Here is a 57,671-nt window from a genome sequence, read left to right as displayed (position 1 = left end):
ACAATGACTTCTTGAATTGGCTTATCGAATGTAGAAGGGTTGATGAAATCAGTTGCGCCCATCTTCTTCGCTAATTCAAATTTATCTTCATTCATGTCAATGGCGATAATACGGCCCGCTTTTGCTTGCTTTAGTCCTTGAATAACGGCTAAACCAATAGCTCCCAGACCGAAGACTGCGGTGACAGCACCTTCTTCTACTTTCGCTGTCTTATGAACAGCTCCAATACCCGTAGTAACGCCACAACCGAATAGACAAACTTTATCAAGTGGTACGTTTTGGTCTTCTACTTTAACTAGGGAAATCTCAGACACGACAGTATATTCACTGAATGTGCTCGTTCCCATGTAGTGATAGATAGGTTCACCATTATAAGAGAAGCGAGTAGTACCGTCAGGCATTAATCCTTTACCTTGTGTTTCGCGAATTGCGCCACATAGGTTAGTTTTACCGGATAGACAGAATTTACATTTCCCACATTCAGGTGTATAAAGTGGAATTACGTGATCACCAGGCTTAACAGAAGTGACGCCTTCACCTACTGAAACTACGACGCCAGCACCTTCATGACCTAAAACGGCAGGAAATACTCCTTCTGCGTCATCGCCCGATAATGTATATGCGTCTGTGTGACAGACAGAAGTGTAAAGAATTTTGACTAATACCTCATGAGCTTTTGGCTCTTCTACATCAATTTCTACAATTTTAAGTGGTTCTCCAGGTTTGAATGCTACAGCTGCTCTACTTTTCAAATGAAGCCCTTCTTTCTTTTGCTTTATTGTGTTTACATTTCTATCATTACATATTATAATTCACCATGCAATACTGACTCTTTTGTCACTATGGCCATGAATAATATGGAAAGAAGTGAGGAAATATGATTATTCAGTATAAAGATAAACAGTACTTCACAAGCAAGGATTTAGCTTTGTCTGTCATAGGAGGACGTTGGAAAATCGCAATTATCTGGTGCTTACTACACGAGTCACCATTAAGATTAAGTGAGATGCAGAAAAAACTTCCTGATGCCAATCAACGTATGTTGATTAGACAATTACGTGAATTGGAAGAAGATAAAATCATTACGCGCTACGTCTATCCCGTTGTGCCGCCAAAAGTAGAGTATCAATTAAGTGAAGTTGGTTTATTATTAGAACCAGTCGTTACGTCAATATGTGATTTTGGTGATCAGTTTATGCAAACGATTGAAAATGAGGTAGATTCAACTTCAATCGATTGAATGAAGACAAATTATGACGAATCAGGCTATACTAAGAAGCACAGCTTTAGGCTAGAGAGGGTACAGGTGATGATATGAATAACAATGATATTTTAAGCAGATTACGCTATGCACTGGATCTAAAAGATTCGGCAGTTGTAGAAATGTTTGCGTTAGGCGGACTGAAGACAAACAGAGCAGAAGTTAAAGAAATGCTGACGAAAATGAATGAGGATAGCACGGATGAAATGCAGATGAATGAATATGCAAAAGAAATTGACAATATGACGCTGGAGTCATTCTTAAATGGCTTGATTAGCTCCAAAAGAGGGGTGCCGGAGAATGCCAGTAACGCTCCGCAACCATTCCTTATGTCAGAGGAAGGTCATCGAAATGTCAATAATATTTTGCTGAAGAAAGTTAAAATCGCATTATCTCTTACAAGTGAAGATATGCTCGATATTTTAGAAAATGCGGGAGTAACCATTTCTAAAAGCGAATTGAGTGCTGTTCTTCGTAAAGAAGGCCATCGAAATTATAAACCGTGTGGCGATCGATATGCACGTAACTTCTTAAAAGGATTGGCTCTTCGTTATCGCGATCAGGAGACCGGAGAGTAATTGTATATAATGATGGATAAAAAGGTAAGGAGTGTTGGAAAGATATGTTCAAACGTAATAAAGCATGGTATTTCCTACTAAGTGTAATGGCGTTGGCTATTCTTTTAGTGGGATGTGGAAAAGCGACTGAAGAAAAATCAATGGAAACACCGAAAGAAGAGTCTGCAGAACAACCTAAAGAAGCAGCGGTAGATTACTCGGCAGACGTGAAAGAGAACCCTATCGTGACGATCACGATGGAAAACGATGAACAGATTGTCTTAGAATTAGAACCGACTGTTGCACCGAATACGGTAGCGAACTTCATTTCTTTAATTGAAGACGACTATTACGATGGTTTGATTTTCCATCGTGTAATTCCAGGCTTTATGATTCAAGGTGGAGATTCTTCGGGTGATGGCTCAGGTGGACCGGGATACGCTATTGATGGTGAATTCTCTTCAAACGGATTTGAAAATAATATGAAACATGAGCGCGGTGTCATTTCGACTGCACGGACGCAAGACCCGAACTCCGCGGGCTCTCAATTTTTTATCATGACAGACGATAACACTTCGCTTGACGGTGAGTATGCGGCTTTCGGTAAAGTAACGGAAGGCATGGAGACAGTGGATGCGATCGTAGCTAGTGAAACAGATGCTATGGACAAGCCTCTTGAAGAGCAGAAAATGAAGACAGTTGAAGTAGATACAAAAGGCTTCGACTACCCTGAACCAACTACACATTAATTATCGAAAAACGCAGTAGGCCATGAAGCCTGCTGCGTTTTGATGTAAACAGTTCGTTTATTTCCCGTGCAATACATAAATCCAACACGATTACAGGGAAAATACAAAATACTACGTACTACTAAATGAAAAAAGGCCGTCATGTTGTTTCATTTTTCGTAAGAGAGAGTAGTATGATGCTTAGATACTAGTATAAGTTCATTTACAGATAGACGTTTCACGTGAAACATAGCAGATTAGGAGAAGCGAGTGATCATTTTTGAGCCGACAAATAATAGACGCACATATTCATGTAGATATGTATAAAGAGGAAGATCAGATTCAAATTTTGAACGAATTAGAAGAGAATGATGTGACTGCAATAGTGGCGGTATCAAATGATTATATATCGTCCGTTAAGCAAATAGAATTTGCCAAAAAAGATAGTCGAATCAAACCTGCTATAGGTTATCATCCCGAACAAGCTCTACCGAGTGAAAGTGAGCTTTCAGCTATTCTTCGATTGATCGATGACCATGCAGAGGGACTTACGGCAATTGGAGAAGTAGGATTACCCCATTACTCGAGGCAAGAGCAACCTGGCTTAGATGTAGGGCTGTATAAAGACGTGTTAGAACGCTTTGTTCAGAAGGCGGAAAAGTATAACTTGCCAATTGTATTACATGCCGTGTATGAAGATGCAGAAATGGTCTGTGATATGTTGGAGCAGTATTCCATCTCGAAAGCACACTTTCACTGGTTTAAAGGGGGTGATCAAATCTTGCAGCGAATTGTTTCAAACGGTTATATGATTTCTGTGACCCCGGAAGTTACGTATCGAGAAAAGATTCAACAAATAGTTAAACAAGTTCCGTTAACTCAGTTAATGGTAGAGACGGATGGACCGTGGCCGTTTGAACATTCTTTTAAAGGAAATTTAACACATCCCGCCATGCTACATGAAAGTGTTCGCAGTATAGCCAAAATTAAAGACGTAACTGTTGATGAGGCGTATAGAGAAATCTACAAGACGTCACAACGGTTCTTTTGCATATAAAACAGAGACACGCTTCAAATAGCGTGTCTCTGTTTTATAAGTGCGAAAGTCATGAACACATGACAATAATTTTATGCGGTGTAGTTTGCGGTGGGATGCTTTTTGTAGTTGCACCATATAAAACTATCAAATTCCGCTCAGTTATATTCCCTGTGAAATACTGGCCATTCGTCAATAGTATTTCAGTTTGTGGAGACAGATTAAGCTGGAGCGTTCCATCACTACTCTGCAGGCGACGGTTGAAGTAGTCGACTTTGACATTTTCATGCCTAGAATCTTTGGACATAACTATCGCTCTAAATTGAGGGGGATAAATCATAGGCGTGGCAGCATCGGCATCATAAAATCCTGTAACGCGATCTCCTACGCGAACCTTTACGTGATGAACGAAATAAGTTGTCGGCTCTACTACAAAGTTGACGACATTACCTTGGCCATTGTCCACTGTCATCAATAGGTAGCAACCCGCATCATTATTTTGCCCCGTATAAAAATCATTTATTACCATGACAACACCACCAAAAGACTGAAGATTCATCGTAATACCCCTTTCGTCCATAAATCATATCTATCTAGACTATGCCGGGCTTCAAATTTAGTGACTACTAAAAAAGCCTACAGTTCAAATTGAAATAATTTTCCAAAAGTCAATTGACATTATTGATGAAACAAGATATATTAAATGATAACGGTTCTCATTTGCGTGTTATAAACGTCACATGTTTGTCATAATCTACTAGATGGTAAGTTGCTATGATTCATGTATGGGGCAATTTATGAGATAATTTAGAAGTGGAAATGTATCCATTGACTGGAAACCAATCGGTGGGTTTATGTAGCATGAAAGTAAACAAGGGAGAAGGGAGTATTTCCAAATGAAAAAAGCATTTTTATATCTTTTAGTTGTAAGTTTTTTCGTGCTAACAATAGGTCTGCCGCAAGCATCCGCTAAAATAGCAGACGGTACCCAGCAATTAAATTATCAAGTTAATCAGCCGGACAGCACTAATGCATCTATTGCAAATGACTATTTCCAAAAACCAGCACTCGTGACAGTAACGAATGGCTCTGCTGTTGTACAGATTACACTGAAGAACAGTTCGTGGATTACGAAGTTTGAGCCGGCAGGCGGAGCAGAAGTAGTCAATGAAGACCTGAAGGCCGATACACGTGTTGTAGAGTTTAGCGTAAGTGATATTTCAAAGCCCGTGAAGATCCCAATGAAAGTGGACGTAGAGCATATCAATTACCACCATGAGTATACAGTGGATTTGGTGTTCGAGGACAAGAGTGCCGTGACACCACCGGCAGTAAAATCTCCTGCGCCTACTACACCACCTAGTACTAATACGAACACTAGTACCAGTACGGTGACAAAGAAACCAACTAGTCAAGTACCAGTGAAGAATCCACAAACTAGTGATACAACGCCATACCTAGTAATCTTCGTATTGGCGGGTTCTGCATTTTTATTGTATAAAACTACATTCCGAAGAAAACAGGGGGAACAGTAATTATGACGAAAAAAACATCATCTCGCGCGACGAAAGTAGTGCTTGCTTCATTGCTGGCAGCTTCCATCGCTATTCCAACAGCAGCATCGGCTAATCCGATTAGCACAAGCAACCAAGCAACGTCTGTTTTGACGCAGGCGGTGGCAGTGGTTCAAGTAATTGATTTGAATATATACAAGTCTGGAACCACGACACCTGAGCCGGCAATTAGCGGACACCTTGTACCACAAGGGACGTTAGTAGAAAAAGATGGAGTGTCATATGCGAAAGTAACAGTTGCTGCTAAATCTGCTCCAATGATTGCAGGTCTTCAAACGAAACAAGGAGAAGAGTTTGCTGATGCAACGGAAGTTAAAAATGCTGACGGCACAACTACTTATACTTTCCCGGTAGAAGCGGATAAAGTATATTCAAGCAAAATTCATGTAGTGGTGCCTGCCCACAACATGGACAAGTGGTATCCATTTGACTTGAAAGCAACAGTGGCTAAAGCAGATGCGGAAGTGGTAAATAATGTAAATGTAACAGTATATAAAGATGGAACTTCGGAAGAGTCCATTATGAATGATTATATGTCGCCAGTTGCATCCGTAAAGAAAGTAAAGGACGGCAACGAAGTAACAGTAACATTCCCTAAAGGTGGCTATATCCACGGCTTCAAAATCGCTGGTAAGGAAGTTCCTATAGCAACAGATGACAAATCGACAGGCGTACGCACATACACATTTAAGGTAGCAGATCTAACAAAGTTAGTGAATGCAGATCTTCATGTCATTGTAAATGAAGGACCTATCCAATACGATTCAAACCACAAAGTGCAAATCGGTCTTGATGGTGTAAAACCAACTGTAAACCCGTTCAAAGACATCGCTAAAGACGGTAACAAAGAAGCGATTCTTGCTCTTTATAGCCAAGGCATTGTCAAAGGTGCGGACAAGTTCAATCCACGTAATAACATCACACGTTCACAGTTCGCATTGATGGTTGCACGTGCATTAAACCTAGAATCCACTAAGGACGTTGGATTTAAAGATTTAGACAAAATCACGGATCAAGAACGCCTAAGCGCAATCAATGCTCTTGCAGAAGCAGGTATTGTACAAACGAATGAAAAGTTCAATCCGAACCATACATTGACTCGTCAGCAAGGAGCTTTGATGCTATACCGTGCAATTCAATTTGCAGAAGGTAAAGAAATCAAAAAAGGTGATACCACTCTTCCTTTCTATGCAGATGGAAAAGTCATTACAGATCCTGAAGCAAAACAAGCATTTGCATTGTTGTATGCAGAGAAAATTATGACAGGTGCTCCTCAGCCAAACGGTAAAGTATTGATCAGCTCAGGCAGTTCATTACAACGTACACAAATGGCTAAAATTTTATATGGTTCATTAGAATTCATGAATAAATAAGAACGAATACAGATACTTCCTTTCGCTTGTTCAAAAGTGGAAGGAAGTTCCTGTCGTTTTACATGATGTGTAAAGGAGTGTACGTTTGAAATGAAAAGACTGGTTTTGTTACCTCTACTTTTGCTACTCATCTCTGCGTGGCTTCCTTTTCATTCTGTAAACGCAAACGAAAGGAAAGAAATAGCAAATGATGTGTATCAAGTTGAACTAAGTTTTCTAACAGATAAAGCCGAGGAGACAGCTGTTATATTTACTAGGCAGGCTACGTTAACGGTTAAGGAAGACCGTTATACGTTATCCATTTCAGCGAAGAAAGATCACATCTTAACGCATATCACTGCCGTGCAGCAAGGGAACAGAACGAGCACGCGATTGGATCGAACAGAAAACTTAGTTCAATTTGATATAAAGGATGTACAACAAAAGATTGAACTTACAGGCACATATCGCTTGCCGAAAGAACATGCACAGCAATCCTTTTCTTATGAAGTGTTGATCCAGGAGCAGTCCTTACCAACGTTTAAGCAAGTTCAACCCGCAAAGTCCATTCAACCAAGTGATGATACCGTACATTACCAGTTGTTATCAGACGGCAAACCGTCGGCAATGAACGACTATGTCAATCAAGAACTGCATGTCATTACACGTGATAATAAATATTATGCACAGTTAGAGATTCTTCTACCAAGTAAGGTCAAAGATTTCAAAGTAGAGCAGCAAGGGGATTTAGTGGAACCAAAAGTGGTATCACAAAACAAGACGCGCATTGTGCAATTCGAAGTAGAAGATTTCCAAGAGGGGACTCGTATTTGGATGCAGGTGAAGGACTCTGAGAACTCACATGTACAGGAAGAGTTTTTGCAAATTGCTTTCAATCCACAACAGATCGCGAAGTATTTAAGCAAAGTACCTTCAGCCAATAAAGCAGTTTCTTCCTTGACTAAGCGAACTGAGCAGCCTAAAAAACCCACTACTCCAGCTAAACAAACCACGACCGAAAAAGAACAGAAGGTAGAGAAGATATCGGAAGAGAAAAAACAGAACCAGGACGAGTTACCACCTCTCCTTCCTGAAGTGCAATTAGAATTTGATCGTACGGTGGATGATGTGAAAGAAGAACCAGCCAAGATCGTAACGCAAGTAGCAAGTGAACCGGAAAAACTATCGACCCAAATACAAGAAGAACAAACGATTCCCTTCGATATAGTGAAGTTGGGAATACTAATTACATTATGTATATTATCAGCCGTTTTATTGATACGTCGATTACTAAAGAAAAGTCATGTTGTGAGCAATGAATAACGAGTGGAGGATTACATTGTGCAAAAAAAGTGGAGATATGTATGGCTGATGTTGGTAATCGCAACAGCAGCTATAATCGCAGGATGCGGCAATGATAAAGAAGAAAAAGCCGTTTCAGCAGATACCGCAGAGAAAAGTGAGACCGTAGAAACAAATGATCAACGAATTATTGCGGGTACTGTTGTTATCGCAGATATTTTAGATAAGCTAGACCTAGATGCGATCGCTATTCCTGAAACAGAAAAGAAATTGGCGAGCCGGTTTGATGGGCTTCCGACTATTGGAAATGCCATGACGCCCGACATGGAAATTGTGAAATCAATGGACCCAACAGATTTTTTATCTGTTTCTACACTAGAATATGACCTTGAAGCCGGCTTTGAACAATTGAATATCCCCGCAACATTTTTAAATTTCCAAAGCGTGGATTCGATGATACAAGAAATTCAAGGTCTTGGAGAACGCTATGATCGTACTATTCAAGCAGATAAATTAGTAGGGGACTTACAGAAAAAGATTGAAGCTGCCGAAGTCGTGGCGGCGAATCGCAAAGGACCAAGTGTATTAATATTATTAGGTATCCCAGGCAGTTACTTAGTCGCGACGGAAAACTCCTATGCGGGTGACCTCGTAAAACGTGCAGGTGGAACCAATGTCATGGAAGGTCAGGATCCTGAATACTTATCGTCTAACACGGAGTATCTGCATAATAGTAATCCGGATATTATCTTGCGTTTATCACACGGTATGCCAGATGAAGTCGTGGAAATGTTCAATGAAGAGTTCCAAACAAATGATGTATGGAAGCATTTCGATGCGGTGAAAAATGGTAAAGTATATGATCTAGAAGAAGAGTTATTTGGCACAACCGCTTCATTGCAAGTACCTGAAGCATTAAGTGAGCTAATGAAGATTTTCTATCGATAATTCGATGAATTTCGTGTGTAAAGGAAGGCCGTCATGAGAAAAAGAATTGCAAGTTATGTAATGGTATCCCTGCTGCTAGTTGTAACCATCGTCTATTCGGCTACGACAGGAAGTATTAAAATGGGATTCTTTGAATTTTTCGGTGCGCTCTTTGAACAGGGTAACAGTCAGATGGAAGCCATTCGGGACTTGCGCTTTCCACGAATGATTGTGGCAATTTTTGCAGGCGCAGCGCTGTCGGTTTCCGGTGTCTTGTTGCAGTCTGTAATGCGTAATCCTCTTGCAGATGCAGGAATTATTGGAATATCTTCTGGTGCTGCATTCGTACAGTTATTCATTATTTCGTTCTTTCCGGCGCTCTTTTTCATGACGCCTTTATTTGCATTTATGGGTGGGGCTTTCGCTTGTTTTCTCGTCTTTGCATTGTCGTGGAAATCAGGTCTCAGCCCGTTAAAATTAATACTTGTGGGAATCGCGATCAATGCGATGTTCACAGGTCTCACTGAAGCGTTCATCAGCTTTGGTGGCTCATTGAACGTCTCAGCCTCAAGTGTGATTGGTTCGAATTTAACGATGCGTACGTGGAGTGATGTCTCTACAATTGCAACATATGGAACGATCGGATTAGTGCTGGCATTCGCGTTGTACAGCTGGTGTAACTTATTGGTGTTGCAAGATAAGACGGCAAAAAGTATTGGCTTCCATGTTGCGCGTGCCCGTTTACTCATCGCGGCGGTAGCCGTTTTATTGGCAGCGATTTCGGTTGTAGTTGCGGGTGTGATTTCATTTGTTGGATTACTTGTACCACATATTGCCCGTAGATTAGTAGGCTATGACCACAAAGTGCTCATACCGTTCACAGCGCTTTTAGGAGCGTTAATTATCTTGCTAGCAGACACGCTCGGTAGAACAATTGTAGCGCCGCTTGAAATACCTGCCTCGACGTTGATGGCGATCATTGGCGGGCCGTTCTTAATATTCTTACTGCGAAAAGAGTGATCTGTTATGGAAATGAAGCGCATTATTGTATCGCATGATAATATAACCAATCATTTGGATGATGTCTCGACGTCTATTTCTAAAGGGAAAGTGACGACGATTATCGGGCCGAATGGTTGTGGGAAATCGACATTACTAAGTGTGCTATCACGCGGTAATATGCCGAAATCGGGAATGGCATCATTAGAGAATCGTGATTTAGCAATGTTTAAACCGAAAGAGTTTGCGAAGAAATTAGCAATTGTTTATCAGCAGAATGAAGTGCCAAAAGATTTGACGATTGAAAAACTAGTCGGTTTTGGCCGATTGCCTCATAAAACTCTATTGCAACGTAACCAAGAAGAGGATCGCAAGGCTATAGATTGGGCATTGTCTGTGACGAACCTGACAGACAAGCGCTATAAAGACTTAGAGGCATTGTCGGGTGGAGAGCGTCAGCGTGTATGGATTGCGATGGCACTAGCACAGCAGTCAGAAATACTGTGCCTCGATGAGCCTACAACGTATTTGGATATTTATTATCAGATTGAATTATTGGAGCTTGTAAAATCACTTAACGAAAACTATGGATTGACGATTGTCATGGTGTTGCATGATATCAACCAGGCGATTCGTTATAGTGATGAGATTATTATGATGAAGAACGGTCGAGTCATTGCAGAAGGTCCGCCACGAGAAGTCATTACAAAGGATGTCATCAAAGAAGTATATGGAGTCAACGCTGTCTTCAAGGAAGATGACGAATTAGGTCTTTATATGATGTCACTTGGTATTTAGGAGGTAAGCTGATGAAAAAACGCCTGTCGAAACTGATGCCTTTCGTTTATTTGACAGTCTTTCTCTATTCAGGCTATTTACTCGTGCAGTATGTATATACATACGTGGAATCAGCCAGCTCATTGAAGGAAACGCAACAAATGTATAAGACAGCGTTGGAAAGCACAGCCCAGGTTGCGGTAACGGGAGACGTTAAAGAAGAACTCTTGGAAGACGATTCGATGCGACCCCAGTTTGAAGAATTACATAAAGTGAATCAAGATATAGTGGGCTGGATTTCAGTAGAAGGTACCAATTTGCATAACCCGATCTTGCAGGCTGAAGATAACGAGTTTTATTTAAATCGTAACTTCACACGGGAAAGTAGTCGCGCGGGCAGTGTCTTCATGGACTATCGAAATGATATTACGGATATGAGCCATAACACGGTCCTCTACGGGCATGCAATGAGAAACGATACGATGTTTGGTAGCTTGAAGAAATTTGGCGATCAAGACTATGCAGACGAACATTCCGTTATTTATATCGATACATTATATGAAGGGTATGATGTGGAAGTGTTTGCAGCCTATGAAACGACGATTGACTTTTATTATATTGAGACAGATTTTCAGACGGATGAACAATTTTCAGAGTTTCTAGAAGAAGTGCAATCACGTTCTTTGATTGATATGCCAGTGGAAGTAGGGCCGGATGACCGGATTGTGACTTTATCGACTTGCAATAACTCTGTGAATAGTAAAGATAAACGCTATGTAGTGCAGGGCAAATTAGTGAAGCGTTAACGTATATAGATTGAATGAGGAGTTGCTCTTACAGGGTAGCTCCTTTTAATTTCTTTAACGATTCGTCTAGTAATGATACGATAGGATAAAACGATGAGGTGGGGGACTTCATGGACTTGGATCGACTGCAAAATAAATTGTATGAAAATAAATCTTTATTCATTGGAGAAGATACTGCATTCCGTTCCGCAGTAATTATTCCGTTAGTGAAAGCGGAAGGGGAATGGCATGTGCTGTTTGAGGTGCGTGCCCTCACGATGAGAAAACAGCCGGGCGACATTAGTTTTCCTGGTGGCAAAATTGATATAACTGATGCATCTCCTATGGAAGCAGCTTTGCGGGAGACGCAAGAAGAGCTCGGAATTGATCCGAAGACGGTACAGATGGTAGGAGAGTTAAGCCCGTATGTTGCGTCGCCTTCATTTGTCGTCTATCCGTTTGTAGCAGTTGTGGATTATCATGAAATTATTCGGAGCTACAATAAAGACGAGGTGGAGGAGGTATTTTCAATTCCACTTAAGTGGCTTGTGGATCACGAGCCGTACATGCATACGGTAGCCATCGAAACAGCACCGCCTAAAAACTTCCCATTTGAAAAGATTATGAATGGAGACCAGTATAAATTTAGAAGTCATTCGCTGGAAGAATGGTTTTATGAGTATGGTAATTATACAGTTTGGGGATTGACGGCTAGAGTATTAAAGCATTTCATTGATATCGTGAAGAAATAAATTGGAATGAGGATCAAGTATGAAACAAAAGAGGACATGGAAATTCAAGTTGTTCGTTGGGCTAGCTATTTTCCTGTTAATGATTGCAGTTGGGTTCTTTATATTCGCTAATTCTTATTACTCGGCGCAGTCTTACGCAGAAGAAAATTTACAGTCAGACTCAGATGTAATTGTTGAGAATGGCAAAGAGCTAGTGTTTAAATCTACTGCAAATAAGAATAATATAGGTCTGATATTCTACCAAGGTGCAAAAGTAGAAGCTGAAGCATACGCACCGCTGGCTAAGAAAATTGCCAAACAAGGTTATACGGTAATTATTCCTCACCTACCGCTCAAGATGGCCATCTTCTCACCTGACCGAGCGGATAAGATAATACGTAATCATCCCGAAATAGATACATGGTTAATAGGAGGTCATTCTTTAGGCGGTGTGACGGCATCGGATTACGCGTCTCGCCATGAAAAGATTTCCGCGCTCGTGTTGCTAGCTTCTTATCCTGGAAGTCATACAGATTTAAGTGAGGCAACGGTGGATATTTTGTCGATTTGGGCGAGTCAGGATGAAGTAGCGGACGCGAAAGCTATTCAAGAGGCCAAATCTAGTATGCCAAGTGATGCAAAGTTCATCGAAATAGAGGGCGGTAATCATGCAGGTTTTGGTGATTACGGTAAACAAAAGGGTGACGGTGAAGCGACTATATCGAATGAAGAACAGATCATGCAGACTTCTGCTGCGATCGTGGAATTAATTGAGGGTTTGAAGAAGTAGAAAATATCTTCTACCAAATTAAAAAGCTGTGCGAGAGGTCGTATAATTACGACTTCCAGCACAGCCTGTAGCGCTATGGTTAAAGTGTAGAATTAACGTACTGTTAACGTCACTTCAATATTGCCTCTAGTTGCTTTGGAATACGGGCAGACGTGGTGTGCTTTTTCTACTAGCTCTTCTAGTTGAGCCTTTTCGATGTCTGTACCACTCACTTGTAACTCAACTTCTAGCTTGAAACCACCGTCTGATTCATCTTTGCACAAGCTAACGTTTGCTGTGACTTCTGATGAAAACTTCACGCGTTCCTTGCTTGCAACGAGTTGAAGTGCACCGTCGAAACAAGCTGCATAGCCTGCAGCGAATAATTGCTCAGGGTTGGTAGAGTTCTCTAATTCTTTCGCTCTTTTTGTTCCTGGCATTGCCGTATCGAATTCGACTACTTGGTCAGAGGATACTACATGACCTTCTCTTCCTCCCTTCGCAGTTGCTGTGGATGTAAATAATTTTTCTGACATAAAATCACTACCTTTTGTCTAGTTTTTTATTCTCACTCCATTGTGTACCCGAATATCGGAGAATTATGTGTAAATTCTTTAAGTTTTTATATGTGTGTATAGTTAAATCATTTAACGTAGCCAGTACGTATAGTTAAATCAGTGAGGAAGTGGGAACGGGAAATGAATAAAAATGATATTGCGGATATCCGTAAACGATTTAAATTAGATACAGATCTTTTGACTATCACTGATATTTACCATGCCTACATTAGGCAGGAAAGCAGTGAGATTTACCATGAGGAAAGTCAGGCATTTGCTTTACTTGATCGTGAGCAACAAGAACTGTTCATGACGAATTTCAAAAAGGTGCTAGGTGGTAAACTAGGCATGAAGTTATTTGAAGTGAAGTTCGAACGTCAAAGTGAAGAGAATAATGAAAATCACGCACAAAAAATTTTGTATGAAGGATTGCATGCAGAAGAAGCTGAAGAATGGAAAGAAGAGATGCAACACTTAGCCATCAAAATGGTAAAAGATGTGCAATATGAAAAAGATCTCGTCGTGACATTTATTCGCGGAAACTACTTTAAGAAAACCAAGCGTAACAGTGAAGAGACAGAAATTGATATGCGGGATGAAGTATTTACGACGCCGTTTATTCTATGTAGTATGAATCATACGGACTTGCCGAAGCGCTCCATTGTTTTTGATTTCCAGGAGCGTGAATTCAAATCGAATCCAATGCTTGATCCAATCATTAATCTTGCGTCACCAATAGGTGGCTTTTTATTCCCTTGCTTTACAGACAATTCGGCTGATGTCAATCATGTGCTATATGCTGCGGGTAAAGTGAACAAGCCAGATTATGCGTTCATAGAGAATGTATTGAATGGAGAAGAAGTGGTTACTGCTGCAGACGATAAGGCTGTTTTTGAGGAGATCGTTAAACAAGTAGTCGGTGGTGAAGTAGACACGGAAACACTAGGGAATGTATATGAAGCCATCTACCGATTAACTGTGACGGATGAAGAAGAGGAAGAACCGGAAGAGCCGCCAGCAATCGATGCGAAGCAAGTAGAGCGTGTATTGAAAATGAGCGGTGTCGACTACGTGAATACGGAGTCTGTAGAAACGGCTTTTCAGACTATAGTGGATGATACTTCTTATGAAATGAAAGCTACTCACATCGTTCCAAGTTATACGTCGAAATCAATTAAGATCGAAACGAAAGTAGCAAATATATCAATCAGTCCACAAGACTTAAAGTATGTGAAACAGGTGAACTATGACGGCAAGCAATGTATTTTGATTGAAGTAGAAGAAGATACAATAATTGAAGGATTCAAAGTGATATCGGAAGATTTATTGACGTGAAATAGTTAATAATTGAATCCAATCCGCCAAGTAACTTGAAAATTCGTCACATTACAAGCTTAATCCTGATAAATAAACATGTCCCTTTAAACCTAGTTATATTTGATGTATAATAGAAAAGATGGTAGTAGATGTATGGTTAAACTAAGACAGAATAAAGTGCTCCTAGTACGCGCCATGTATGCTGTGACGCCTTATTTAGGAACATTTACGTTTCTGTAAATTTCACATATAAGGAAGGTCAAAATGAGTAATAGACAAACTAAATCAGATGTTATATTAATTGGTGCCGGAATTATGAGTGCAACGCTAGGAACAATGCTTAAAGAATTAGCGCCTGACTGGAATATCTCGTTATTCGAGAAACTAGATAAGGCAGGGGAAGAGAGCTCGCATGAGATGAATAATGCGGGGACAGGACACGCAGCATTGTGTGAACTGAACTATACTTCCGAAAGACCGGATGGGACGGTAGATATCGCAAAAGCGGTTAAAGTTAATGAACAGTTTCAATTATCTATGCAGTTTTGGGCCCATCTAGTAGAGAAAAAATTGATTGAAAATCCTGAACAATTTATTATGCCATTGCCTCACATGAGTCTTGTACAAGGCGAAGACAATGTGGAGTATCTGAAGAAACGCTTTGAAGCGATGACAGCAAATCCACTATTCCAAGGAATGGAGTTTTCCGAAGATCCGGAAAAACTAAAAGAATGGATTCCATTGATCATGAAAGACCGTACTGTTGATGAAGCAATTGCTGCAACAAAAATCGACACAGGTACAGACGTAAACTTTGGCGCATTGACTCGTATGTTAATTGAGCATATGCAAAAAGTGGGCGTTGATGTAAACTACGGTCATCAAGTGGAAGATATTAAACGTACAAGTGATGGCGAATGGGAATTAAGAATAAAAAATAATAAAGATGGAAAGCTTGAATTCCATAAAACTAAATTTGTTTTCATTGGTGGCGGAGGCGGAAGTCTTCCACTGTTACAGAAAACAGGTATACCTGAAAGTAAGCATATCGGTGGATTCCCGATCAGTGGTGTCTTCATGGTTTGTAAAAATCCAGAAGTAATTGCAAAACATCACGCGAAAGTATACGGAAAAGCAAAAGTCGGTGCACCACCGATGTCGGTTCCGCACTTGGATACTCGTTATATTGATGGCGAGAAGTCCTTGCTATTCGGACCATTCGCGGGCTTCACACCGAAGTTCTTAAAAGAAGGATCGATGATGGACCTGATTGGTTCTGTGAAACCAAATAACCTTACGACGATGCTTGCATGTGGTGCAAAAAATCTGTCGTTGACTAAGTACTTGGTAGAACAAGTAGTCCAAACAAAAGAACAACGTATCAATGAACTGCGTGAGTTTATTCCTGACGCGAAAAGTGAAGATTGGGATCTGTGGACTGCGGGTCAACGTGTACAAGTCATCAAGGATACTCCAGACAGCAAAGGTACGCTTCAATTTGGTACAGAGCTTGTAACGGATCAGGACGGTTCCATTGCCGCATTGCTAGGAGCTTCTCCTGGGGCATCAACTGCAGTAGCAGTTATGTTGGATCTTATTAACAAGTGCTTCCCGGGACAAGTAAGTGATTGGGAGCCGAAGTTGAAAGAAATGATTCCTTCATATGGAAAAGCATTAGCAGAGCACCCTGAATTATTGAAAGACATGCATGCTTCTACTTCTAAAATATTGAAGTTAACTGAAAATGAGCTAGAGAAAGAAACAGTTCATAACTAATAGAAAGAATGTAAAATGCTCTACTACGAAATATATCGTAGTAGAGCATTTTTTGTACTCTTTTGTATAAGCGGTGTATTGAAGGAGTTCAAATTACCTTCTATTGTGAACTTGACATTTATTTAAACATAGAAACTTTCTTCAACATCGCACAAACCGGTATAGCAATGGCGATACCTACTGCACATTGGATTAGATCACCTGGAATGGATGCGAGTGGGATGATTAAACTGTTGTAGAGAATGCTTTCACCTACATAATAGCCAGCAATTGTGAATGGTATGGATGCGAGCATTGCGAGTAGATTGAATGTAAAACTTGTTCCTTTACGCCCGTTTGACCAAGCAATTTTCCCTACGATATAGCCTTGCAAACCACGTGTCAAGATCGTGATGGGTGCCCATAAAGCCCATCCACTGACGAGATCGAACAACCCCATTCCAACGGCTCCTGCGATCATACCTTTCTTCGGTCCGAATAATATAGAGACAATGAACAACATGGCAGTGCCAAGATGGATTAATCCACCGTTTCCAAGGGGGAGTTTAATATTGAGTAAAAGAGTTGCGACGAACACAAGTGATGCAAGCATGGACGTCAGTATTAGATCAAACGTCTTCGTACGTTGTGTTGGTAAGCTCTGTGTTTTTTGCATGGCCTAAACCTTCCTCACGTATAAAAGTAGTAAATTTAGAATAAAGGGAATCTGGTACTTTAAAAAGAGTCAATATCCAATTAAGTTTAGAGGTCAGTCTATTGTTAATATAGAAGATGGTCCGTAACGAATCGTGGAACTACAAGATATATGCGTGATGTCTGAGATGAATATAGAGTATTACTACATTAGTTAACATATTAAATTACGATTAAACGTCATTCAAAATTGTCAGAGCAAGTTTAGTGTGTAGTAGGAAAGGTAAATAGAATAGTAATTGTGAAAAAAGGAGTGAGTGACTTTGTCGACTGATTTGCAACAGCTTTTTTTTCGTGCCTCAGACTTAACCAAACAAGTACTTAAAGAAGCGGAACCTTATGATCACCCATTGCTCACTTTATTGCAAAAGGAGTTGAACGTGCAGCAAGAGATGCTTTCAGTGATTCTTAAGGTGTTCAAACAGCAGGATGGGGAACCATCCTTCGATTCATTTAAGCAGGAATGTTCAGTCGTCTACCATGCGAATGAGGTAGCTACTTCATTTTCTGCATCATGGATTAGAGCAGTAGAGTGGATGGAATTGCCCTCAAAGGCAATTGCGTCAGAAGTGGAACCGAAGATGGGACAGATAAAAGCATTACTTAGCACTGCGGCTGAAAAAATCCAGGAGATTTATGGTGAAGAGGCAGTCAAGTATGTCATACCTACTTTTTACTTACCCGCATAATTGACAGGAGGGATGATGATTGGCTTGGGAAAAAGAACGAATTGACCAGAATATTTACAGTCAAGGAGAAGTTGAAGAATGGGTATACAGCACTTGTAATATCTGTTCAATTGGATGTGGTTGCTATATTGGCGTAAAAGATGACCAAATCGTAGGGATCAAGGGGAATGGAGATCATCCAATCAACCGTGGTAGACTAGGCCCCAAAGGTGAAAATCAATGGCATGCCAATAATGCGCCCGACCGACTACTGACCCCAATGATTCGCGATGACAAAGGAGAATTGCAGGCTGCGTCCTGGGATGAGGCGATGAGTCTGATCGCACGAAAAGCGAAAGAATCTATTGAAGAAAAGGGTAACAATAGTGTCAGCATTTATTCTACGGGACAAGGATTTTTAGAAGATTACTATACAACAGCAAAAATTGGACGGGCAGGTCTCCAAACGCATTTGCTTGATGCAAATACTAGACTATGCACAGCCACCACAGAGTTTTGTTTACTGCAATCGTTTGGTGCAGATGGAGCACCTGCATCATTTGATGATATAGATGAGACCGACACATTAATTTTATTTGGTCATAATCCTGCCGAGACAGGAACTGTGTTTTTTGAACGAGTGATGGATCGGAAGAAGCGTACAGGTAAGCCTTATCTGATTGTGATCGATCCACGCGAGACATTAACGGCGAAAGAGGCAGATCTACACTTACAATTGAAGCCTGCATCTAATGTACCGCTTTTCAATGGCATCATACGCCAGTTAATCAAAAATGGCCAGATTGATAAAGAATTTGTAGAGAAGTATACCGTCGGGTACGAGAAGATGAAATCATCCGTTGAAGAATGGACTGTAGAAAAAACAGCTGAGGCAACGGGTATCTCAGAATCCGATATCCTCACTGCAATAGACGTGATAGGCGAGACATCTTCCCTAGTCACAACTACTTTACAAGGAGTCTTTCAAAGTGCCGAAGCGACGACTGCCTGTGTAGCAATAAATAACATGCATTTGATTCGAGGTCTGATTGGTAAACCCGGTAGTGGACCACTTCACATGGCTGGACAGCCCAGTTCCTCAGCGAATCGTACCGCAGGGGGAGTAGGTACATATCCCGCACACAGGAACCCAATGAATCCATTGCATATTCAGCAAATGGCCGAGTTGTGGAACCTAAATGAAGAGGATTTACCGGCAGGTCCCGAAAAAGGAATCGAAGATATTATTGGCTTGATCGAAGAAGATAAAATTGGTCTATTTTGGAATATTGGTACAAATCCATTAGTATCACTTCCAAATAGAAAACGCGTGCAAAAGGCTTTGAGTAAGACATTTGTCGTCGTTCAAGATCCGTTTCTCACTGAAACTTCGTCTGTAGCAGACGTGATGTTACCGGTGGCGATGTGGGGAGAAAAAGAAGGCACAATGGAAAATGCAGACCGGACAATCAATCTGTTGCGTAAAGCGGTAGAGCCGCCAAACAATGTTAAATCCGATTTTGATATTCTTTTGGACTTCGCAAAAAGAATGGAGTTCAAAGATCGTGACGGTAATCCGCTCATTCAGTACTCTACGACAGAAGAATGCTTTGAGGAATTCAAGAAGGTATCCAAAGGACGTCCGTGTGATATGACAGGAATGACGTATGAGAAATTGCAGAAGCTGAATGGTATGCGTTGGCCAGCGCCTACTGAAGATTCAGAAGGAACAACCAGATTGTATTCGGACTTCAACTTCCACACGAAAGTGGATGATGCGCAGACGTATGGAAAAGACCAATTTACAGGACGTGCCTTTACGAGAGAAGAATTTGAAGATATAGGTGCAGAAGGAAAGGCGATTCTCCATCCGACGGTACATCTTCCCGCATACGAGCAACCTACGGATGAGTATCCGATGTGGCTTACGACAGGAAGGCTTGTCTGGCACTGGCACACCCGGACTAAAACAGGTCGTTCACCCATGTTGCATATGGCAGCCCAGCATGGTTATGTTGAAGTAAATAAAAAAGATGCGGAGCGCCTAAATATTATCGAAGGCGAAGTTGTACGTGTCACTTCACCCCGTGGGGAAATCGAAGTACCCGCGAGGATAGGTGATGCTGTCCAAGAAGGTTTACTCTTCGTGCCATTTCACTTCGGGAATTTGGATAAAAAGGAATCAGCGAATGAAATGACTGTTGACTATGTTGATCCACTTTCTAAACAACCAACGTTTAAGCAGGCAGCATGCAGGCTTGAGAAAATCAGAAAAACCCATGAAGCGGATAGCGAGGACACAATAGAAAGTATTGCACGCCAATACGGACTCTCCCGTAATGAATTGTTGGCGGCCAATCGTAAACCTTCTCCGTATGAATTACAGATGGGTGAAAAAGTTGAAATTCCACTGTCTGTGATCAATACACCAATACCAACGTATATGCCGTACCGTAGAAGTTTATAGAGTTTAAGCATACGTCCATTCCATTTATATGGGGTGGGCGGTTGCCTATGTTGAGCTGTTTAACGTGCCGTTGACTCGTAGCGCAACGATTTAATTAACCTCGATTGGATAGGCTGTTAAGTTCATCACGATAGGTTTTTGTAGTAGTATGTAAGTATTGGGTATTGTATGATAACACAACCTGATGGCACAACTATTTGACGCAAAGGAAAAGGCCGTGGCCTGCTCCTTTGCGCTTTTTTTATCTGCGTAGTTTTTTACTACAACAATTACAATGGTCAAAGTTATGAGAGCCAAACAGATGAGGATAGATAAGATAATAGAAGGATACTCCCCATTTAATCTAATTTCTGAAGTGTGTTTGGAATAGATACCGTAATACGCCCAAATCAGCACAAGTGCATAAGCTATACCTAGACGTCGGATCGTAGTTAGAATCACGATAGTAGCTCCGAAGAATAAAATGATCATCGTCCGTGTGACGTCAGATACACCTAATCTGTCCCAATCAATAGAAACGAGACAAGCAGTAATATTTGCAATCGTAACGATGGTAATCCATCCGAAATAGATGCTGAACGGAAGCTGTATGAAGAATGCTTTTCTTCTAGTCAGCGAGGCATTAAATATAAAGGTGTTGATTTTTATTAATAGTAGCAACATGAGTAACATGACGATAACGGAAAGTAACAGATATTCATAATGCGATAAGAAAGTTCACGATGCATTCAATATAGAGGAGATACAGAACCATATGCCTACTTGACTAAGTAGTTGTGGATTCTTCTTCTTTTAGAAAAATCCAAGTTGATAGATGACATGAAATAATAACAGTAAGTAGATCAGACTCCAAATAGAAAACGTAAATCCTGCCGGTGTAAATAAATTTCCGTACTTATCCGATAGCTCACCAGTCGTTTGTCCATTTAGAGGAAGGATATTGGCCAATGCGTTAGCTGTGAACATGATTGCGTAGGTGATCACAATAGCGATGCGTAAAAGTATAGAAGAGTTCTCTTGTTTCATTTCCCACCACTACTTCGTTTCATTATGGTGTAGTCCATAGTTAAATATTCCTGATTTAATGCAGGGTGAAACTTGGGAAGCCTTCTTCATTTTATAGAGGCTGATGGTATAATGGATTCCAAATGGATGGTAATAAAATGGAGGTCGGAACAAATGAAGAAAAATGTACATGTAGTGGGAGCAGTGATTGAAAATGAGAAAGGTGAAGTATTAGCCGCACTTCGTAGTCCTACGATGACACTGCCAAATTATTGGGAATTCCCAGGAGGCAAAATAGAACCGGGGGAAACACAACAGCAAGCGTTGCAACGTGAAATTCTAGAAGAATTGGGTTGCACTATTACTGTAGGGGAACCAGTAGAAGACACTACATATGAGTACGAAAAGGTCATTGTTCGATTAGAAACATTCATGGCGAAAATTGTGGAAGGGAAGCCTATAGCGACAGAACATGCAGAATTACGTTGGATTGCAAAAGATCAATTACATACGCTGGAATGGGCACCTGCGGATATACCAGCGATTGAAGAGTTGGAAAATCAATAGCATAAAGAGAGAGGTGTCTGTGCGATGGGAGATTTTATACGACAACTGAAGGCGTCGTTACATAAAGGGTTTGTAAATAAAGAACATCAACAGAGTGGTAGGTATAAACCCGAGCTATTGGTGAATAGTTCAACAAAGAATACGACAGTACTATCCTCGCTTCAGGACGAACTTCGACACTGTGAACAATTTTTATTTTCAGTAGCATTTATTACGGAAAGCGGACTAGCAACACTTAAATCCTTATTCTATGATTTACATAAACGAGGCGTAAACGGTCGAATCATTACGTCTACTTACCTTTACTTCAATCAGCCAAAAGTATTTCGTGAGCTTCTGAACATTCCGAACGTAGACGTACGTCTTACTGAAAAGGAAGGTTTTCATTCAAAAAGGTTATATCTTCCAACATGGTGACCAATATTCATTAATTGTAGGTAGCTCAAACTTAACAGCCCATGCGCTACAAGTGAATTATGAGTGGAATGTGAAACTGACGTCTCATCGCGATGGGGAGATTGTCTATCATTTTAAAGATCAGTTTGAAGATGTATGGTCTGATGCCAATGCATTAACTGACAAGTGGATTGAACATTATGAAACGATTTATCAAGAACATGCAGATCGGACAAGTGCGGTTCAAGTATACGAGCATCCATCTGCCTATCAAACGAATGCAATTGAGCAGGCATTAGAGATTACACCGAATAAAATGCAACAAGCGGCTCTTGCAAGTATTGAAGCTGTACGGGCAAATGGTCAGGATAAAGGTTTGGTTATTTCAGCAACAGGTACGGGAAAGACATACCTATCCGCATTTGATGTTCGTAAATTTGCACCGAAACGTATGCTATTCATTGTGCATAGGGAGCAAATCTTGAAGAAAGCTATGGAAGACTTCAAACGAGTACTCGGGGGAATCAACGAAGATTTCGGGTTGTATGTCGGCGCCAGTCGGCAGTCGGATCAGAAGTATGTGTTTGCGAGTATCCAAACATTATCTAAGCCCGAAAACCTTCGGGACTTTCATCCGCAAGACTTTGACTATATTTTAATAGATGAAGTGCATAAAGCGGGTGCGGCCAGCTATTTACGTGTGATGAATTATTTCACGCCTCGATTTCTGATGGGGATGACCGCAACACCTGACCGAACAGATGATTTTAATATATATGAACTCTTCGATTATAATATTGCGTATGAAATTCGTCTTCAGGAAGCACTCGAAGAAGATATGCTGTGTCCATTCCACTATTTTGGCGTGACGGATTTTGAAATAGACGGTGAGCTAATTGGTGACCGCACAGCTCTTTCTAAATTGGTAACGAATGAACGTGTAGAGCATGTCATTGAAAAAATTTCTTATTACAGTCATGCTGGTGATCAAGTAAGAGGCCTGATGTTTTGTAGTCGAAAAGAAGAAGCGCGTGAATTATCAAAGGAACTAAATTTGCGCGGTTATAGAACGGCCGCATTAACGGGTGATGATTCGTATGATGAACGCATGCACAGAGTCGGTCAGTTAGAAAATGGAGAACTTGATTATATACTGACTGTAGATATTTTCAATGAAGGTATAGATATTCCCAGTATCAATCAAGTAGTCATGCTAAGACAAACACAGTCTAGTATTATTTTCATTCAACAATTAGGACGGGGACTGCGCAAAGCTCAAGACAAACCTTTTGTTACGGTCATTGATTTCATCGGGAACTATGCGAATAATTATCTAATCCCTATAGCATTGTCTGGTGATCGTTCGATGAATAAAGACAATGTTCGACGGAGTATGAAAGATACAAGCTATATTAAAGGGGTCTCAACGATCAATTTTGAGGAAGTGGCACAGAAGCGAATTTTTAATGCGATCAATAGCAGTAATTTAACGTCTTTAAAAATCTTGAAAGATGCGTATCAGAACCTGAGAAATAAAATCGGCAGAGTGCCTTATCTATATGACTTTATCGAGCATCACTCTATTGATCCAGTCGTCATCGTTAGTAAGTATAATAATTACTTTGAGTTTCTAATGAAAGTAAAATCCAAAGAAGACTTCATACTAACGCTTACACCGTATGAAAGTCAGGTATTAACGATGTTCTCAATGGAGTTGATCAATGGCAAACGAATTCATGAAGTAGTGCTAGCTGAGATGTTGCTCACCAAGGGAACTGTTCGTCTGGAGGAATTCATCGATGAGCTGAAATCTACAGGCTGTCAAGTGGATGAAGATACGATTGAATCCGTCATAAGAATTTATGATTTATCATTTTTCACACAAAGTACCCAGAAGAAATATGGAAATCAAGCAATTATTACGGTGGATCATAACCAAGTATTCACATTTAATGAAAAAATCCAAGAGAGTATAAAACATGCTTCGTATGCAATTTTTTTAATCGCAGACGTGTTGCGTAGTGCGAAGGAGAAGTCGAAACTATACGACTGCGCAAATAAATTAACGCTACATGCCAAATACTCACGCAAAGATGTATGTAAATTGCTGAATTGGCGGGCGGACGAAAGTTCGACGATGTATGGTTATAAAACGAAGCATGGCACTTGTCCTATATTCGTCACGTATCACAAGCATGGAGAAGTGGATGCGAGCGTAGATTACGGAGATGAATTCATCAGTCCTGAGTTATTCAAATGGTATACACGCAGTAATCGAACACTACGATCGAAAGAAGTACAAACTATTATTCAGGCCAAGGAAAAGAATATAGATATTCATCTATTCGTAAAGAAAGATGATGACGAGGGGACTGACTTCTATTACTTAGGTAAAGGTCTACCTGATCAGCAAAGTATTGCGGAAGACTATATGATAGACGGCAAAGGGAAGCGATTGCCAGTAGTCCACATGAACATGGTGATGGAACACCCAGTAGAAAATACACTCTATGATTACTTGATAGAAGCGTAAAAATCCCCGCGAGTAAACTATCGCGGGGTTCTTTCCTTTCATTCACATTCGCATCGATATGTCTCAGAGCAAGGCGGGCACTTAGGACACTTTTTATGACGGCGTTCTTCTTTTGATTTCTTTTTCTTACAAGTACAGGACTTTTTACATGTACACTTGCCACGACATGTGCACTTCTTCTTGCACTCACATGTACGTTCTGGTTTATGCTTCTTGCATGTGCAAACATTTTTGCATTCACATTTTCGCTCTACTACTTCGAAAGTACGCATCATATCGTGATCTTCGTGTTCTAAAATATGACAGTGTAACATATATCGACCGGTGAATGGAGCAAAACGCATAATGACCCGTGTCACAAACCCAGGTGGAGACTGCACGACGTCTTTCCAACCACGTTCATTGACGTCAGGTTGTACAGGGGGCCCCGTGAAACTGAGTAGCCCATTTGCTGTGAAACCTTGGGCGTCAAACGGGATACGGTCGAGAATCTGGAATTGGATCAAGTGGATGTGTATAGGATGCGTTGCACCAGCCGTGTTGATGATACGCCAGATCTCTGTATCATTCAGTTTAGGCTTGAAGTCGATTCGTTCCATGAAACCTTTATTATTAAACAGGAACTTTAAACGACCATATTCATCAATGTCTGCATCGAGTGTAATGTCGCGTGTTTGAGCAGCGTCACATTCCCGTAGTTTGGGTATGTTGCTGAGTACTGCGGGAACGTTGCTTGTATCTGGTCCCGTTGATTCAATCACCTTGAACTGCATAATCTGGCCATCAGTTTCGGGATCAGGAAGAGTGCCTACTGGCGGTGGAAAATCAAACGGTGTAGCTGCGGTATTCTCTAATACGATCGTATCGTCGGGTGCTAGTTTGGAGAAGTCAATAATTACGTCCATTCGTTCAGCCGGTGCAATTGTTAACTCATCCATATATACAGGCGTTTCCAATAATCCACCATCTGAACCGATTTGTATGATTTTCTGACCGTTCGATAAGTTCATTTTGTAAAAGCGTTCATTCGAGGCGTTTAATATGCGGAATCGGTATTTTCGTGGCTCCACTTCTAAGTAAGGCCATACTTTACCATTTACTGTGATGTTTTCAAATGCTTCGCCAGGTGTGACGGATGGGTGTGGAAATGTCAATCCAGGTTGTAATGGTCCAGGTCTTACATTGGTTGTATCAGAATAAAATAGAGAACCATCTTCGTTAAATCCTCGGTCAGCAATAATGAGTGGGATTTCATATGCTCCAGAAGGGAGGTTCAGTTTGCGTTCTTCTTCGTCACGGATGATGTACATTCCGACCAGTCCTGCATAGACATTCAAACGAGTAATACCGACCGCGTGATCGTGGTACCAAAGTGTAGCGGCACGCTGATTATTATTATACTTATAAACAGGAGAATCAAATACTGCACCTACTGTATGATAGTTATTCGTAAACCATGCTTCAGGATGACCATCACTTTCAGGCTCCACTTCTGCTCCGTGTAAATGCACCACTGTGCGAACATCTGGCATATGTTCACTTGAACCATGAAGCGTTCTATCAATTGGTAGGAAATGTTTATCGGGTAGTTCATTCTTCCACTTGATATGTGCACACTCACCGCTGTTCACATTGACTAGCGGACCAGGGAATTGCCCCTCATATCCCCAGATCTTTGTAGGTGCCAACTCGGAATGAAATTCGTGGAAGAATTCCTTCATTCCAATTTCATAGTACGAAAAGCATTTATGCCTCTCGAGTGGATTAAGATATTGAGGAATAGGCAATTGATCGATAAACGGTGTTAATTTCAATACATCGCTTCCTTCCGTGTGGATTTACTATCAGAACTAGTAGATGCAAAGAAGAGATCAATTATGCCTATGAATTAAGGGGAGGCTATTCATCTTTCATTATTTGATGTAAAATAGCAAAAGCGCTTTTAGCTCATCAAGATAGGAGGTTTTATGAATGAAAACCCGTTCACCAAAGAAAAAGCTACTGATAGAATATGCTTGGGTTATAATCGGATCTATTTTAGTCGGGTTAGCATTTAATATATTTTTCTTACCGGCAAGACTCGCTGCTGGCGGCGTATCTGGAATTAGTACCATCCTGTATGAGATGTATGGATTTGAACCTGCTTTTGTGCAGTGGCTTATCAATATTCCAATATTTTTTATAGGTTTTCTTCTTCTTGGTAAGGACTTTAGCCTGAAAACATTAGTGGGCACATTTTTTGTACCGCTAACCATTTGGCTGACAGCTAGTATCCCTTCGACAATTGACAACCCTTTATTGTCAGCTATTTATGGGGGAATAATGTTAGGAGTAGGGCTTGGTATAGTCTACCGGGGAAATGGGTCAACTGGGGGACTTGCGACCGTTGCACAGATTGTTAAGAAATATACAGGTTTGTCCAGTGGGTATGCGCAATTACTCGTAGATGGACTGGTTGTCATTGCGTCTGCTATCGTATTTAATCTCGAATTGGCATTATTTGCGATGATGGCGATTTTTGTGACGAGTAAAGTGATTGACTTTGTGCAGTTACAAACATCCCAATCTAAACTAGTGTTGATTATTACAGATAATGAAGAACGGATCCAGACGATTATCAAAGAGGAGATTGACCGTGGATTGACTAAGGTTCGATCGGTGGGGGGATTTTCCAACCAAGAGAAGACTATGATCTTGTGTGTGGTAGAGCAAGCAGAAGCCATTTACTTGAAAAAGATCTTAAGAGAGGAAGAACCTCAGGCATTTGTCGTCTTCCTGAATGCTTCAGAAATTCTTGGTAGAGGATTCTCACTCGCGAAAGTCTAATGAAAAAAGCTATCCTGGACACACCAAGTGATGTCTTGGATAGCTTTTTTATGCTCATACTGGTTGTTGTCATAGGCTCAATATAGGTTGGCTAATGGATGATGGAAGCGACTTCAGTAATTCGAATGCTTTGGCCGGCCTATAACCGAAGTGATACAATACAGGCATCTGGATTAAGAAAGCGAATTAAGTGAAATAGAGCACAACAAATAAGAAGAATTCATACTAGGGCATCATATGGAAAGGAAGAACAACATATGAAACGTAATCAGAATATCGGTTGGAAAGTTGAATGCAGTTACTGTGAACTACCGGAAACATTTTACGCAGCAGTGGAACCAAACACCGTCAGCTCACCGCAACTGGTTGTGACTAATGATCAACTGGCGGGATCGCTAGGTCTTGATGAAAGACAATTGCACTCGGAAGAGGCGGTTGCTGTTTTTGCTGGTAATGAACAGTTGGAAGGTATAGAACCTATTGCTCAAGCCTATGCAGGTCACCAATTCGGTAACTTTACTATGCTGGGTGATGGAAGAGCTATGCTGTTAGGTGAGCATCTAACTCCAGAAGGGCACCGAGTGGATATTCAACTGAAGGGATCAGGAAGGACACCTTATTCTCGTGGTGGGGACGGACGTGCGGCTCTCGGGCCTATGTTACGTGAGTATTTAATTAGCGAAGCGATGCATGGACTGAATATCCCCACAACACGCAGTTTAGCCGTCGCAGTAACAGGTGAGCCTGTTTTGCGTGAAACGGCTTTGACAGGAGCGGTGTTGACAAGAGTGGCTTCAAGTCACTTACGCGTCGGAACGTTCCAATATGCGGCGGCCAGACAAGTAGTCGAAGATTTACGTGCTCTGGCAGATTACACAATTCAACGTCATTTTCCTGAAGTGAAATCAGCGCCTCACCCTTATGTATCCCTACTCGAGCAAGTCATACAGCGTCAGGCATCTTTGATTGCAAAATGGCAGCTTACCGGCTTCATTCATGGTGTGATGAATACGGACAATATGACAATTAGCGGTGAGACTATTGACTATGGACCTTGTGCTTTTATGGATCATTATGATCCGCAAACCGTTTTTAGTTCCATTGATGTCCAAGGACGCTATTCTTACCGCAATCAACCCGGTATAGCGGAATGGAATCTAACTCGTTTTGCCGAGACACTTTTGCCGTTGCTTCACGAAGAACCAGCAGAAGCAGTGAAGTTAGCAGAGGGCAAGCTTTCCGCTTTTGCCATGATATACGGCGCAGAATGGTTGGCAGGTATGAGATCCAAATTAGGCTTGTTCAATAAAGAGGAAGCCGATGAAACGTTGGTAAAAGACTTGTTGTCTGTCATGAAAGATCATCGAGCCGATTTTACAAATACTTTCCGTTCATTGACTCTTGGACAGCAGGAAGAGTGGTTCCATGAGCTCGACTTTATAGAATGGAAAGAGCGTTGGGTTGATAGACTACAACGTCAAAAGGAAGATACACAATCAGTAGAAGCATTGATGAAGCAACATAATCCATCGATCATTCCAAGAAACCATCGGGTAGAAGAAGCGTTACTGGCAGCTGAAACTGGTAATATGCATCCGTTTATGAAGCTACTTGAAGTTCTCGAAAACCCTTATGCATATACAACTGATCAAGAAGAATACGTGAATCCGCCTGAAGACGGAACAACTTTTCGAACCTATTGCGGTACATGAAAACAAATGCCCTGTTGAAAGTGACAACACTTCAATAGGGCATTTGTTTTGTGTAGAAGTAAGAGTGAAATGGACTAACTAACGACATTCATTTTAAAAGTTATATAGCTTAAAAAATTATGCATGGTCAAAATCTGTTTTGCTTACGATTCGTATCGATAACAAAATGGATAACCATGTTAGCAAGGCGCTAACTAGTAGAATGGAGAGTGCGATTGTCCATTGATTGGTCGTAATGAGTTCTGCGGTTTGCAAAAAGAATTTTTGTTCTGCTACCATTCTGGGGTTTTCCATAATATTTAATATAATTCTAAATGACATCATGCTTAGTAACGGCAAGGCAATTGTTAAAGAAGACGCTAGTACATAGCCCGCTTTGTATTGCAACGGATAAAAGAGAGAGAGGATGAGGTAAAAGAATCCCAGGGCGATGAGTAATTCAGGTATTGTCATCATCCGGGTAGGGAACGGAGCAAATGTACCGAACAAGAAGATATAAAACAGCACAGCCACCGTTGACAGACCAAACCAGATGAAACCAGATGCATACTTCGCCAGTACGAATTGTTTTCTTGTAACCGGAAGGCTGTTTAATAAGACTGATTCTTTTTCAAACGCCTTGCTACTCGTTGAAATGGCTATGAAATAAGCGACGAAGATTAGGAGTAAAACATGACGTACAGGTTGACCGTCTGTGAAGAAGTTTGTAAAGATGATAAACCACAGTGCCGAAATAAGGTAAGTACTCGTCTTTTGTGTATATACATCTTTTCGGATCAAAGCATTCATGAGCATTCTCTCCTTCCGGTGTAATACATAATATCTTCGAGTGTCGGTTTTTCAATAAGCAGTGATGTCAAGCGATCTATAGGGATCTCAGCAGTATCCGCCAAGCAATCGAAACCAACATCTGTAGTGCGTAGTCCAATTGCTGGTAATCCGTCAAGCAAAGTACGCTGATCTACGGTGCCTTTTACTACTACATAACGTTCGGTGAATTCGTCTTTCTCACCTTGAAAGATAATCTGTCCGTGATGAATAAAAACAATGAAATCTGCTATTTTCTCCAAGTCAGTTGTGATATGTGTCGAAAAGAAGATAGCCTTTTCCTCATCTTGTATAAGGTCTTGCATCATGTCGAGTAGTTCGCGTCGGACGATTGGATCCAGACCAGCTGTAGGTTCATCCATAATGATAAGATCAGGATGGTGAGAAAGAGCCATCGCAAGTGAAAACTTCATTCGCATACCTTTTGATAAATGCTTGAGGCGTTGTGCTGTATTCAATTGAAACTTTCTTAGATAGGAATAGAATAGTTCATCATCCCACTTTGAATAGAAGGGGGCAAGAATGCGCTTATTTTTCTCGATAGTCAGGTCTTCATAGTAGAAATCTGCATCATAAACGAAGCCGATGCGCTCTTTGATTTCTACGGTGTGACGTTTATGAGACTCACCAAACACACGTATTTCTCCTCGATCAGCCCGAATTAAATCCATTAAACAGCGAATCGTCGTCGTTTTTCCAGCACCATTTGCCCCGATGAAGCCGGTAATGAAACCTTTTTTAATATCGAAATTGAGATTATTCAGTGTAAATCCCTTAAACTGTTTCGTCAGATCTCGTACTTCCACTATATTTTCCATTCTTTTCACTCCTCATATAGCAATGTCAGCATATGAATCATTTCCTCAAGTCCTACATCAAAAGATCGCCCATCCTGAATAACATTCACCAGCTGTTCTTCAATTTTTTTTAACTGTTCTTCTTTCAAAAGCTCATGATTCTGCGCGGCAACAAATGAACCTTTTCCTGGAAACGTTTCGATCAATCCATCTCGTTCTAGCTCTTCGTAAGCCTTTTTCGTTGTGATTACACTAATCTGCAAATCCTTCGCTAGTTTACGTATGGAAGGCAGTGCTTCTTTCTCTTTCAGTGCGCCTAATAAAATCTGCTCTTTCAACTGATTTTTAATTTGCAGATATATTGGCTGATTCACCGTATTGGAGATGACAATATTCAATACATCACCCCGTTTCTTTTTATTACTGTATATGTACAGCATATACAGTAATAACGGTTAAGTCAACAATAAAAAAACCTACAGAGTAAAATCTGAAAGGTTTTCAATCTAATTCATTACGATCAAGTAACCTGTTTGCACTAGGTCATACGAATAATGAGAACGGCAAATACCGTTAATCCGATGCCGCCTAGTTGGGTCAGTATGAGCAACACGACTTCTCCGAAAATGGTTAATGTAACAGTGATATCAAAGACGCTTAGTCTAGTTACAGTGGTTGCGGAAGCGGCAGTGAAAGGGGCATTTATTCAGCTAATTGGTTTATAGGTAGTCACCGATACTATGAATAGTAAGGTTCCGGTTACTAGTGTGAATGGGAAAGTAGAGACAATAAGAGGAGGCAAAAGAGCAGAGAGAAATAGTCTTCTTGCGTTTTTACTAGCTGTCATGACCTTTTCATCTCCGGGCGAATGGCGGGAAATAACAAAAAGACTCGTAGCTCTTACGAAATTAGCAACAAGTCTTCGTTTTAAGTTCTTTGAAAGTTATGATACAGTGTGAATAAGGGAGTGAATACAAATGAGTAAATGTACAATTGATCATACGCAGCAGGATGTATTGGAAAAGTTAGCAGAACAACAACAATTTATGCCAAAGGAACTAGTGGGGAACTGTGAATTATTTTTAAGCAAACCATTAAATCAAGAGACACTGAATGAGGTATTTCATTTGTTGAAAAAATATGATCTGGCAACAGGGGAAGAACGTGCAGAGCGTGATAATAAACTGCAACAGTTATTTCTTTGAGCTAAAATATAGATCTACTCTGTATGATAAGTCGCTACTGGACATCACTTTGTAAAAGTGAAATCGCGGACTCAAGTAACTGAATATCTTGTAGGATAAAAGTTTTGATATCGGCGGGCGCAGTATGGTACTCGTCACTGAGTAGTTCGAGCTCTCGGATAAAAATAGAACTTTCATTTTGATCGGTCATGATTGCAACCCTCCTTATAAGTCAATTTACCCCCTAGAATGATGTTTTAAACTGTCATAGAATCAAATATTTCAATTACATGACATTTTGGTGACTAACTAGCTGGGGTTTTGCCGGTGACCAAGTTAGCAAGAATTCTTTGGTGCGACTACGTCCGATAGACAGCAAATCATCCATTTGTTCTTCATTCAGATCAAACTGTGTCGCACTATAATCTTCTACAGGAATAAAGATGATATTTTGTACATGTTGCTTTGAGATATATCTTTCATCATGCGCATTTTTCATGGTAGAGAATAATGCTTCAAATAATTGCAAGGCATTTCGAATGGTGCGTCCGGGAACTTCGTCTTGATTGCGACTTAGTTTGAGCCCGATTACGGGATGTTTATATGACGAGGGATCTTCATCAAAAAGCCACATCGGGAAATTACTCAATACACCACCGTCTACAACAATAGTCCCTTTAGGTGCATCGAGTCGCACTGGTTCAAAAAAGTAGGGAATACCACAACTCATACGCAATGCTTTCGCAATGGAAAATCGTTCAGCATCATAGCCGTATGTCTCTAAATCATCAGGTAGCACCATCATCTTGCCATTTGTTAAGTCAGATGCCACCAGTTTTAACGAGCCTCTCGGAAGATCACCAAACGCATAACAACCTTTTCGTGCGAGCTTGTTAAAGAACCAATCCTCCAACGCCTTTCCTTGATACAATCCCATTCTCCAATAAAGCGATATCCATTTCATAAAAGGAAGTGGCAATAAAGTCTTTCTCGGATCCAGCAGAGCTTGGAAATCTTCTTCAGCTAACATGACTGTAATTTCATCCGATGTATAGCCAGCTGCCAAAAAGCTTGCAACAATAGCTCCTGCACTTGTGCCAGCCACGTTTTCAAAGCGATAACCTTGTTTCTCCAACTCCGAAACTGCTCCAACTAGCGCAAAACCTTTTAATCCACCGCCTGAAAACACTCCATTGATCCGCACTTTATCCCTGCTTTCATTTTTATAGTTCTACTACTGTAAGGTCTTCGCAACATAAATAGAACAATATTTACGTGAAAATGTATGAAAATTCTCTTTCGGTGAACTATAATAAGGAATCTATACAGACATGTACAGGATTCAATTATAGATTGTTGGAGGAGGTGCGCAACATGAGTGTATTTATGCGGATTGCACTGACGTTAGTCATTATTGGTGCTCTTAACTGGGGAATGATCGGATTTTTTAACTTTGATTTGGTTGCCAGCGTATTTGGAGGACAAAACACAATTCTTGCGAAGATTGTCTATGCCATTGTGGGACTAAGCGGTTTGGCGACGATTGGACTTTTAGTAAAATCAAATGAAGAAATTATTGACGAAGTAGATGAGAAGGTAGAGCCTCATAAGCAGTTCGATCGAATTCGGAATGTGAATTACAACACTGAATTTGGTGAAGAACTGGATATGATAGAGAAACGGAAAAAAGTGGATCGATCACGTAAGGATTCTAAGGAATAATTAAAAAGTGTTCTCGCATTAAAGCGGGAACACTTTTTGATATCGTGATGAAACATGCAGCCTAACCAAATTACCTGTTAGGCTGCAACTAGAATCGAAATGAAAGACGCAGTGAGGGGCTCTTCGCTACGTCTTTTAGGTGTTCCTCCTAATAAAGCTAACATGACGACCGGCTTGTCTATCTTGACGATAGGAAAAGCCGTCTGGACTTAGGAACGTACACGTACGGTCGATTGTAATATTTGCTTCAGGAATTCCAGCCATTGTGCACTGTTTCATCACGGTCAGTTGGTTATCAATATGGTATTTTCGTGTTACCGCGTTATAAGAAATGAATTCATCTGCATAGCCTAGGAGATGAAACTTTGTATAGACATCTTCGTCGACTTCGAACTTTTCTTGACTGAGTGCTGCGCCGATTTGGACATAGATATGACTCAGGTCACAGTGCTCGTATTGCTGAAGGTGGTGAAACAGCTTGAGTGTGATTTCCTTCACAGTTCCTTGCCAACCGGAATGAATGGCTCCAATCAACGTGCAATCCTGACTGTAAAATAATACAGGAACGCAATCAGCCGTAAAACTACATAGTACAATATTTGGTTCAAATGAATATAGCGCATCCGTATCAGGAATTGCTGTATTTTGTCGCAATGCGCCCTTACCTCGATCACGTGCAGTCACTTTATGAAAGTTTGCGCTATGTGTTTGGTTAGCAAATACAAAGTCTCCTATATTACATTGCAAAAAATTTGCCAATTGGCGCCGATTGCTCATCACGTCATCTGCTGAAACACATGCATGCAAAGCAGTATTGTGGCACTCGGGTTCACTGCAATCTTTCATGGTCATACCCATTAGAATATTGTCGTGGTCTTGATAGATGGTTGTTTTCATAATTCTCGGTCCGCATTCAGTATTAGTTGCGTCAGAATTTGTGCACCGTAAATCAATGCGTCGGTGTTGAACGCCATTTGTGGGTGATGCAAGCCTGGTTTCAAATCACAACCTAATCCAATCATCGTGGCAGGAATAGCAGGCGTTTTCCACGTGTAAAAATGAAAGTCTTCTGCCCCTTGAGAAATACATGGTCCTTCCACGTTTTCTTCTCCTAATATTGAACCAATCGCTTGTTGGGCTAGTCGGATTGCTGTGGCATTTTCTGTGGCGGCAGGTGAATAGCCTTCTTCATCATACACAATTTCCGTCTCTGTCAATGTAGCAGTATGCTGTATAATGTGGCGGGCTTTTGCTAGCAACGCATCCATTGTCTCATTCGTTTCAGCGCGAACATCTAGCGTAAATCGAGCGCTGGCAGGGATGGAATTACTCGTTTCACCACTATGTAGCTCTGTCATCTTAATGGAGAACTTTTTATTACCCGGCAAGCGAATCTGACGCAATGACTGGATTAGAGAACTCGTTGCTTCAATTGGATTATTACCCTCTTCAGGTCTCGCTGCATGTGCAGGCGTACCCGTAATGGTACCCGTAATAGTAGTAGACGAGCCATGTAAAATCGCAGGGGCAGACTTACCGAACGGCACCTCCGTATGCGGGCGTACGTGTAGACCGCCTAGAAAAAGAACATCTTCGAGCACACCTTCTTTCATCATGTGTAATGCGCCTTCTGCTAGCTCCTCAGCAGGCTGAAAAATGAATCGGATTGTATGCTGCAAATCGATTGCGCTATTCTTTAAAGCCAGTGCGGTATATAACGCCATTGTACTGTGTGCGTCATGGCCACACGAGTGGTTAGCGACTACTTCTCCGTCAACTTCCTGTACTAGTGCATCCATATCCGCACGCAACGCAATGACGCCTTTCGTACGACCGACAATTTCTGCGATGAAACCGTGATGCCCGTTGTAGGTAGTGATAGTAAAACCGGCAGATGAAAGCTGATCCTGTAAAAAACTTGATGTCTGCTGTTCTTGCCAACTAGGTTCGGCAATAGCATGTAGGTCTTGGTAGGTCTGTAGGATTTCCTTTTCATGAAGTTCTATATAGTTTAGTGGATCAGACATGATGAATTACCTCCGTTTTTATGAAGTAGATGATCTTAAAAGTAAAACATATTGACTAGTATACAGCAATGATGGTGACTATTCTTCGATAATTAATTGACTTTTCAAAACGGTTACTTGAAAATAATAATATAATAGTTCGTACCATTAAATAGAAGGAGAATCTTTATGAAACATATATCAATAAGGAATTTTAAAAAACTCGCCATGATGTATGATGGCTTTGGTTAGCGCACACGCCGCCACCTATTGGATTAGCTGAATATGTAAAAGACTATGGGGTCTACCTGGTTTTTTCCTCAATTATATAAATTTTGGGTAATACGACAGATGAATTCTACTAGTAAAATATAGTGGTAAAAATAAAATGAGATAATATAGGATGTAGAAGAAAGCTTACTACAATAGGGTCTAGGCTATATTACGTTCTAATTAAATCAAATAAATTGTTTGTATTCATTTGATTTCTAGAATATTTTACAGTATAGTGTAAACCTGCTTGTGTAATTCATCTCAAAAGGGGGAACTATGAAGAAAATATCAAAGGTTTTTTATATTACCATTGTCTTAATTATAATTGCGGTAGGATATGGAGTCATAAATCCAGTGCATTTCGAGGAAATCACTTCAGCCGGTAAAGCCTTTGTAGCATCAACATTTGGTTGGTACTATATGTTAATTATGACAGCGCTATTGTTGCTCAGTATTTTTATGATATTCAGCCCATACGGTAAAATCCGTTTAGGGAAAGATACAGATCGTCCGCAATTTTCTACGATTACGTGGATTGCGATGCTATTCTCGGCGGGGATGGGGATTGGACTCGTTTTCTACGGTGCCGCAGAACCATTATCCCATTACGCAGTACCAGCGACAGAGGATCCGCTAACACCTGCAGCTTTTAAAGAGTCTATGCGGAAAACATTTCTACATTATGGTCTTCATATCTGGGCTTTGTATGGAATGGTTGCTTTGGCATTGGCGTACTTCCAGTTTAGAAAAGGCCAACCAGGCCTAATTTCCGCAACATTGAAACCAATCTTCGGAGAAAAAGTAAAAGGTCCTTTAGGGACAGTAATTGACGTACTCGCTGTATTCGCGACCGCTTTCGGCGTGGCGACTTCACTAGGTTTGGGTGCAGTTCAAATTAACGCAGGCTTGGATTACTTGTTTGGCTTTACGATAGGTATCCAATCACAAATTATTATCGTGACGGTTGTAACGGTACTATTTATTGGATCAGCCTGGTCTGGATTGAGTAGAGGAATTCGCTATCTGTCCAATATTAACTTGATATTAGCAGTAGCCCTCTTAGGATTGATCCTTATTCTTGGACCTACCTTATTGATCTTTAATATGTTCACGGATTCAGTTGGCGGTTACTTTACAAACCTCATCGATATGAGTATGGGGACAGCTCCGCTCAATGGTGAAAATCGTGGATGGTTAGATGGATGGACTATATTTTATTGGGCTTGGTGGATCTCTTGGTCACCATTCGTCAGTATGTTCATTGCACGAGTATCTAAAGGACGTACAATCCGTGAGTTTATGGCAGGCGTCTTGCTTGTACCTTCATTCTTTGGGTTCTTATGGTTCTCAACATTTGGTACTACAGCAATCGAAATGCAGAATAACGGAATAGCAGATTTAGCTTCTTTGAATATTGAAGTAGTGGCGTTTGAGATGTTCCACGCAATGCCATTATCATTAGTTCTATCACTGTTCGCGATTCTTCTAGTAACATCGTTCTTCATCACGTCAGCCGACTCAGCGACTTACGTGTTGGGCATGCAATCAACGTATGGTTCATTGACGCCGCCGAACTCCGTAAAAGTGGTTTGGGGTATCATTGTTTCAACAATCGCATTGATTTTGCTTTCTGCTGGTGGACTTCTTGCCTTGCAGAACACAATTATCATAGCGGCCTTGCCATTCTCATTCGTCATTTTACTGATGATGTATGCGTTATTCAAATCAATGAATGAAGAGTTATATAAAATGAAATAAACAGTAGGAACATGTGGCTTTGGCTACATGTTCCTTTTTTTACATTTATAAAGGAATGCGTAAGCGAGAAAGCCTGTTTCACACGGAGCATGTTCTAAAGTACGCAAAAGATCATACAACTTTCAATAAACGAGATACTTTATAGGTAATGGAAATTACTATTGATTGCCGGTAGTACATATTGTTTTCTCTTTTCTTAAGTAATTATAAGTATAGGATGTTAAAATAACGTAGATAAGTTTGATTGAGACAATGGAAAAGGAATAGGTGTACAACATGAGTTTATTAACAGTAAAAAATATTAGCCACGGGTTCGGTGACCGTGTAATTTTTGAAGATGTATCATTTCGTCTATTAGCAGGTGAACATATAGGATTAGTAGGTGCGAACGGAGAAGGTAAATCCACGTTTATGAATATCATTACGCATAAGCTAGAGCCGGATGCAGGAACTGTTACGTGGTCAAAGCGTGTTCGAGTCGGATACTTAGATCAGCATGCGGTGTTGAAGCAGGGGATGTCTATCCGTAATGTATTGCGCACTGCGTTTCAATACTTATACGACATGGAAACGGAGATGAACAGCCTCTTTGCCAAGATGGGTGAAGTGGAGCCGGATGAACTGGAAGGTTTGCTTGAAGAAACCGGTCAAATTCAAGAATCTTTAGAGCAGAGTGATTTTTATATGATTGATGCAAAGGTAGAAGAAGTTGCAAATGGTCTTGGACTCGATGAATTTGGTTTGGATACTGACGTGAATGACTTGAGTGGTGGTCAACGTACAAAAGTATTACTGGCTAAGTTGCTGCTCGAAAAGCCCGATATCTTATTGCTTGATGAGCCGACGAACTACTTGGATGTTGAGCATATTGAATGGTTGCGTACGTATTTACAAGAGTATCCAGGGGCATTCATTTTGATTTCGCATGACATTCCATTCTTGAACAGTGTCATTAACTTGATTTATCATATGGAAAATCAACAAGTCAATCGTTATCCTGGCGACTATGACGAGTTTTTACGTGTGCGTGAAATGAGGCTACAACAAGTCGAAGCGGCTTATAAAAAGCAACAGAAAGAAATTTCTCACTTAAAAGATTTTGTAGCGCGCAATAAAGCAAATGCAGCAACGAGTCGAATGGCGATGTCACGACAGAAGAAGCTGGACAAGATGGACGTTATAGAGTTAGATTCAGAGAAACCAAAGCCACATTTTGATTTCAAAACGGCTAGAACACCGGGGAAATACTTATTTGAAACGACAGATCTAGTGATTGGTTACGATGAACCGCTATCGAAGCCTTTACATCTATCTATGGAACGTGGACAGAAAATTGCACTTGCAGGAGCAAACGGTATCGGTAAAACGACACTGTTAAAAAGTATTCTCGGGGAAATAAAGGCTCTTTCAGGGAAAGTGGAACAAGGTGAGCATCTATCAATTGGTTACTTCGAACAGGAAATGAAAACAGACACAGACAATACGTGCTTGGAAGAGATTTGGAGTGAGTTCCCACACTTTGCGCAATATGAAGTACGTGCGGCTTTAGCGCGTGTTGGATTAACAACAAAACATATTGAAAGTAAAGTAAAAGTATTAAGTGGGGGAGAGCGGGCAAAGGTACGTCTTTGTAAACTGGTAAATAGCGAAACAAATTTACTAGTATTGGATGAGCCTACAAACCACTTGGATTATGATGCAAAAGAAGAGCTGAAACGTGCTTTGAAGGAATATAAAGGAAGTATCTTGCTCATTTCACATGAGCCTGACTTTTATGAAGACGTAGTATCTACCATTTGGAATGGTGAAACGTGGACTACGAAAATGTTCTAAACAAACCATACTGTTCCACGTGAAACAAAAACCTCAACCATTATGGTTGGGGTTTTTCGTCTACTTATAATTCACATCTGATTCATACAATACGGGCACCTTTATAGTAGTTGGTTTCAAAACATCAGCATGAAGTTCTTCAAGGCAAAAGAATGATAACTGTTCTTCTTAGTGACAATGCCGAGTTTCCACAGTAAAGGTGGACCTTCGAGTGGAATCATTTTAATATTTTCATTAGTAAATTTCGTCGATATGGATTGAGGAAGAAGCGTAATACCTAACTTTGCTGCCACCAGTTCAATGATCAAATCCCACTGCGAGCTTTCATACGATATAGTCGGATTAAAACCAGCCTCTTTACAGGCGCCTATAATATAGCGATGTAACGCAAAGCTCTTAGAGAATAGGATGAGTTGTTCATCTTTTAATTCGGATAACGCGACTGCATCTCGTTTCGAAAATGGATGATCTGTGTGGACGAATAAATAGAATTTATCCGAAATGAAAGGATGTACTTCGAAAATATCTTGATTCGTCGGCAGCACAATAATGCCAGCGTCAATCTGGCCTTTATCTACAAGCTCTTCAATAACTTTGGCACCGAGTTCATGTAATTCTATTTTTATATGGGGATAATTCTTTGATAGGTTTTTGGCGATCTGTGGAAAAAACAAGGTTCCGATCAAAGGAGGCATTCCGATTTTAATTTCTCCCGATACCCCTTCGGCAAGATCTTCAAGTAAGACAGGAAGCTCACCGAGTAACTGAAGGATTTGTTGTCCTTGCTCATACACAATGTCACCTGCATCCGTCAATCGAAGACTGCGTGTTGAACGGTTGAAAAGTACGACATTCAGTTCTTCTTCAAGTTTCTTCACTGATTTACTCAACGAGGGCTGTGATATATAGGAATGTTCAGCCGCCTTCGTAAAACTTAAATGATTGGCCACTTCTATAAAAGCATGAAAGTCTTTAAGATCCATGATCACCTACTCCTTTCATTTATTCTGATTGGGAATAAAGTTCATTCACTATATTCATTTTACATATAAGTCAGAAATCTGTACACTATTAATAAAGAGTCGGAGGAGGTTACGGTATGAGTAAAATAATGAATTCTTTTGTGGAAGCGGTTTCAGATATTGAAGACGGTGCTACGTTAATTGTAGGTGGCTTCGGACTATGCGGTATTCCAGAGAAATCTATTGAAGCGTTACGAGATAGTGGTGTGAAGGATTTAACAGTAGCGAGCAACAATTGTGGGGTAGATGATGCAGGTCTTGGAAAGCTGCTAGGTAATAAACAGATTAAAAAGATGATTGCATCTTATGTTGGAGAGAACAAGACGTTCGAAAAACAGTTTCTTAACGGAGAGCTAGAAGTAGAATTGAGTCCACAAGGAACGCTTGCAGAGAGAATTAGAGCAGGCGGTGCAGGAATTCCCGGATTCTACACAGCGACAGGTGTCGGCACACCCATTGCAGAAGGTAAAGAAACGAAAGAGTTTAACGGTAAGACGTATCTGCTAGAAGAAGGGATCGTCGGAGATTTTGCGCTTGTGAAAGCTTGGAAAGCGGATACACTTGGAAACTTAGTCTATCGCAAGACTGCGATGAACTTTAATCCACTTGCTGCAATGGCGGGCAAAATAACGATTGCAGAAGTAGAAGAAATCGTCGAAGCCGGCGAGCTGGCTCCAGAAGAAATTGATACACCGGGCGTTTATGTACAGCGAGTAGTACTTGGCACGGATTATGAAAAACGTATTGAGCGCTTAACAGTGAGAAAAGCGTAAAAAGGAGAGATGAACATGACAGAAACACGGAATACAATTGTAAAGCGTGCGGTAGAAGAAATTCAAGATGGTATGAATGTCAATCTCGGTATTGGTATGCCAACGCTTGTCGCTAATGAAATTCCAGATGGGATGACGGTTTTATTGCAGTCGGAGAACGGCTTGCTTGGTATTGGTCCTTACCCAATAGAAGGGCAAGAGGATGCTGATCTGATCAATGCTGGGAAAGAAACCATTACGACAGTCCCAGGTTCTTCTTTCTTTGATAGTGCCGAATCATTTGCGATGATTCGTGGTGGACACATCGACTTGGCTATTCTTGGCGGTATGGAAGTTTCGGAGAGTGGAGATTTGGCTAACTGGATGATCCCAGGAAAAGTCGTCAAAGGAATGGGCGGTGCAATGGACTTAGTTGTCGGCGCAAAACGTGTCATTGTGATCATGGATCATGTCAATAAACACGGTGAATCAAAAGTGAAGAAAACGTGTTCGTTACCGTTAACGGGTCTTGGCGTTGTAGATCGACTCATCACGGATCTAGCTGTATTTGATTTCACGGAGGACGGCATGGTTCTTGTTGAAACATTTGCTGGTGTTACAACAGATGAAGTAAAAGATAAAACAGAAGCCTCGTTTACGGTTTCACCGGATTTTAAAAACAGATAATATATTTTGAAGATACCCTCTATTACAGGAATCGTCTTTTAAACTTAGACTACGGATTGAAAAATTGGTGAAACAATACCTATAAATAAAAAAGGAACTGACCAACGATTTTATTATCGTAGGTTAGTTCCTTTTTAGATCTTCACAAGCCTTACCGAACGATTTATCCACATAATTTATCATTCCCCAGACGGTATGCTGACTAAATATGCTGCAAGGAATTTGTTTCTTTGAGACTTGGATAATAATTTCACCTACCGTAAAGATGCCCACGCTAGCTCCCCTTCTAAGAAAGCATAATGTTCACAAGGATAGATACAGACTGCTAGATCACGATTGCTATGTTGCTTCATGTCAACCCTGCCTATTTATATTCAGTATACAGGATTTGTGGAAGAGACAATTTTATTACTTTTCAGATTGCGGCCATAATTAACCAAAAAATATGCATAAACAACACGGCGATATAAATAAACAATGCAGTAGTCAAAGAGATACGTACTACAATACCTGAAGAACTGATGGTTACGATATATAACAAGATCAAAGGCAATCCTATTTTTACTATATAAAATAAAGGAATACTTCGTTCATATAAAAATGCTACTAGTAGATTGGCCTCTTCTATAAGACCAAGCCGTAAACCATAATCCGTAAAAATGGCATCTAATAAACATAAGCAAGCTAATAGGAAGCCCGCATTTAATAATCTGTTTTGCTGAATAGGAAAATCCTTTACTGTATTCATTTTATCCGCTCCTTAGATACAGTGTAGTTACCTAGGATGTGTAGTAAGTGGGTATTCTATTCATAATTTCACAACATACTTTTCCTGTATTTGCAGTATTGTATAAAAACAAGTATAGTACATTACAACAGTAATGTACTGGGTAACCTTAAGGTGGTGAAGTTCTTGCTTGAGATGGATGGAGAAAAGCCAATTTATATACAAATTGCAGAATGGTTAGAGACGGAAATTATTGATGGTACGTTACAAGCGGACGATAAAGTGTACTCACAGTATCAACTGGCCGATCTTTTCAATATTAATCCTGCGACTGCGGGGAAGGGGCTGACGATTTTGCTTGATGCGGAACTTATTTACAAGAAAAGGGGCCTTGGCACGTTTGTATCTGTTGAAGCACGTGAGAAACTGCTGACGAAACGGAAAAACGGCAGGTTAAGTCGTCTCGTGCAGGAGCTACTTGATGAAGCTGCATTGCTTGGCCTGCAAGAGGAACAACTCATTGAATTAATTCGGGCAGAGCGAAAGGAGAGGTCATAATGCCAGCAATTACTTTGAAAAACGTTACGAAAAGCTACCGTTCTATTACAGTACTGAATCAGTTAAATTTAGAAATTCGTGAGAATGTCATTACGGGATTGGTAGGACGTAATGGTGTGGGGAAAACGACACTTATGAAGATGGTTGCAGGATTCATAAAAGAGTCAGATGGAGAGCTTCGTGTGTTTGGTGAGCGTCCCTTCAACAGCCTTAAGGTTTCTGCCAACATGATTTTCATAGACGATATGATGGGCTTTCCGGATGCGCTAACACTGGGTGATTTACTAATGGAATGTAATCGCTTCTATGAAAATTGGGATCAGGAACTGGCTATGCGTCTACTCGAGTACTTCAAATTACCGCTGACGTTAAACCATCGCGTCCTGTCAAAAGGCAAACGCAGTACATTCAATGCTGTTGTCGGCATTGCTACACGTTGTCCACTAACAATGTTTGATGAGCCGATTACGGGAATGGATGCTGGAGCGCGAAGAGATTTTTACAGGGCGCTGCTGAAAGATTATCTAGCACATCCACGAACTATTCTTTTATCGAGTCACCATATGGAAGAAATGGAGGACTTGCTGGAGGATATTCTGGTGATCGACGGCAAGAGCATTGCTTTTCATGGTCCGATTACGGAACTGCAGGAAAAGTTCCTGTCACTTCAAGCTAAAGAGAGTGTGCTTAAATCTTATGCGATTCGATATGGGGTCGTTCATCGATCGAATGCGGGTCCGATGACAGAATGGATTGTTGATAATGAGCATACGGAGGCTGAAGTGGATGAGCTGAAGCAGGCTGGTATCCGCGTATCGGCACTATCTGCAAGCGAAGCCTATTTGGCAATGACAGGCCAGACGACAGGAGGGGTAGACGATGTTTACAACGCAATGGAGCGTGAATGAACTGGCAAAGCGTCAGTATTTATTTAAATTGAGTACCAACGGAGCCGTATTTACGACACTGATTGTATTGCAGATCATTGGAACTATTTTCATAAGTGGCGCTGGATCTACTTTCATGAACGATTGGGGAGAGGGTATAACTTTCAACTTTACGTCCATATCGAATGACGGACAGGTAGGATTGACATTATTCTGGGCTCTTATTGTTGGATTCCTGTTGACATCGGCTGCCCAGCGCAATGAATCTTTTTCATTCGTGACGAATCGTCTAACCTTTCAGCTCGCGAACTTCTATTTCATTTGTACTGCGGCATTACTCGGCGGTGTAACAACAGTGCTACTCGGGTCGGTCATGAAAATTGTCGCGCTGTTCGGCGACAATATCATCATAGAAACGACAGGTCTACTATCATCGCCGCTAGATTTCTTCTCCCGAATTCTAGTGATGACAGCGTATACATTGCTGCTCATGATGATTGGATATTTACTTGGAACCTTAATACAATTCAGCAAGTTGTTTATCGTCTTGTTTGGATTGATCTGGTTTATGTATTTCACGTTCGGTATCAACTTGTCAGTTGGCGAAGGTGAAAGCTTATTGTACTTTTACTACGGAGAGACATCGATTTTGTTATTTATTTTGAAAGTAGTAGTGTCGGTTTCCGTACTGTTCGGTATCAGCTTCTTTGTGACAAACCGTTTGGAGGTGAGAAATCCATGATGATTTTTATGGTTTTGATACCTATGTTCCTGCTGCTTGGTCTAGTTTTAATTGTGATATTCACGAAAAACATGAAGCGCACGCGATTGAAGAAAAAGTTTCATCGCAATTTCATTTTTGGTTATTTTCTGTTGCTGCTGCTTAGTCTTGTCGTGGCGGAAGTCATGGAACGTAAGGTAGAACATCAAAATCCCCCAAAAGTAAACATGAAGGACGTGGAATTTGATTTGCCGGCTGCGATTGTAGAGGGAATACCTATTCCTGAAAAATTTGTTCTGGCGAAGCAGTCACATAAAGTAAAAGGTGAACTAGTGATATCCTCTTTCACAAATGCTTATCTTATAATTGAACGTACACCTGACAACAGCCATACCATTACAGAAACCGTCTACACCCCTGAACTGATGGCGAATATCGGGGAGGAGAATGATGTGTATTATGACGTTACAGACCGGCTTGAAATTGCATTGCCGATTTGGGAAAGTAATTTAATGACTGTACCTAAACAACCTCTTAATAATATACAGTATACGTTTTATCATGATTCGAATATATTGAACCAGTTCACTGGGGAAAAAGCGTATGGTTATTCTTCAGGATCGGTGTCTAGAGCTATGACGATTCACTTGATCGTACCCGAATCAATTATGCTGAAACTTCCAGAGGTAGAAAATGAATATGGAACTTATATAGATGTGATTGAATAGAAAAAGACTGAAGCGTAAAACGCCGCATTGTTTGTGGCATTTAAGCTTCAGTCTTTTGTATTATCCGCGTTCTACAGGCATCGAACAACATCTGAAAGAACCGCCTGATTTAATAATTTCAGAGAAGTCGACTTCTATGACTTCAAATCCATTTGCGCGTAAGTTTGCATTCACTTGTGAGTTTTGTGGAAGGCTGAATACATTATTATTACCAATGGAGAGAACATTAGTACCTAGCGAAAACTGTTCTTCTTCCGCCACTTCAATCAATTGGTACGAATCTGCCAGTTGATGGAGTGTTTCCTGATCAAACGCTGCTGGAAAGACTAGCGCTTTTTCGGAAGAAAGGATATTGAAAACGCAGTCTAGATGCAAGTACCGTCCGTCAAATGGAATCCGCTTGAGTTGATGATCAGGAAGCTTTTCTTCCAGCTTGTTAACAGCTTCCTCGGATGTACGGCTACTGATGCCGATGTAGAGAGTATCCCGGTCGACAATAATGTCTCCGCCTTCCATTTGATCCGTCGCAGACTGATAGGGAATGTCTTGCGCGATCAGCCATTCTTTTAGCGTGATTTCTTCTCCTTTTCGTATATCTGTAGCCAAGTCTGCGATAAACACTTCATTACCGATTGTGAATCCAATATCTCGTGTAAAGACTTGTTCAGGATACTTTTCAGAAGTAGGTAGCGTGATGACTTCCACTCCGTTTTCCTTCAAAACTTTCTCGAACTCTGCGTGCTGTCTCATCGCACGTTGTCTATCAATATTTTCATCTTCATACTTTTTTTGCACTTCATTAATAACTTCGTCAATTGCCATGAATTCTGGCGGGCATAAAATGACTCTGCGCAACGTATCGTATTCGGTTATACATTTTATCGTATCTGTCTTTTGAATATTAGCTGTCAATGGCAGCGCGCCTCCCATTCGTGAAAGTACTTTATAGTATTCCCAGTATGCAAGGTTATAAACGTATTTCATACTATAAGTTAGTTTTTTCGGCTTGCCAGAAGAGTAATGATAGCGTTAAATTCACTGTGTTATAGGGGCGGCTGAAAAGGTTTGAAGCGTTGAAAAAACGCAGAGGAGATACGTAAGAGGAAAGCTAGTATTGTCGATGAATAAATAAAAGAAGTATAAAAAAGACAGTCGTCATCGTTCGACTGTTTTTTCATGGAATATAACGTATTCTAGTAAACGCTTACAAGTTTATATTGACAAACAATTCGGATAACGTTTACTATATATTAAACGACTATATAGCGACAGTTCGAAACTATCAGAAGATGGGTGGGTAAACTATGGAAGAGAGAAGACAAAATAGGGATATAGGTTTTTGGTGGGCGATCTTACCACTGGTATTAATGATCCTAGTAATGCTTATAACTGTGGTAAAGCTAGAGCAGGGACCGCATATGCCATTGATAGTAGGTACCTCTATTGCAGCACTTGTCGCTTGGCGTCATGGTTTCACCTGGAAAGAGATTGAAGAAATGATGTATAAGGGGATTCGTCTAGCGCTTCCTGCCGTCATTATTATTATGCTCGTTGGTTTAGTAATTGGCTCGTGGATGGGTGGCGGAATTGTTGCTACGATGATATTTTATGGATTGAAAATTATTACGCCATCTTGGTTCCTTGTTGCGATCGCGTTAATATGCGCTCTTGTCTCCTTGGCCATCGGTAGTTCATGGTCCACAATGGCAACAATTGGCGTGGCGGGAATGGGGATTGGTTTAAGTATGGGGATTCCTGCGGGCATGGTCGCAGGTGCTGTTATTTCAGGTGCGTATTTCGGTGATAAGATGTCACCGCTTTCCGATACGACGAACCTCGCAGCGGGATTAACAGGGACAGACTTATTTGATCATATTAAGCATATGTTGTTTACGACCATACCTGGTTTACTCATCGCATTGTGCGTGTTCACATTCTTAGGAAGAAAATTTGGATCGGGCGAAGCTGAATTGTCTTCGATTGCGAAAACATCGCAAGTCATGCAAGAAAGCTTTATTATTTCCCCTTGGTTATTACTTGTTCCGTTAGCAGTCATTGTGATGGTTGCGTTAAAGATTCCTGCGGTTCCCGCGTTAATTATTGGTATTGTTTTAGGGTTCATTTCACATGTAACAATTCAGGGCGGTACGTTTGCAGGTGCTCTTAACGCCTTGCAGAGTGGTTTTGCTATTGAGACAGGTAATAAGTTAGTGGATAACTTATTCAATGGCGGTGGGCTTGATAGTATGATGTATACCGTTTCGATGACAATTGTAGCGATGACATTTGGTGGGATTCTCGAGTACTCTGGGATGTTGCGTGCGATTATGCAACAATTGTTGAAGATAGTGAAATCTACGTCATCCTTGATTATTTCGACGATAGGTGCGTGTGTAATGACAAACGCGACATGTTCTGAACAATATGTTTCGATCGTAGTGCCTTCCAGAATGTTTAGTAAAACGTATAAAGATATGGGGCTAAGCTCCAAGAACCTATCACGTGCGCTTGAGGATGGCGGAACTTTGACATCTGTATTCATTCCGTGGAATACATGTGGTGTATTCATATTCGGTACATTAGGTGTCAGCGTTGTAGAATATGGTCCATATGCAATTTTGAATTTCGCGGTTCCGTTGTTGTCGATTGTATATGCATTGACAGGTTTCTCTATTGAAAAAATGACATCGGAAGAGATTGTGGAGATGAATGAGCAAGAAGCGAAGTTGGAACTTGAAGCACAGCCCGAATAATGTAAAAAGGCAAAGCCGATGTATGTAACGGCTTTGCCTTTTACTCGATATCAAGCTTCAATTTGTACAATGCACGTGGTCTGCCTTGGCTATAGGTCATTTCTTCACCGACAGTATCGACAAATTGTTGATCCATCAGTTTTTTGATTGTACGTTCAGCAGTCCTTCTAGAAACAGCTAAATATCCTGCCAAGTCATTAGCGGTGAATGGTGTAGATTGCCTGAATTGATCAAACTGCGTTAGCTTGGAAATGACGGCTGGGCTCAATGACGTCTTTTCACTGATCTTAAGCAAGTCTGGATCATCCAACCTCATTGCGACTGAAGGTTTTGTAGCTGGCAAAGGGCCGTGTAGCTTCTTATGTTCATCCAGCATAAAAATTCCTTTGTCTGTTGCTTGTTTACCGAGTTGCAGTGCACTCATTGCGTTGTCACTAGCTTCTACGATTGTTTGCCCTGACCCAAAAGATAAAGTAGATGCCGGATGGAGGGATTCACAAAACTGAATGAAGTTCTTCATTGCTAAGACAAATTCGATGGTTCCTATAGTAGTATAAAAAAAGAAATTGCTGTCCTTTTCTTTCCACTGGGCCTGTAGGTAGTTTGCTAATACTTCGATGGTGTTCTGTGGAAATTGCTCGGGTTGATGGACTTGCAGTACACCTACAGCGATTTTAGTCGCTTCGCTTCTTGTCAAATCTGCTTGTCGGACAGCATGTTCCATCGCACGTAAAATATTGCTTGCAGGATCCAACATCCGGAATGACGGGATGCCTGCCGCTTGTAATTGATCGTACACAGCATGCACACTGGTCACTGCCATTTTAGACTTTCCGTTTCTGAAATGTTCTAGATGAAAGTTTATAACGGCTTGCAAATCACTGTTGGATTGCAGTTCATGTATAGCGGGCTTCTGCATGGCAGAAAGAGGACCGAGATCTTGCAAGATTTGCTCGATATGTGCTCTGTCTTTTATGTCTATAGAAATATCGTGAATTGCCATATTCTTTTCCGAAGAAAGGTATAATAAAGTGACAGCGATAGTATGTTCATTTTGCTGGATATAGAATGTCGGAATCGAAATAGTCCGAAGAACTTGTGCAGACGCTTCATAAGGCAATGAGCCAGAGAACAAGATGGCGTGACAAGGTTTCAGTGTCTCTAGTAGACGAGGGGCTTCGAACGGACTGTCGTATTGATAATAATCAACGCGTATATTGTGGGGCAATATAATATTCTTTGCTTGCCGACAAAACTCTTGTGAGCCGACCAATGCAATGGTAACCTTCATATGGGATCTCCTCTTTTCATTAGCGACTATTTAACGACAATCATACAATACGAATGAAAAGCTGCCAATAGGAAAGGATGAAAAGTAATGAAAATAACTGAAATTGAAATTTTTGCGATTCGATTACCGCTCCATGAACCATTTGTAATAAGCTACGCATCCTACGATGATATGCCCTCTATTATTGTAAAACTAACAACAGACACAGGATACGTAGGGTACGGTGAAGCAGTAGCAGACGACCATGTAACAGGAGAAAGCTGGGAAGGTACATTTGCTGTCCTCCGTCATACACTCGCTCCTATTTTACTTGGGGAAAATCCAAGTCGCTTTGGGAAAATTCATGAAATGATGGATCAAGCAATTTACGGTGTACCTACCGCGAAAGCGGCACTAGACATGGCTTGCTTTGACGCAGTAGGCAAGGCATATGGCATCCCTGCTTATAATTTACTTGGTGGGCGTTATCATGAGAAGTTTCCGATTACGCATGTGTTAAGTATCGCTTCACCTGAACGTATGGCGCAAGAGGCTGCTGATCGTGTGGCTTCGGGCTACGGCTCATTAAAGATGAAGGTCGGTACGAACGTAGCGGAAGATGTCGAGCGAATTCAAGCTGTTCGTGAGCGTGTTGGCAGAAAAATCGCAATCCGAGTGGATGTCAATCAAGGCTGGGTCAATAGCGCGACAACATTACAAGCGATGAAACAATTGGAAAACTGTGATCTGGATTGGCTTGAGCAACCGGTAAAAGCAGATGACATCGATGCAATGGTAGAAATCAAATCGAAAATCGCGACGCCTTTAATGGTGGATGAGGGATTGCGTGGTGTGCGAGAGATGCGTGAAATCATCGCAAAGCGTGCAGCAGATAAAGTGAATATCAAGCTCATGAAATGCGGGGGGATGTATCCTGCAATGAAGCTTGCACATATGGCAGAAATGGCGGGCATCGAATGTCAGGTAGGATCGATGGTAGAGTCGTCTATTGGATCTGCCGCAGGATTCCATGTGGCATTCTCACAAAAATCGATGACAAGTGTAGAATTGACCGGCCCGTTGAAATTCAGTAAAGACGTCGGTAATTTGTACTATGATGTACCGTTTATTGAACTTAATGAGAAGCCTGGACTTGGTATAGATGTAGATGAGCGAGCGCTAGAAGAGTTGACGGTGCGTAAAGAAAAGGTGACATTATGACGTTGCAAGCATCACTTTCACTTCTAACGGAAGATCAGCTACCCGAAATTCTAGCTCTACAAGAAAAGATCATTGCTGCTCTTGAGCAACCTGACTTCCTACAACCGCTAACGGAAGCAGAGTTCGTGTATATTCTACGCGGTAATGGGATGATGGCGGGAGCTTTTGTCGATAATCACTTGATTGCGTTCCGTGCTATGTTGGATCCTGGGGAAGACGAAGAGCATTTAGGAATCGATGTGGAAGTACCAACACATGAATTGTCTAGTGTGCTGTACTCGGAGATTTCAGGTGTGGATCCAGACTATAGAGGGCATGGACTACAAACGACACTCGGTAAATGGTTGATGGAACATGTCGAGAGAGATCGCTATCGCTATATTTGTACAACCGTTGCACCTTTTAATATTCCAAGCTTGAAAGATAAATTTGCACTAGGTTTACGGATCAAAGAACTAAAATTGAAATATGGAAATAAACTGCGCTATATTTTATTCGAAGATCTGCACGAGCCTTCCTGTGGGACGACTTCACAACAGCAATTTATTCTAATGGAAAATACCCAAGAGCAGCAAAAGTTGCTGAAAGAAGGTTGGATCGGGGAATATATCGAGAAAAAGGACGGCCAATGGTTTGTAAAGTACGTAAAATAATACATTTGCATCATGTAAGACTATGCCTTAAAGCGTAGTCTTTTTTTCATTGGCCATTAGAATCTTAAGTGCCCAACAGATCTAGAATGCAAACTTTATGGTAAAATTAAAGGATTACAAATTGAAAGGTTGATATCCGTAATGCGAAACTCTTCTGTAAAACTCACTTCATTATCTTCAAAAGGAGGTTGTGGTTGTAAAATAGGACCAGCCGATTTAGCTGAAGTTCTACGTACATTGCCTCCTGGCCTTGCGGACCCTAACTTACTTGTCGGATTGGATACAGGCGATGACGCAGGTGTCTATAAGATTAATGATACGACTGCTATCGTACAGACACTAGATTTCTTCACGCCCATTGTCAATGATCCATATGATTTTGGACAAGTGGCGGCGGCGAATGCGATCAGTGACGTCTATGCAATGGGCGGTATACCAATTACAGCATTGAACATCGTCGCATTCCCGATTCATACACTAGATCGTGGTATCTTGACAGAGATCTTGCGCGGAGCCGCTGACAAATTGAAAGAAGCCGGTGCAGTTCTCGTAGGTGGCCACTCCATCGACGATCAGGAACCAAAGTTCGGTATGCAAGTAACTGGAACGGTACATCCTGACAAGATTCGTACAAATGCTGGAGCAAAACCGGGTGACCGTTTGATCCTGACAAAACCGATTGGTGTAGGAATCATGACCACTTCGTTGAAAAATGGATTATTGTCTGAAGATGAAGAAATTCACGTGACAAAAGTGATGACAACACTCAATAAAACAGCGGCTGAAGCAATGGATGATTACAGTATTCATGCTTCAACAGACGTAACAGGATTCGGTTTGCTTGGACATGCTTCTGAAATGGCAACAGGTAGCGGTGTATGCTTACGAATTGATCATGAGAAAGTTCCTGTTATACCACGTACAAGAGAACTGGCGGAAGCTGGTTCGGTTCCGGGCGGTACGAAAAATAACTTTGCACATATAGAAGATATGATCGAATATCCAGAATCGCTAGATCAAATCGGCAGATGGATTTTATGTGACGCAGTAACTTCAGGTGGTTTACTTGTAGCAGTTGCTGGAGATGAAGCAGAACGTTTACATGCACAATTACGTGAAGCTGGCGTGGATGCACATGTTATTGGAGAAGTGACCGATGAACATAACGGTCGAATTATCGTGCAGTAAATCAAGGAGATGGAAAATTACATGGTACGAGATATTACATTGACAGACGCACTCGAATTACAGAAAAATCACACACACACATTAGTCGATGTACGCTCTCCAAAAGAATTTGAGGAAGCAACTATCCCAGGCAGTATCAACATTCCGATCTTTTCGAATGAAGAACGTGCAGAAGTGGGTACACTGTATAAGCAAGTAGGAAAACAAGCAGCAATGGATCATGGTCTGGCTATTTTCTCTAAAAAATTACCCGAATTCATTGCGAAGTTCAGAAAAATCGACACGCAAATCACGGTGTTTTGCTGGCGTGGCGGCATGCGGAGCAAAACGGCAATGACCGTACTAGAATTGATGGGAATCCGCTCAAGCCGAATTAGTGGCGGGATTCATACATATCGCCAATGGGTTATTGCGAAACTGCAAGAACCCATCAAAGCTAAACTACTCGTACTAAACGGCTATACAGGAAGTGGCAAGACGAAGATTCTTCATAAGCTGATGGAAGATGGTTGTCCGGTCATCGATTTGGAAGGTATGGCAGGCCATCGAGGTTCAATATTCGGACAAATTGGTGTTCAGCCGAACAACCAGAAGAAATTCGAATTGCTAATTGCAGATAAACTGGAAAAGTATGAAAACAAACCGTATATTTTCATAGAAGGTGAAAGCAAACGTATAGGGCAAGTACATATGCCAGAACCACTGTTTGAAAAAAAAGGACAGAGCCCCCAGTGGATTATTAGACTGCCGATCAAAGCGCGGGTCGAAGAAATTCTATCTGAGTATGAACCGGAAAAACAACCGGAACTGTTTCTAGAAGCATTTTCAAGAATTCGCAAACGCATCCACCAACCCATTGCGGTACAAATCCAGGAAGACCTAGAAAATGGTCGTTTTGCAGAAGCTGTAGAACAGCTATTGACTCACTATTACGATCCACAGTATGAACACTCAGTAGCTCGTTTTGCTACAACTGGACAAGACGTGATCGAGGCTGAAACTGTACAAGAAGCGTATGAAGAATGTTTGAGACGGTATAAAGAGCTGATGAATTAAATGAAGTTAGACTATCCTACTGGGTAGTCTTTTCTTTTGTACAAAAAACAAGTTGATCATAGGCTTCCGCCAGTGTTGTTCAAAGAAATTCTCAAGTTTACCCGACAATCGGATTAGTATTTTCCAATTCAGTTGACTAGGAAAGTTTGTCAAACAACTAACTAGGGTATTCTTAAAATTATCATCAATCAGACGTTCAAAAAAATAACTGACACAGAAAAGAGGAAACGCCATGATCGAACTAAAAACAAATCTACCAGGAAAAAAATCATTATTTGGAGATGCGTGTAACATTCTCATAGAACACGATATTCAAATGGGAGGCAACTGGGACTTCGACCGCGGAAACTTCGACACTATCTTGAACCAGGACGGTGACGACACGATTTACTTACGAATACCATTTCATGTAATTGATGGTGAACTCGATGAAGACAGTGCCATGATTGAATTTGATGTACCCTTTATTATCAATCATGTAATCAACATTGGATTGGATGATGATGACAGTCCTGTACTGGCCTCTGTCGGACTCGACCAGTTTCAGACACCCGAAGATCAAGACGGTCCTATTGTATACGATGAAAAGTGGGTGCGCGAAGGGGAAGCGCGAATAGCAAAGTTCTCGGATCATCCTATTTTTATCGCTCCGCTAGTATGAAAGTTTACTCCTTTAAAGAAACAAGCAAGCCTAGAAAAATTAGGCTTGCTTGTTTTTGTATACGGAAAAGACCGTTCTCTCTTTTGGCTAATGTGTGATAAGATGAGTGAAATGTAAAAAATCTATTAACTTACAGAATCATTGCATAGTACTAGCAAAGGTGGGAACCCCATGACGAGACGGCAAGACTTTTCATATTACACATCATCCAAAGAAGCGCAGAAACAATTGTATAAGCGTTCCTTACTTGTCGTGATCATTTCCCAAATATTTAGTGGGGCCGGACTGGCAGCTGGGATTACAGTAGGAGCACTTTTAATTCAAGACATGACAGGTAGTGAAAGCTTAGCCGGTATGCCCATTGCGCTGTCTACTTTCGGTTCAGCATTTTCTGCCTATCTCGTCGGCAGACTATCCCAACGATATGGTCGTCGCCTTGGCCTCGGTGCAGGCTTTATTACCGGTGGTGTAGGGGCGTTTGGTGTGATCTTTGCTGTAATGTCGGGTAGTCTGGCTGTGTTATTCATCTTTTTGTTCATTTATGGAGCAGGTACATCTTCCAATCTACAAGCCCGCTATGCCGGAACAGATCTCGCTGATGAGAAGCAACGAGCTACTGCGGTCAGTGTCGCTCTTGTTTCAACTACAGTGGGTGCAGTAGCTGGACCCAACCTCGTTTTACCTATGGGACATGTGGCAAGTTTCATCGGTATCCCTTCATTGACTGGTGTATTTTTACTTGCTGGTGTCGCATATGTATTATCGGGACTAACCTTTTTATTATTTTTACGACCGGATCCTTTACTCGTCGCCCGTGAGATCGAATTGGCTGAACAAAAAGAGCGTATAGAGTCGATTGAGGGGCATGTGGCTCATCAACATACAGCCAATAAGATGGGGATTTGGGTAGGAGCTATCGTGCTCGTACTGTCGCATGGTGTCATGGTCGCTATTATGACGATGACCCCCGTCCATATGCAACATCACGGTGCTTCGATATCTGGTATTGGTTTAGTCATCGGCCTACACATTGCCGGTATGTATTTACCGTCCATTTTTACGGGTGTATTAGTAGATCGGATTGGACGACCGATCATGGTAATTGCTTCGGGTGTGACACTTGCACTCGCAGGTATTCTTGCAGCCTATGTAGCGGGCGAATCGATAGTTTGGATGTCCGTATCCCTTACATTGCTAGGGATTGGTTGGAATTTCGGATTAATCAGTGGAACAGCTATTGTCATTGACTCTACTGATGTATTGACTCGTGCGAAGATTCAAGGAAGTATCGATGTTTTTGTCGCACTAGCAGGAACAGTAGGGGGACTTGCTTCGGGAATTGTCGTGGCCTTCTTAGGTTTTTCCATGTTGAGTTTCCTCGGAACCTATATTTCCTTACTACTTATTCCGCTCATTATTTGGATGCGTTATAAACAAAAGACTAACTCAGCACAGACTGCCTGACAAAAACGGATTATTTCCTCGGAAATAATCCGTTTTTCTTTCGTAAACGACAGGTCTAGCTGCAGGGGCATCTTTTGATTCTCTTGCATAAAGTAACAACGTAGAAAGAAATAGGAGGGATCGTTCATTGAATCAGCAAAGTGAGTATTGGATGAATCATTGGCAACACCCGCAATATCGCAGGATTACGATGGAACAAGCAAACGAAATTGCGCGACAAAGAGTACCGGGGGAAGTAGTGAAATCAGAATTGGAATTTGATGACGGCATGTTGATATTTGAAGTAGATATCCGCACGGCAGAAGGGTATAAGTATGAAGTCAAAATAGATGCGGTGACGGGTGAGGTACTAAAAGTGAAATTGGATTGATGTGAAACGACGAATGAAGTTCGATTACTTTTCCAAGTCTGTTATTCTGTGTATGATTAAAGTAAGAACTATACACAGAAAGCAGGGAATTACTATGTACACACCTATTGATTATTCAAATAACCTACAAGAGAAGTACGCACAACTTGCAACACAGCTAGATGCACTCTTGTCTGGAGAACCAAACGTATACGCAAACTTAAGCAACGCATCTGCATTACTCAATCAATTCTTCGATCGTATCAACTGGGTTGGTTTTTACTTGATGGATGACGATGAACTCGTGCTTGGCCCGTTCCAGGGATTACCGGCATGTATACGCATACCGCTTGGTAGAGGTGTTTGTGGGACAGTTGCAAAGACGAAAGAAGGTCTAGTCGTACCAGACGTCAACGCATTCCCTGGCCATATCGCATGCGACGCAGCGTCTCGTTCCGAAGTTGTAGTGCCCCTGATTAAAGATGGAGAAGTGTTTGGTGTACTTGACATCGATAGCCCTGAGCTAAATCGCTTCACGGAAGACGACTTAGCGGGGTTGACGCAAGTAGCAGAGGCGCTTATGAAGCATATCTAAAAGAAGAAAAGCTACAGGGGGAGAAAGTCGTTGATCAACGATGCCTTTCCATTAACCCGACATCTAGATTATATAAAGAAAAAGCACGCCGGATAAATTATCCAGCGTGCTTTTTACATACCTAGAACCCAAGTAAAGAAAATGACGACGATCGCAATAGGTGCGAAATAGCGTACAATCACTTTCCACAACGAGTGAAGAGCTGGATGCATTCCTAGCTCCTCCGCAGTATCTTCTGTTGTCAGCACAAAGCCAGCAAATAGAGACACAGCGAGTGCCCCGAGCGGCATGGCAATTCTACTCGTCAGCAAATCGGCAAAATCGAAAATGGAATTGCCGAAAATACTCACATCAGATAGCAAACCAAATGACAATGCACTTGGGATACCGACTAAAAAGATTAGCCCACCAAACACCCATGAAGCACGTTTTCGTCTGTCATGCTTCTTGCGTATGCCTGTAGAAACTACGATTTCGAGCATGGCGATAGCAGAAGTCAGTGTGGCAAACAGCATCAAGAAAAAGAAGATGATTAAAAACACACTGCCGAACGGAATTTCATTGAAAATAGCCGGGAGAATAACGAAAATCAGTCCGGGGCCTGCTTCTGGTGAATGTCCTAAGGCGAAAACAGCAGGGAAAATAACAAGTCCCGCTAAGATA

General features: G+C 41.1%; 58 protein-coding genes and 1 pseudogene (2 of these 59 only partly in view). 41 read left to right on the top strand and 18 right to left on the bottom strand.

What is annotated here, in order from left to right:
- Nucleotides 1-752, bottom strand: partial view of an S-(hydroxymethyl)glutathione dehydrogenase/class III alcohol dehydrogenase gene (locus CSV61_RS06010; protein WP_099638452.1) — the 5' portion only. 367 nt of this gene lie to the left of the window's left edge; the window shows 752 of its 1,119 coding nt (coding positions 1-752); it begins with the start codon at nucleotides 750-752; its stop codon lies beyond the left edge, outside the window.
- A 125-nt stretch (nucleotides 753-877) separates the two neighbouring features.
- Between CSV61_RS06010 and CSV61_RS06005 the strand changes: the two genes are divergently transcribed.
- From CSV61_RS06005 to CSV61_RS05990, 4 genes are all read left to right on the top strand, one after another.
- Nucleotides 878-1,240 carry a winged helix-turn-helix transcriptional regulator gene (locus CSV61_RS06005; protein WP_083034434.1) on the top strand — a complete coding sequence of 121 codons (363 nt, stop codon included), beginning with the start codon at nucleotides 878-880 and terminating at the stop codon, nucleotides 1,238-1,240.
- A gap of 74 nt (nucleotides 1,241-1,314) precedes the next feature.
- Entirely contained in the window at nucleotides 1,315-1,839 is a 525-nt protein-coding gene (locus CSV61_RS06000; protein WP_099638451.1) for a YehS family protein, read from the top strand.
- A gap of 44 nt (nucleotides 1,840-1,883) precedes the next feature.
- Entirely contained in the window at nucleotides 1,884-2,567 is a 684-nt protein-coding gene (locus tag CSV61_RS05995) for a peptidylprolyl isomerase (protein WP_099638450.1), read from the top strand.
- A gap of 259 nt (nucleotides 2,568-2,826) precedes the next feature.
- On the top strand, nucleotides 2,827-3,603 hold the full coding sequence (locus CSV61_RS05990) for a TatD family hydrolase (protein WP_099638449.1): 777 nt from the start codon (nucleotides 2,827-2,829) through the stop codon (nucleotides 3,601-3,603).
- A 49-nt stretch (nucleotides 3,604-3,652) separates the two neighbouring features.
- On the opposite strand, the gene CSV61_RS05985 is transcribed toward CSV61_RS05990, so the two are convergent.
- Entirely contained in the window at nucleotides 3,653-4,141 is a 489-nt protein-coding gene (locus CSV61_RS05985; protein WP_099638448.1) for a hypothetical protein, read from the bottom strand.
- Nucleotides 4,142-4,478: 337 nt separating this feature from the next.
- On the opposite strand from CSV61_RS05985, the gene isdC reads away from it, so the two are divergent.
- From isdC to CSV61_RS05940, 9 genes are all read left to right on the top strand, one after another.
- Nucleotides 4,479-5,117: a heme uptake protein IsdC gene (isdC, locus tag CSV61_RS05980; RefSeq protein ID WP_099638447.1), complete on the top strand. Its 639-nt coding sequence runs from the start codon at nucleotides 4,479-4,481 to the stop codon at nucleotides 5,115-5,117.
- A 2-nt stretch (nucleotides 5,118-5,119) separates the two neighbouring features.
- Nucleotides 5,120-6,529, top strand: coding sequence for an NEAT domain-containing protein (locus CSV61_RS05975; protein WP_099638446.1), 1,410 nt, complete (start codon nucleotides 5,120-5,122; stop codon nucleotides 6,527-6,529).
- Nucleotides 6,530-6,619: 90 nt separating this feature from the next.
- A complete protein-coding gene (locus CSV61_RS05970; RefSeq protein WP_099638445.1) occupies nucleotides 6,620-7,831 on the top strand; it encodes an NEAT domain-containing protein in 1,212 nt (403 codons plus the stop codon).
- 48 nt (nucleotides 7,832-7,879) lie between these two features.
- Nucleotides 7,880-8,758 (top strand): heme ABC transporter substrate-binding protein IsdE, encoded by an 879-nt coding sequence (gene isdE / locus CSV61_RS05965; protein WP_099638496.1) that lies wholly within the window; start codon nucleotides 7,880-7,882, stop codon nucleotides 8,756-8,758.
- Nucleotides 8,759-8,791: 33 nt separating this feature from the next.
- The gene (locus CSV61_RS05960) at nucleotides 8,792-9,757 is read left to right on the top strand and encodes a FecCD family ABC transporter permease (RefSeq protein WP_099638444.1); all 966 of its coding nucleotides are present in this window, start codon (nucleotides 8,792-8,794) and stop codon (nucleotides 9,755-9,757) included.
- 6 nt (nucleotides 9,758-9,763) lie between these two features.
- A complete protein-coding gene (locus CSV61_RS05955) occupies nucleotides 9,764-10,534 on the top strand; it encodes an ABC transporter ATP-binding protein (protein WP_099638443.1) in 771 nt (256 codons plus the stop codon).
- Between the two features lie 11 nt (nucleotides 10,535-10,545).
- On the top strand, nucleotides 10,546-11,319 hold the full coding sequence (srtB, locus tag CSV61_RS05950) for a class B sortase (RefSeq protein WP_099638442.1): 774 nt from the start codon (nucleotides 10,546-10,548) through the stop codon (nucleotides 11,317-11,319).
- Between the two features lie 110 nt (nucleotides 11,320-11,429).
- Entirely contained in the window at nucleotides 11,430-12,050 is a 621-nt protein-coding gene (locus CSV61_RS05945) for an NUDIX hydrolase (protein WP_099638441.1), read from the top strand.
- Between the two features lie 19 nt (nucleotides 12,051-12,069).
- Nucleotides 12,070-12,819 (top strand): alpha/beta hydrolase, encoded by a 750-nt coding sequence (locus tag CSV61_RS05940; RefSeq protein ID WP_099638440.1) that lies wholly within the window; start codon nucleotides 12,070-12,072, stop codon nucleotides 12,817-12,819.
- A 92-nt stretch (nucleotides 12,820-12,911) separates the two neighbouring features.
- Here the strand turns inward: CSV61_RS05940 and CSV61_RS05935 are convergent, their stop codons facing one another.
- Complete coding sequence (locus CSV61_RS05935; RefSeq protein ID WP_083034422.1) at nucleotides 12,912-13,334, bottom strand: organic hydroperoxide resistance protein; 423 nt, start codon at nucleotides 13,332-13,334, stop codon at nucleotides 12,912-12,914.
- 162 nt (nucleotides 13,335-13,496) lie between these two features.
- Here CSV61_RS05935 and CSV61_RS05930 point away from each other — a divergent pair, with 162 nt between their 5' ends.
- Together CSV61_RS05930 and CSV61_RS05925 are read left to right on the top strand one after the other, a co-directional pair.
- Nucleotides 13,497-14,690 carry a DUF4317 domain-containing protein gene (locus tag CSV61_RS05930; RefSeq protein WP_099638439.1) on the top strand — a complete coding sequence of 398 codons (1,194 nt, stop codon included), beginning with the start codon at nucleotides 13,497-13,499 and terminating at the stop codon, nucleotides 14,688-14,690.
- A 246-nt stretch (nucleotides 14,691-14,936) separates the two neighbouring features.
- On the top strand, nucleotides 14,937-16,448 hold the full coding sequence (locus CSV61_RS05925) for a malate:quinone oxidoreductase (RefSeq protein WP_083034420.1): 1,512 nt from the start codon (nucleotides 14,937-14,939) through the stop codon (nucleotides 16,446-16,448).
- A gap of 118 nt (nucleotides 16,449-16,566) precedes the next feature.
- On the opposite strand, the gene CSV61_RS05920 is transcribed toward CSV61_RS05925, so the two are convergent.
- A complete protein-coding gene (locus CSV61_RS05920; protein ID WP_099638438.1) occupies nucleotides 16,567-17,103 on the bottom strand; it encodes an ECF transporter S component in 537 nt (178 codons plus the stop codon).
- 301 nt (nucleotides 17,104-17,404) lie between these two features.
- On the opposite strand from CSV61_RS05920, the gene CSV61_RS05915 reads away from it, so the two are divergent.
- The gene (locus tag CSV61_RS05915; protein WP_099638437.1) at nucleotides 17,405-17,830 is read left to right on the top strand and encodes a hypothetical protein; all 426 of its coding nucleotides are present in this window, start codon (nucleotides 17,405-17,407) and stop codon (nucleotides 17,828-17,830) included.
- A 19-nt stretch (nucleotides 17,831-17,849) separates the two neighbouring features.
- The gene (locus CSV61_RS05910; protein ID WP_099638436.1) at nucleotides 17,850-20,276 is read left to right on the top strand and encodes a molybdopterin-dependent oxidoreductase; all 2,427 of its coding nucleotides are present in this window, start codon (nucleotides 17,850-17,852) and stop codon (nucleotides 20,274-20,276) included.
- Between the two features lie 792 nt (nucleotides 20,277-21,068).
- On the opposite strand, the gene CSV61_RS05900 is transcribed toward CSV61_RS05910, so the two are convergent.
- Nucleotides 21,069-21,302: a hypothetical protein gene (locus CSV61_RS05900; RefSeq protein ID WP_099638434.1), complete on the bottom strand. Its 234-nt coding sequence runs from the start codon at nucleotides 21,300-21,302 to the stop codon at nucleotides 21,069-21,071.
- 153 nt (nucleotides 21,303-21,455) lie between these two features.
- Between CSV61_RS05900 and CSV61_RS05895 the strand changes: the two genes are divergently transcribed.
- Together CSV61_RS05895 and CSV61_RS05890 are read left to right on the top strand one after the other, a co-directional pair.
- On the top strand, nucleotides 21,456-21,848 hold the full coding sequence (locus CSV61_RS05895; protein ID WP_099638433.1) for a (deoxy)nucleoside triphosphate pyrophosphohydrolase: 393 nt from the start codon (nucleotides 21,456-21,458) through the stop codon (nucleotides 21,846-21,848).
- Between the two features lie 24 nt (nucleotides 21,849-21,872).
- Nucleotides 21,873-24,777, top strand: a pseudogene (locus CSV61_RS05890) (DEAD/DEAH box helicase).
- A 38-nt stretch (nucleotides 24,778-24,815) separates the two neighbouring features.
- On the opposite strand, the gene CSV61_RS05885 reads toward CSV61_RS05890, so the two are convergent.
- Entirely contained in the window at nucleotides 24,816-26,591 is a 1,776-nt protein-coding gene (locus CSV61_RS05885; RefSeq protein WP_099638432.1) for a multicopper oxidase family protein, read from the bottom strand.
- A gap of 157 nt (nucleotides 26,592-26,748) precedes the next feature.
- On the opposite strand from CSV61_RS05885, the gene CSV61_RS05880 reads away from it, so the two are divergent.
- Together CSV61_RS05880 and CSV61_RS05875 are read left to right on the top strand one after the other, a co-directional pair.
- Complete coding sequence (locus CSV61_RS05880; protein ID WP_099638431.1) at nucleotides 26,749-27,603, top strand: YitT family protein; 855 nt, start codon at nucleotides 26,749-26,751, stop codon at nucleotides 27,601-27,603.
- A gap of 257 nt (nucleotides 27,604-27,860) precedes the next feature.
- The gene (locus CSV61_RS05875) at nucleotides 27,861-29,315 is read left to right on the top strand and encodes a protein adenylyltransferase SelO (protein WP_099638430.1); all 1,455 of its coding nucleotides are present in this window, start codon (nucleotides 27,861-27,863) and stop codon (nucleotides 29,313-29,315) included.
- Between the two features lie 117 nt (nucleotides 29,316-29,432).
- Here CSV61_RS05875 and CSV61_RS05870 read toward each other — a convergent pair whose 3' ends face one another.
- The 3 genes from CSV61_RS05870 to CSV61_RS05860 are packed head-to-tail and all read right to left on the bottom strand — an operon-like array spanning nucleotide 29,433 to nucleotide 31,338.
- Nucleotides 29,433-30,104, bottom strand: coding sequence for an ABC-2 transporter permease (locus CSV61_RS05870; protein ID WP_158233783.1), 672 nt, complete (start codon nucleotides 30,102-30,104; stop codon nucleotides 29,433-29,435).
- Entirely contained in the window at nucleotides 30,101-30,961 is an 861-nt protein-coding gene (locus CSV61_RS05865) for an ABC transporter ATP-binding protein (protein ID WP_099638428.1), read from the bottom strand. Before CSV61_RS05865 ends, CSV61_RS05870 begins: the two co-directional genes overlap by 4 nt.
- Nucleotides 30,962-30,966: 5 nt before the next feature.
- Nucleotides 30,967-31,338 (bottom strand): GntR family transcriptional regulator, encoded by a 372-nt coding sequence (locus CSV61_RS05860; RefSeq protein WP_099638427.1) that lies wholly within the window; start codon nucleotides 31,336-31,338, stop codon nucleotides 30,967-30,969.
- A gap of 156 nt (nucleotides 31,339-31,494) precedes the next feature.
- On the opposite strand from CSV61_RS05860, the gene CSV61_RS16715 reads away from it, so the two are divergent.
- Nucleotides 31,495-31,665 (top strand): hypothetical protein, encoded by a 171-nt coding sequence (locus tag CSV61_RS16715; protein WP_158233782.1) that lies wholly within the window; start codon nucleotides 31,495-31,497, stop codon nucleotides 31,663-31,665.
- A 252-nt stretch (nucleotides 31,666-31,917) separates the two neighbouring features.
- On the top strand, nucleotides 31,918-32,145 hold the full coding sequence (locus tag CSV61_RS05850) for a group-specific protein (protein WP_099638425.1): 228 nt from the start codon (nucleotides 31,918-31,920) through the stop codon (nucleotides 32,143-32,145).
- Nucleotides 32,146-32,179: 34 nt separating this feature from the next.
- Here CSV61_RS05850 and CSV61_RS16710 read toward each other — a convergent pair whose 3' ends face one another.
- Complete coding sequence (locus CSV61_RS16710) at nucleotides 32,180-32,335, bottom strand: hypothetical protein (protein WP_156890555.1); 156 nt, start codon at nucleotides 32,333-32,335, stop codon at nucleotides 32,180-32,182.
- Nucleotides 32,336-32,410: 75 nt separating this feature from the next.
- A complete protein-coding gene (locus CSV61_RS05845) occupies nucleotides 32,411-33,328 on the bottom strand; it encodes a patatin-like phospholipase family protein (protein ID WP_099638424.1) in 918 nt (305 codons plus the stop codon).
- A 170-nt stretch (nucleotides 33,329-33,498) separates the two neighbouring features.
- Here CSV61_RS05845 and CSV61_RS05840 point away from each other — a divergent pair, with 170 nt between their 5' ends.
- Entirely contained in the window at nucleotides 33,499-33,846 is a 348-nt protein-coding gene (locus tag CSV61_RS05840; RefSeq protein WP_099638423.1) for a DUF378 domain-containing protein, read from the top strand.
- A gap of 135 nt (nucleotides 33,847-33,981) precedes the next feature.
- Here CSV61_RS05840 and pgeF read toward each other — a convergent pair whose 3' ends face one another.
- Together pgeF and CSV61_RS05830 are read right to left on the bottom strand one after the other, a co-directional pair.
- Nucleotides 33,982-34,743 (bottom strand): peptidoglycan editing factor PgeF, encoded by a 762-nt coding sequence (gene pgeF, locus CSV61_RS05835; RefSeq protein ID WP_099638422.1) that lies wholly within the window; start codon nucleotides 34,741-34,743, stop codon nucleotides 33,982-33,984.
- On the bottom strand, nucleotides 34,740-35,873 hold the full coding sequence (locus CSV61_RS05830; RefSeq protein ID WP_099638421.1) for an amidohydrolase: 1,134 nt from the start codon (nucleotides 35,871-35,873) through the stop codon (nucleotides 34,740-34,742). The genes pgeF and CSV61_RS05830 overlap by 4 nt, the downstream gene beginning before the upstream one ends.
- Before the next feature lie 528 nt (nucleotides 35,874-36,401).
- Between CSV61_RS05830 and CSV61_RS05825 the strand changes: the two genes are divergently transcribed.
- Together CSV61_RS05825 and CSV61_RS05820 are read left to right on the top strand one after the other, a co-directional pair.
- Nucleotides 36,402-37,883 (top strand): BCCT family transporter, encoded by a 1,482-nt coding sequence (locus CSV61_RS05825; RefSeq protein WP_099638420.1) that lies wholly within the window; start codon nucleotides 36,402-36,404, stop codon nucleotides 37,881-37,883.
- A 276-nt stretch (nucleotides 37,884-38,159) separates the two neighbouring features.
- Nucleotides 38,160-39,716, top strand: a complete 1,557-nt coding sequence (locus CSV61_RS05820) for an ABC-F family ATP-binding cassette domain-containing protein (RefSeq protein ID WP_099638419.1) — start codon at nucleotides 38,160-38,162, stop codon at nucleotides 39,714-39,716.
- Between the two features lie 116 nt (nucleotides 39,717-39,832).
- Here the strand turns inward: CSV61_RS05820 and CSV61_RS05815 are convergent, their stop codons facing one another.
- Nucleotides 39,833-40,699, bottom strand: coding sequence for a LysR family transcriptional regulator (locus tag CSV61_RS05815; protein ID WP_099638418.1), 867 nt, complete (start codon nucleotides 40,697-40,699; stop codon nucleotides 39,833-39,835).
- A 116-nt stretch (nucleotides 40,700-40,815) separates the two neighbouring features.
- On the opposite strand from CSV61_RS05815, the gene CSV61_RS05810 reads away from it, so the two are divergent.
- Entirely contained in the window at nucleotides 40,816-41,511 is a 696-nt protein-coding gene (locus CSV61_RS05810; RefSeq protein WP_083034396.1) for a CoA transferase subunit A, read from the top strand.
- Nucleotides 41,512-41,526: 15 nt separating this feature from the next.
- Nucleotides 41,527-42,177, top strand: a complete 651-nt coding sequence (locus CSV61_RS05805; RefSeq protein ID WP_099638417.1) for a 3-oxoacid CoA-transferase subunit B — start codon at nucleotides 41,527-41,529, stop codon at nucleotides 42,175-42,177.
- 415 nt (nucleotides 42,178-42,592) lie between these two features.
- Here CSV61_RS05805 and CSV61_RS05800 read toward each other — a convergent pair whose 3' ends face one another.
- Nucleotides 42,593-42,925 (bottom strand): DUF5658 family protein, encoded by a 333-nt coding sequence (locus tag CSV61_RS05800; protein WP_099638416.1) that lies wholly within the window; start codon nucleotides 42,923-42,925, stop codon nucleotides 42,593-42,595.
- A 174-nt stretch (nucleotides 42,926-43,099) separates the two neighbouring features.
- Here CSV61_RS05800 and CSV61_RS05795 point away from each other — a divergent pair, with 174 nt between their 5' ends.
- The 4 genes from CSV61_RS05795 to CSV61_RS05780 are packed head-to-tail and all read left to right on the top strand — an operon-like array spanning nucleotide 43,100 to nucleotide 45,798.
- Complete coding sequence (locus CSV61_RS05795) at nucleotides 43,100-43,462, top strand: GntR family transcriptional regulator (RefSeq protein WP_143561060.1); 363 nt, start codon at nucleotides 43,100-43,102, stop codon at nucleotides 43,460-43,462.
- The gene (locus CSV61_RS05790; RefSeq protein WP_233193527.1) at nucleotides 43,462-44,370 is read left to right on the top strand and encodes an ATP-binding cassette domain-containing protein; all 909 of its coding nucleotides are present in this window, start codon (nucleotides 43,462-43,464) and stop codon (nucleotides 44,368-44,370) included. Before CSV61_RS05795 ends, CSV61_RS05790 begins: the two co-directional genes overlap by 1 nt.
- Nucleotides 44,342-45,091, top strand: coding sequence for a hypothetical protein (locus tag CSV61_RS05785; RefSeq protein WP_099638413.1), 750 nt, complete (start codon nucleotides 44,342-44,344; stop codon nucleotides 45,089-45,091). Before CSV61_RS05790 ends, CSV61_RS05785 begins: the two co-directional genes overlap by 29 nt.
- Nucleotides 45,088-45,798 carry a hypothetical protein gene (locus tag CSV61_RS05780; RefSeq protein ID WP_099638412.1) on the top strand — a complete coding sequence of 237 codons (711 nt, stop codon included), beginning with the start codon at nucleotides 45,088-45,090 and terminating at the stop codon, nucleotides 45,796-45,798. Before CSV61_RS05785 ends, CSV61_RS05780 begins: the two co-directional genes overlap by 4 nt.
- Nucleotides 45,799-45,858: 60 nt before the next feature.
- Here CSV61_RS05780 and CSV61_RS05775 read toward each other — a convergent pair whose 3' ends face one another.
- Nucleotides 45,859-46,728 (bottom strand): dimethylarginine dimethylaminohydrolase family protein, encoded by an 870-nt coding sequence (locus CSV61_RS05775; RefSeq protein ID WP_099638411.1) that lies wholly within the window; start codon nucleotides 46,726-46,728, stop codon nucleotides 45,859-45,861.
- A 374-nt stretch (nucleotides 46,729-47,102) separates the two neighbouring features.
- On the opposite strand from CSV61_RS05775, the gene nhaC reads away from it, so the two are divergent.
- Nucleotides 47,103-48,551 carry a Na+/H+ antiporter NhaC gene (nhaC, locus tag CSV61_RS05770; RefSeq protein ID WP_099638410.1) on the top strand — a complete coding sequence of 483 codons (1,449 nt, stop codon included), beginning with the start codon at nucleotides 47,103-47,105 and terminating at the stop codon, nucleotides 48,549-48,551.
- A gap of 40 nt (nucleotides 48,552-48,591) precedes the next feature.
- Here nhaC and CSV61_RS05765 read toward each other — a convergent pair whose 3' ends face one another.
- The gene (locus tag CSV61_RS05765) at nucleotides 48,592-49,842 is read right to left on the bottom strand and encodes an HTH domain-containing protein (RefSeq protein ID WP_099638409.1); all 1,251 of its coding nucleotides are present in this window, start codon (nucleotides 49,840-49,842) and stop codon (nucleotides 48,592-48,594) included.
- Between the two features lie 87 nt (nucleotides 49,843-49,929).
- Between CSV61_RS05765 and CSV61_RS05760 the strand changes: the two genes are divergently transcribed.
- The 8 genes from CSV61_RS05760 (at nucleotide 49,930) to CSV61_RS05725 (ending at nucleotide 57,008) form a co-directional block, all read left to right on the top strand.
- A complete protein-coding gene (locus CSV61_RS05760; RefSeq protein WP_099638408.1) occupies nucleotides 49,930-51,042 on the top strand; it encodes a mandelate racemase/muconate lactonizing enzyme family protein in 1,113 nt (370 codons plus the stop codon).
- Entirely contained in the window at nucleotides 51,039-51,695 is a 657-nt protein-coding gene (locus CSV61_RS05755) for a GNAT family protein (RefSeq protein ID WP_099638407.1), read from the top strand. The genes CSV61_RS05760 and CSV61_RS05755 overlap by 4 nt, the downstream gene beginning before the upstream one ends.
- A 141-nt stretch (nucleotides 51,696-51,836) precedes the next feature.
- A complete protein-coding gene (gene selD, locus CSV61_RS05750; RefSeq protein WP_099638406.1) occupies nucleotides 51,837-52,883 on the top strand; it encodes a selenide, water dikinase SelD in 1,047 nt (348 codons plus the stop codon).
- A 21-nt stretch (nucleotides 52,884-52,904) separates the two neighbouring features.
- A complete protein-coding gene (mnmH, locus tag CSV61_RS05745; RefSeq protein ID WP_099638405.1) occupies nucleotides 52,905-53,939 on the top strand; it encodes a tRNA 2-selenouridine(34) synthase MnmH in 1,035 nt (344 codons plus the stop codon).
- A gap of 232 nt (nucleotides 53,940-54,171) precedes the next feature.
- Nucleotides 54,172-54,600, top strand: coding sequence for a YugN family protein (locus CSV61_RS05740; protein WP_099638404.1), 429 nt, complete (start codon nucleotides 54,172-54,174; stop codon nucleotides 54,598-54,600).
- 171 nt (nucleotides 54,601-54,771) lie between these two features.
- On the top strand, nucleotides 54,772-56,064 hold the full coding sequence (locus CSV61_RS05735; protein WP_099638403.1) for an MFS transporter: 1,293 nt from the start codon (nucleotides 54,772-54,774) through the stop codon (nucleotides 56,062-56,064).
- Between the two features lie 127 nt (nucleotides 56,065-56,191).
- Entirely contained in the window at nucleotides 56,192-56,434 is a 243-nt protein-coding gene (locus CSV61_RS05730; RefSeq protein ID WP_199173593.1) for a PepSY domain-containing protein, read from the top strand.
- A gap of 94 nt (nucleotides 56,435-56,528) precedes the next feature.
- The gene (locus CSV61_RS05725) at nucleotides 56,529-57,008 is read left to right on the top strand and encodes a GAF domain-containing protein (protein WP_099638402.1); all 480 of its coding nucleotides are present in this window, start codon (nucleotides 56,529-56,531) and stop codon (nucleotides 57,006-57,008) included.
- 113 nt (nucleotides 57,009-57,121) lie between these two features.
- Here CSV61_RS05725 and CSV61_RS05720 read toward each other — a convergent pair whose 3' ends face one another.
- On the bottom strand, nucleotides 57,122-57,671 hold the final stretch of the coding sequence (locus CSV61_RS05720) for a sodium-dependent transporter (protein ID WP_099638401.1). It continues 773 nt past the right edge of the window; 550 of the gene's 1,323 nt are visible here — the last part of the coding sequence; the start codon falls outside the window, past its right edge; its stop codon occupies nucleotides 57,122-57,124.

Origin of the sequence: Sporosarcina sp. P3, assembly GCF_002743415.1 — a bacterium.
Lineage (GTDB): Bacteria > Bacillota > Bacilli > Bacillales_A > Planococcaceae > Sporosarcina > Sporosarcina ureae_A.
This window is presented reverse-complemented; position numbering and strand designations above follow the sequence as displayed.

Excerpts from the sequence above, each read along its gene's own strand:
- CSV61_RS06005 (WP_083034434.1), top strand. The coding sequence starts at position 878 with ATGATTATTCAGTATAAAGATAAACAGTACTTCACAAGCAAGGATTTA.
- CSV61_RS06000 (WP_099638451.1), top strand. The coding sequence starts at position 1,315 with ATGAATAACAATGATATTTTAAGCAGATTACGCTATGCACTGGATCTA.
- CSV61_RS05995 (WP_099638450.1), top strand. The coding sequence starts at position 1,884 with ATGTTCAAACGTAATAAAGCATGGTATTTCCTACTAAGTGTAATGGCG.
- CSV61_RS05985 (WP_099638448.1), bottom strand. The coding sequence starts at position 4,141 with ATGAATCTTCAGTCTTTTGGTGGTGTTGTCATGGTAATAAATGATTTT.
- isdC (WP_099638447.1), top strand. The coding sequence starts at position 4,479 with ATGAAAAAAGCATTTTTATATCTTTTAGTTGTAAGTTTTTTCGTGCTA.
- CSV61_RS05975 (WP_099638446.1), top strand. The coding sequence starts at position 5,120 with ATGACGAAAAAAACATCATCTCGCGCGACGAAAGTAGTGCTTGCTTCA.
- CSV61_RS05970 (WP_099638445.1), top strand. The coding sequence starts at position 6,620 with ATGAAAAGACTGGTTTTGTTACCTCTACTTTTGCTACTCATCTCTGCG.
- isdE (WP_099638496.1), top strand. The coding sequence starts at position 7,880 with ATGTTGGTAATCGCAACAGCAGCTATAATCGCAGGATGCGGCAATGAT.
- CSV61_RS05960 (WP_099638444.1), top strand. The coding sequence starts at position 8,792 with ATGAGAAAAAGAATTGCAAGTTATGTAATGGTATCCCTGCTGCTAGTT.
- CSV61_RS05955 (WP_099638443.1), top strand. The coding sequence starts at position 9,764 with ATGGAAATGAAGCGCATTATTGTATCGCATGATAATATAACCAATCAT.
- srtB (WP_099638442.1), top strand. The coding sequence starts at position 10,546 with ATGAAAAAACGCCTGTCGAAACTGATGCCTTTCGTTTATTTGACAGTC.
- CSV61_RS05945 (WP_099638441.1), top strand. The coding sequence starts at position 11,430 with ATGGACTTGGATCGACTGCAAAATAAATTGTATGAAAATAAATCTTTA.
- CSV61_RS05940 (WP_099638440.1), top strand. The coding sequence starts at position 12,070 with ATGAAACAAAAGAGGACATGGAAATTCAAGTTGTTCGTTGGGCTAGCT.
- CSV61_RS05935 (WP_083034422.1), bottom strand. The coding sequence starts at position 13,334 with ATGTCAGAAAAATTATTTACATCCACAGCAACTGCGAAGGGAGGAAGA.
- CSV61_RS05930 (WP_099638439.1), top strand. The coding sequence starts at position 13,497 with ATGAATAAAAATGATATTGCGGATATCCGTAAACGATTTAAATTAGAT.
- CSV61_RS05925 (WP_083034420.1), top strand. The coding sequence starts at position 14,937 with ATGAGTAATAGACAAACTAAATCAGATGTTATATTAATTGGTGCCGGA.
- CSV61_RS05920 (WP_099638438.1), bottom strand. The coding sequence starts at position 17,103 with ATGCAAAAAACACAGAGCTTACCAACACAACGTACGAAGACGTTTGAT.
- CSV61_RS05900 (WP_099638434.1), bottom strand. The coding sequence starts at position 21,302 with ATGAAACAAGAGAACTCTTCTATACTTTTACGCATCGCTATTGTGATC.
- CSV61_RS05895 (WP_099638433.1), top strand. The coding sequence starts at position 21,456 with ATGAAGAAAAATGTACATGTAGTGGGAGCAGTGATTGAAAATGAGAAA.
- CSV61_RS05880 (WP_099638431.1), top strand. The coding sequence starts at position 26,749 with ATGAAAACCCGTTCACCAAAGAAAAAGCTACTGATAGAATATGCTTGG.
- CSV61_RS05875 (WP_099638430.1), top strand. The coding sequence starts at position 27,861 with ATGAAACGTAATCAGAATATCGGTTGGAAAGTTGAATGCAGTTACTGT.
- CSV61_RS05870 (WP_158233783.1), bottom strand. The coding sequence starts at position 30,104 with ATGAATGCTTTGATCCGAAAAGATGTATATACACAAAAGACGAGTACT.
- CSV61_RS05865 (WP_099638428.1), bottom strand. The coding sequence starts at position 30,961 with ATGGAAAATATAGTGGAAGTACGAGATCTGACGAAACAGTTTAAGGGA.
- CSV61_RS16715 (WP_158233782.1), top strand. The coding sequence starts at position 31,495 with ATGAGAACGGCAAATACCGTTAATCCGATGCCGCCTAGTTGGGTCAGT.
- CSV61_RS05850 (WP_099638425.1), top strand. The coding sequence starts at position 31,918 with ATGAGTAAATGTACAATTGATCATACGCAGCAGGATGTATTGGAAAAG.
- CSV61_RS16710 (WP_156890555.1), bottom strand. The coding sequence starts at position 32,335 with ATGACCGATCAAAATGAAAGTTCTATTTTTATCCGAGAGCTCGAACTA.
- CSV61_RS05840 (WP_099638423.1), top strand. The coding sequence starts at position 33,499 with ATGAGTGTATTTATGCGGATTGCACTGACGTTAGTCATTATTGGTGCT.
- pgeF (WP_099638422.1), bottom strand. The coding sequence starts at position 34,743 with ATGAAAACAACCATCTATCAAGACCACGACAATATTCTAATGGGTATG.
- CSV61_RS05830 (WP_099638421.1), bottom strand. The coding sequence starts at position 35,873 with ATGTCTGATCCACTAAACTATATAGAACTTCATGAAAAGGAAATCCTA.
- CSV61_RS05825 (WP_099638420.1), top strand. The coding sequence starts at position 36,402 with ATGAAGAAAATATCAAAGGTTTTTTATATTACCATTGTCTTAATTATA.
- CSV61_RS05820 (WP_099638419.1), top strand. The coding sequence starts at position 38,160 with ATGAGTTTATTAACAGTAAAAAATATTAGCCACGGGTTCGGTGACCGT.
- CSV61_RS05815 (WP_099638418.1), bottom strand. The coding sequence starts at position 40,699 with ATGGATCTTAAAGACTTTCATGCTTTTATAGAAGTGGCCAATCATTTA.
- CSV61_RS05810 (WP_083034396.1), top strand. The coding sequence starts at position 40,816 with ATGAGTAAAATAATGAATTCTTTTGTGGAAGCGGTTTCAGATATTGAA.
- CSV61_RS05805 (WP_099638417.1), top strand. The coding sequence starts at position 41,527 with ATGACAGAAACACGGAATACAATTGTAAAGCGTGCGGTAGAAGAAATT.
- CSV61_RS05800 (WP_099638416.1), bottom strand. The coding sequence starts at position 42,925 with ATGAATACAGTAAAGGATTTTCCTATTCAGCAAAACAGATTATTAAAT.
- CSV61_RS05795 (WP_143561060.1), top strand. The coding sequence starts at position 43,100 with ATGGATGGAGAAAAGCCAATTTATATACAAATTGCAGAATGGTTAGAG.
- CSV61_RS05790 (WP_233193527.1), top strand. The coding sequence starts at position 43,462 with ATGCCAGCAATTACTTTGAAAAACGTTACGAAAAGCTACCGTTCTATT.
- CSV61_RS05785 (WP_099638413.1), top strand. The coding sequence starts at position 44,342 with ATGTTTACAACGCAATGGAGCGTGAATGAACTGGCAAAGCGTCAGTAT.
- CSV61_RS05780 (WP_099638412.1), top strand. The coding sequence starts at position 45,088 with ATGATGATTTTTATGGTTTTGATACCTATGTTCCTGCTGCTTGGTCTA.
- CSV61_RS05775 (WP_099638411.1), bottom strand. The coding sequence starts at position 46,728 with ATGGGAGGCGCGCTGCCATTGACAGCTAATATTCAAAAGACAGATACG.
- nhaC (WP_099638410.1), top strand. The coding sequence starts at position 47,103 with ATGGAAGAGAGAAGACAAAATAGGGATATAGGTTTTTGGTGGGCGATC.
- CSV61_RS05765 (WP_099638409.1), bottom strand. The coding sequence starts at position 49,842 with ATGAAGGTTACCATTGCATTGGTCGGCTCACAAGAGTTTTGTCGGCAA.
- CSV61_RS05760 (WP_099638408.1), top strand. The coding sequence starts at position 49,930 with ATGAAAATAACTGAAATTGAAATTTTTGCGATTCGATTACCGCTCCAT.
- CSV61_RS05755 (WP_099638407.1), top strand. The coding sequence starts at position 51,039 with ATGACGTTGCAAGCATCACTTTCACTTCTAACGGAAGATCAGCTACCC.
- selD (WP_099638406.1), top strand. The coding sequence starts at position 51,837 with ATGCGAAACTCTTCTGTAAAACTCACTTCATTATCTTCAAAAGGAGGT.
- mnmH (WP_099638405.1), top strand. The coding sequence starts at position 52,905 with ATGGTACGAGATATTACATTGACAGACGCACTCGAATTACAGAAAAAT.
- CSV61_RS05740 (WP_099638404.1), top strand. The coding sequence starts at position 54,172 with ATGATCGAACTAAAAACAAATCTACCAGGAAAAAAATCATTATTTGGA.
- CSV61_RS05735 (WP_099638403.1), top strand. The coding sequence starts at position 54,772 with ATGACGAGACGGCAAGACTTTTCATATTACACATCATCCAAAGAAGCG.
- CSV61_RS05725 (WP_099638402.1), top strand. The coding sequence starts at position 56,529 with ATGTACACACCTATTGATTATTCAAATAACCTACAAGAGAAGTACGCA.